General features: G+C 74.0%; 45 protein-coding genes and 3 pseudogenes (1 of these 48 running past the window's edge). 27 read left to right on the top strand and 21 right to left on the bottom strand.

Annotation, left to right across the window (positions count from 1 at the left end; genetic code table 11):
* The 6 genes and pseudogenes from ACIQV3_RS36675 to ACIQV3_RS36650 all read right to left on the bottom strand — a co-directional run.
* Positions 1–295: the 5' portion of an acyltransferase gene (locus tag ACIQV3_RS36675; protein ID WP_403720534.1), read on the bottom strand. It extends 959 nt beyond the left edge of the window; only the first 295 of its 1254 coding nucleotides appear in the window; its start codon is at positions 293–295; its stop codon lies off the left edge, out of view.
* Positions 292–1380: an alpha/beta hydrolase gene (locus tag ACIQV3_RS36670; RefSeq protein WP_403720531.1), complete on the bottom strand. Its 1089-nt coding sequence runs from the start codon at positions 1378–1380 to the stop codon at positions 292–294. Before ACIQV3_RS36670 ends, ACIQV3_RS36675 begins: the two co-directional genes overlap by 4 nt.
* Positions 1381–1551: 171 nt before the next feature.
* A complete protein-coding gene (locus ACIQV3_RS36665) occupies positions 1552–2232 on the bottom strand; it encodes a response regulator (RefSeq protein ID WP_403720563.1) in 681 nt (226 codons plus the stop codon).
* On the bottom strand, positions 2229–3467 hold the full coding sequence (locus ACIQV3_RS36660; RefSeq protein WP_403720528.1) for a sensor histidine kinase: 1239 nt from the start codon (positions 3465–3467) through the stop codon (positions 2229–2231). Before ACIQV3_RS36660 ends, ACIQV3_RS36665 begins: the two co-directional genes overlap by 4 nt.
* 754 nt (positions 3468–4221) lie before the next feature.
* Positions 4222–4413, bottom strand: a pseudogene (locus ACIQV3_RS36655) (MerR family transcriptional regulator); the annotation flags it as partial.
* 33 nt (positions 4414–4446) lie between these two features.
* On the bottom strand, positions 4447–5493 hold the full coding sequence (locus ACIQV3_RS36650) for an MDR family NADP-dependent oxidoreductase (protein ID WP_403720526.1): 1047 nt from the start codon (positions 5491–5493) through the stop codon (positions 4447–4449).
* Between the two features lie 223 nt (positions 5494–5716).
* On the opposite strand from ACIQV3_RS36650, the gene ACIQV3_RS36645 reads away from it, so the two are divergent.
* Positions 5717–6667: an AEC family transporter gene (locus tag ACIQV3_RS36645; protein WP_403720521.1), complete on the top strand. Its 951-nt coding sequence runs from the start codon at positions 5717–5719 to the stop codon at positions 6665–6667.
* A gap of 47 nt (positions 6668–6714) precedes the next feature.
* Positions 6715–7107 carry a hypothetical protein gene (locus tag ACIQV3_RS36640; RefSeq protein ID WP_403720518.1) on the top strand — a complete coding sequence of 131 codons (393 nt, stop codon included), beginning with the start codon at positions 6715–6717 and terminating at the stop codon, positions 7105–7107.
* Here ACIQV3_RS36640 and ACIQV3_RS36635 read toward each other — a convergent pair.
* The 4 genes from ACIQV3_RS36635 to ACIQV3_RS36620 all read right to left on the bottom strand — a co-directional run bounded on the left by ACIQV3_RS36635 (position 7061) and on the right by ACIQV3_RS36620 (position 12216).
* A complete protein-coding gene (locus tag ACIQV3_RS36635; RefSeq protein ID WP_403720516.1) occupies positions 7061–7999 on the bottom strand; it encodes a trypsin-like peptidase domain-containing protein in 939 nt (312 codons plus the stop codon). The genes ACIQV3_RS36640 and ACIQV3_RS36635 overlap by 47 nt on opposite strands.
* Positions 8000–8048: 49 nt before the next feature.
* Entirely contained in the window at positions 8049–9599 is a 1551-nt protein-coding gene (locus tag ACIQV3_RS36630; protein ID WP_403720514.1) for an FAD-binding oxidoreductase, read from the bottom strand.
* 153 nt (positions 9600–9752) lie between these two features.
* Entirely contained in the window at positions 9753–10409 is a 657-nt protein-coding gene (locus ACIQV3_RS36625; RefSeq protein WP_403720510.1) for a class I SAM-dependent methyltransferase, read from the bottom strand.
* A 31-nt stretch (positions 10410–10440) separates the two neighbouring features.
* A complete protein-coding gene (locus tag ACIQV3_RS36620) occupies positions 10441–12216 on the bottom strand; it encodes an IucA/IucC family protein (protein WP_403720505.1) in 1776 nt (591 codons plus the stop codon).
* Between the two features lie 118 nt (positions 12217–12334).
* Between ACIQV3_RS36620 and ACIQV3_RS36615 the strand changes: the two genes are divergently transcribed.
* From ACIQV3_RS36615 to ACIQV3_RS36605, 3 genes are all read left to right on the top strand, one after another.
* Positions 12335–14026 (top strand): IucA/IucC family protein, encoded by a 1692-nt coding sequence (locus ACIQV3_RS36615; protein WP_403720501.1) that lies wholly within the window; start codon positions 12335–12337, stop codon positions 14024–14026.
* 125 nt (positions 14027–14151) lie between these two features.
* Positions 14152–14988, top strand: coding sequence for a GntR family transcriptional regulator (locus ACIQV3_RS36610; RefSeq protein ID WP_403720498.1), 837 nt, complete (start codon positions 14152–14154; stop codon positions 14986–14988).
* A gap of 351 nt (positions 14989–15339) precedes the next feature.
* Complete coding sequence (locus tag ACIQV3_RS36605; protein WP_403720496.1) at positions 15340–16734, top strand: M12 family metallo-peptidase; 1395 nt, start codon at positions 15340–15342, stop codon at positions 16732–16734.
* Positions 16735–16808: 74 nt separating this feature from the next.
* On the opposite strand, the gene ACIQV3_RS36600 is transcribed toward ACIQV3_RS36605, so the two are convergent.
* Positions 16809–17654 (bottom strand): GntR family transcriptional regulator, encoded by an 846-nt coding sequence (locus tag ACIQV3_RS36600; protein ID WP_403720494.1) that lies wholly within the window; start codon positions 17652–17654, stop codon positions 16809–16811.
* Between the two features lie 229 nt (positions 17655–17883).
* Between ACIQV3_RS36600 and ACIQV3_RS36595 the strand changes: the two genes are divergently transcribed.
* Both ACIQV3_RS36595 and ACIQV3_RS36590 read left to right on the top strand, forming a co-directional pair.
* Positions 17884–19539: a beta-N-acetylhexosaminidase gene (locus ACIQV3_RS36595; protein WP_403720492.1), complete on the top strand. Its 1656-nt coding sequence runs from the start codon at positions 17884–17886 to the stop codon at positions 19537–19539.
* Positions 19467–20966 carry a cellulose binding domain-containing protein gene (locus ACIQV3_RS36590; RefSeq protein ID WP_403720490.1) on the top strand — a complete coding sequence of 500 codons (1500 nt, stop codon included), beginning with the start codon at positions 19467–19469 and terminating at the stop codon, positions 20964–20966. The genes ACIQV3_RS36595 and ACIQV3_RS36590 overlap by 73 nt, the downstream gene beginning before the upstream one ends.
* Before the next feature lie 79 nt (positions 20967–21045).
* Here ACIQV3_RS36590 and ACIQV3_RS36585 read toward each other — a convergent pair whose 3' ends face one another.
* Complete coding sequence (locus tag ACIQV3_RS36585) at positions 21046–22608, bottom strand: S8 family peptidase (RefSeq protein ID WP_403720487.1); 1563 nt, start codon at positions 22606–22608, stop codon at positions 21046–21048.
* A gap of 192 nt (positions 22609–22800) precedes the next feature.
* Here ACIQV3_RS36585 and malX point away from each other — a divergent pair, with 192 nt between their 5' ends.
* The 6 genes and pseudogenes from malX (at position 22801) to ACIQV3_RS36555 (ending at position 30725) form a co-directional block, all read left to right on the top strand.
* Positions 22801–24411 carry a maltose/glucose-specific PTS transporter subunit IIBC gene (gene malX / locus ACIQV3_RS36580; RefSeq protein WP_403720484.1) on the top strand — a complete coding sequence of 537 codons (1611 nt, stop codon included), beginning with the start codon at positions 22801–22803 and terminating at the stop codon, positions 24409–24411.
* 3 nt (positions 24412–24414) lie between these two features.
* Entirely contained in the window at positions 24415–25647 is a 1233-nt protein-coding gene (locus ACIQV3_RS36575; RefSeq protein ID WP_403720481.1) for a MalY/PatB family protein, read from the top strand.
* A gap of 500 nt (positions 25648–26147) precedes the next feature.
* A pseudogene (locus tag ACIQV3_RS36570) lies at positions 26148–26978 on the top strand (SigB/SigF/SigG family RNA polymerase sigma factor); the annotation flags it as partial.
* A 272-nt stretch (positions 26979–27250) separates the two neighbouring features.
* Positions 27251–28324, top strand: a complete 1074-nt coding sequence (locus ACIQV3_RS36565; protein ID WP_403720478.1) for a glycine betaine/L-proline ABC transporter ATP-binding protein — start codon at positions 27251–27253, stop codon at positions 28322–28324.
* A complete protein-coding gene (locus tag ACIQV3_RS36560) occupies positions 28324–30129 on the top strand; it encodes an ABC transporter permease/substrate binding protein (protein ID WP_403720476.1) in 1806 nt (601 codons plus the stop codon). Before ACIQV3_RS36565 ends, ACIQV3_RS36560 begins: the two co-directional genes overlap by 1 nt.
* Positions 30130–30440: 311 nt before the next feature.
* A complete protein-coding gene (locus tag ACIQV3_RS36555; protein ID WP_403720473.1) occupies positions 30441–30725 on the top strand; it encodes a hypothetical protein in 285 nt (94 codons plus the stop codon).
* Here ACIQV3_RS36555 and ACIQV3_RS36550 read toward each other — a convergent pair.
* Positions 30697–31818: an alpha/beta hydrolase gene (locus ACIQV3_RS36550; protein ID WP_403720468.1), complete on the bottom strand. Its 1122-nt coding sequence runs from the start codon at positions 31816–31818 to the stop codon at positions 30697–30699. The two genes, ACIQV3_RS36555 and ACIQV3_RS36550, sit on opposite strands and share 29 nt — an antisense overlap.
* A 330-nt stretch (positions 31819–32148) precedes the next feature.
* Entirely contained in the window at positions 32149–33501 is a 1353-nt protein-coding gene (locus tag ACIQV3_RS36545) for a chloride channel protein (RefSeq protein ID WP_403720463.1), read from the bottom strand.
* A gap of 237 nt (positions 33502–33738) precedes the next feature.
* On the opposite strand from ACIQV3_RS36545, the gene ACIQV3_RS36540 reads away from it, so the two are divergent.
* The 3 genes from ACIQV3_RS36540 to ACIQV3_RS36530 all read left to right on the top strand — a co-directional run bounded on the left by ACIQV3_RS36540 (position 33739) and on the right by ACIQV3_RS36530 (position 38617).
* Entirely contained in the window at positions 33739–36939 is a 3201-nt protein-coding gene (locus ACIQV3_RS36540; protein WP_403720461.1) for a TIM-barrel domain-containing protein, read from the top strand.
* Positions 36940–37213: 274 nt separating this feature from the next.
* Complete coding sequence (locus ACIQV3_RS36535; protein ID WP_403720561.1) at positions 37214–38110, top strand: aminoglycoside phosphotransferase family protein; 897 nt, start codon at positions 37214–37216, stop codon at positions 38108–38110.
* A 108-nt stretch (positions 38111–38218) separates the two neighbouring features.
* A complete protein-coding gene (locus ACIQV3_RS36530) occupies positions 38219–38617 on the top strand; it encodes a hypothetical protein (protein ID WP_403720459.1) in 399 nt (132 codons plus the stop codon).
* Between the two features lie 83 nt (positions 38618–38700).
* Here the strand turns inward: ACIQV3_RS36530 and ACIQV3_RS36525 are convergent, their stop codons facing one another.
* On the bottom strand, positions 38701–39330 hold the full coding sequence (locus ACIQV3_RS36525) for a TetR/AcrR family transcriptional regulator (RefSeq protein ID WP_403720457.1): 630 nt from the start codon (positions 39328–39330) through the stop codon (positions 38701–38703).
* Between the two features lie 113 nt (positions 39331–39443).
* Between ACIQV3_RS36525 and ACIQV3_RS36520 the strand changes: the two genes are divergently transcribed.
* The 3 genes from ACIQV3_RS36520 to ACIQV3_RS36510 all read left to right on the top strand — a co-directional run bounded on the left by ACIQV3_RS36520 (position 39444) and on the right by ACIQV3_RS36510 (position 41978).
* On the top strand, positions 39444–39704 hold the full coding sequence (locus tag ACIQV3_RS36520; protein ID WP_403720454.1) for a DUF6158 family protein: 261 nt from the start codon (positions 39444–39446) through the stop codon (positions 39702–39704).
* A 132-nt stretch (positions 39705–39836) separates the two neighbouring features.
* The gene (locus tag ACIQV3_RS36515; protein WP_403720452.1) at positions 39837–40397 is read left to right on the top strand and encodes a TetR/AcrR family transcriptional regulator; all 561 of its coding nucleotides are present in this window, start codon (positions 39837–39839) and stop codon (positions 40395–40397) included.
* 57 nt (positions 40398–40454) lie between these two features.
* Positions 40455–41978, top strand: a complete 1524-nt coding sequence (locus tag ACIQV3_RS36510) for an MFS transporter (protein ID WP_403720450.1) — start codon at positions 40455–40457, stop codon at positions 41976–41978.
* A 27-nt stretch (positions 41979–42005) separates the two neighbouring features.
* On the opposite strand, the gene ACIQV3_RS36505 is transcribed toward ACIQV3_RS36510, so the two are convergent.
* Genes ACIQV3_RS36505 through ACIQV3_RS36495 form a run of 3 tightly spaced genes read right to left on the bottom strand, consistent with a single transcriptional unit; the run spans position 42006 to position 45528 of the window.
* Positions 42006–43148, bottom strand: coding sequence for a serine hydrolase domain-containing protein (locus ACIQV3_RS36505; RefSeq protein ID WP_403720448.1), 1143 nt, complete (start codon positions 43146–43148; stop codon positions 42006–42008).
* The gene (locus ACIQV3_RS36500; protein ID WP_403720446.1) at positions 43145–45016 is read right to left on the bottom strand and encodes a carboxylesterase/lipase family protein; all 1872 of its coding nucleotides are present in this window, start codon (positions 45014–45016) and stop codon (positions 43145–43147) included. Before ACIQV3_RS36500 ends, ACIQV3_RS36505 begins: the two co-directional genes overlap by 4 nt.
* Positions 45016–45528 carry a DUF664 domain-containing protein gene (locus tag ACIQV3_RS36495; protein WP_403720445.1) on the bottom strand — a complete coding sequence of 171 codons (513 nt, stop codon included), beginning with the start codon at positions 45526–45528 and terminating at the stop codon, positions 45016–45018. The genes ACIQV3_RS36500 and ACIQV3_RS36495 overlap by 1 nt, the downstream gene beginning before the upstream one ends.
* Positions 45529–45712: 184 nt before the next feature.
* Here ACIQV3_RS36495 and ACIQV3_RS36490 point away from each other — a divergent pair, with 184 nt between their 5' ends.
* On the top strand, positions 45713–46807 hold the full coding sequence (locus ACIQV3_RS36490) for a hypothetical protein (RefSeq protein WP_403720443.1): 1095 nt from the start codon (positions 45713–45715) through the stop codon (positions 46805–46807).
* A 102-nt stretch (positions 46808–46909) separates the two neighbouring features.
* Positions 46910–47944, top strand: coding sequence for a PHP domain-containing protein (locus ACIQV3_RS36485; RefSeq protein ID WP_403720438.1), 1035 nt, complete (start codon positions 46910–46912; stop codon positions 47942–47944).
* 135 nt (positions 47945–48079) lie between these two features.
* Here ACIQV3_RS36485 and ACIQV3_RS36480 read toward each other — a convergent pair whose 3' ends face one another.
* Positions 48080–48832, bottom strand: coding sequence for a VOC family protein (locus ACIQV3_RS36480; RefSeq protein ID WP_403720559.1), 753 nt, complete (start codon positions 48830–48832; stop codon positions 48080–48082).
* A gap of 200 nt (positions 48833–49032) precedes the next feature.
* Here ACIQV3_RS36480 and ACIQV3_RS36475 point away from each other — a divergent pair, with 200 nt between their 5' ends.
* The 4 genes from ACIQV3_RS36475 to ACIQV3_RS36460 all read left to right on the top strand — a co-directional run bounded on the left by ACIQV3_RS36475 (position 49033) and on the right by ACIQV3_RS36460 (position 53292).
* A complete protein-coding gene (locus ACIQV3_RS36475; RefSeq protein ID WP_403720434.1) occupies positions 49033–50118 on the top strand; it encodes a GNAT family N-acetyltransferase in 1086 nt (361 codons plus the stop codon).
* Positions 50119–50262: 144 nt separating this feature from the next.
* Positions 50263–51315: an isopenicillin N synthase family dioxygenase gene (locus ACIQV3_RS36470; RefSeq protein WP_403720429.1), complete on the top strand. Its 1053-nt coding sequence runs from the start codon at positions 50263–50265 to the stop codon at positions 51313–51315.
* Between the two features lie 92 nt (positions 51316–51407).
* Positions 51408–51941, top strand: coding sequence for a GNAT family N-acetyltransferase (locus ACIQV3_RS36465; protein ID WP_403720426.1), 534 nt, complete (start codon positions 51408–51410; stop codon positions 51939–51941).
* Between the two features lie 166 nt (positions 51942–52107).
* A complete protein-coding gene (locus tag ACIQV3_RS36460) occupies positions 52108–53292 on the top strand; it encodes a hypothetical protein (protein ID WP_403720422.1) in 1185 nt (394 codons plus the stop codon).
* A gap of 66 nt (positions 53293–53358) precedes the next feature.
* Here ACIQV3_RS36460 and ACIQV3_RS36455 read toward each other — a convergent pair whose 3' ends face one another.
* Both ACIQV3_RS36455 and ACIQV3_RS36450 read right to left on the bottom strand, forming a co-directional pair.
* Positions 53359–54120, bottom strand: a complete 762-nt coding sequence (locus ACIQV3_RS36455; protein ID WP_403720419.1) for a DUF1524 domain-containing protein — start codon at positions 54118–54120, stop codon at positions 53359–53361.
* Positions 54121–54315: 195 nt separating this feature from the next.
* Positions 54316–54870, bottom strand: a complete 555-nt coding sequence (locus tag ACIQV3_RS36450; protein WP_403720416.1) for a hypothetical protein — start codon at positions 54868–54870, stop codon at positions 54316–54318.
* A gap of 195 nt (positions 54871–55065) precedes the next feature.
* Between ACIQV3_RS36450 and ACIQV3_RS36445 the strand changes: the two genes are divergently transcribed.
* Both ACIQV3_RS36445 and ACIQV3_RS36440 read left to right on the top strand, forming a co-directional pair.
* Positions 55066–56427, top strand: coding sequence for an FAD-dependent oxidoreductase (locus ACIQV3_RS36445; RefSeq protein ID WP_403720413.1), 1362 nt, complete (start codon positions 55066–55068; stop codon positions 56425–56427).
* Positions 56428–56622: 195 nt separating this feature from the next.
* Positions 56623–57132 (top strand): annotated as a pseudogene (locus tag ACIQV3_RS36440) (molybdopterin-dependent oxidoreductase); the annotation flags it as partial.
* Positions 57133–57227 lie beyond the last annotated feature (95 nt).

The following is a 57227-nucleotide window of genomic DNA, read 5'->3' as shown; positions in this document are numbered from 1 at the left end:
AGGCGTAGCCGCCGACCAGGAAGAAGACGCCGAGCATCTGCAGCACCCAACTGGCCGGGGCCAGGCCGCCGAAGGCGGAGAGGGGGCTCGCGTTGTGCAGCGCCCCGCCGGAGTCGAGGGTGAATCCGCCGAGCAGCCAGTGCCCGGTCGGAACGGCCAGCAGGGCCAGCGCCCGCAGTCCGTCGATCGCCCGGTCCCGGTGGGCGGGCGTCTTCGCGTCGATCCGGCCGGCGGCCGCCCGCGCCTTGCCGAGGATGCCCGCCGGGCTCGCCGGCCGGTCCGCCGTCGTGGTCATCGGGCCGTTCCCGTCGCGATGGCGGCGAAGGCCTTCAGGGACCGGGTGCCGGGGGTGAAGTAGCCGGCGTGGCCCGCCACGTCGGCGGCGTCGATCCGGCGGGCCCCGAAGGCCGCCGAGGTGGGATCGGCTCCGTGGCCGAGCCCCGCGAACTGCACGTTGGGCACGTCGGAGATCCAGTCGGAGGGCCCGCGCGCCGCCCAGACGCGGGCGCCGGTGCCGAGGCCCCCGACGCTGTCGGCCCGCATCCCGGGGGACCCGAAGGCGACGATGTCGGTGGCGTCCGTGTGCCGGGCCGCCAGCCCGCAGACCACCGAGCCGTAGCTGTGGCAGAACAGCACCGGGTCGGGTGCGCCGACCGCGTCGAGCCCGTCGGTGAACCGGGCGAGGCGGACCGCGCCCGCCCGCGCCAGCCGCCCCCGGGCCGTGTCCAGCCCCACCCCGACGGGCGTTGTGTAGCCGGTCCACGCGATGACGGCGGCCGTCTCCCCGGTCGCGGACCGCAGGGAGCGGGCCATGCCCGACGGGCCGGTATGCGACGGGCCGGTCTGCGCCGGGCGGGTGTACGCCGGACCGGTGTGCGCCGCCCGCGCGCGGTCGTAGGTGGTGGCGTCGTTGTCCGAGCCCGGCACGATCACCGCGATGTGCGCGGTCCGCTCCAGGTCCCCGAACACCTCGGCGACGGTGCCCCGTCCGCGCGGGTCGAAGGCCAGGATCTGCCGGCCGGGCGCGGCCAGCGGGGCGAAGCGGGGCTCGCCGTTCGCCGTTACCGCCAGCCGGTTGGCCTCGTACCTGAGGGGGAGCGGAGCCCCGTCCAGATTGCCGACCACCAGCGGGTGGGCCCGTACGAGCGCCCGGGCCCGGGACGCGTCCAGCCCGGCGAAGAACCGCGCGACCTCGGCCGGCGCCGCCCGCGCCGGATCCGGCAGCGGCCGCCCGGACACGGTGTCGGCCCGCCAGGCGGCGGTGCCCGGCGGCGGGCCGGTGACCGCCGTCTGGGCGTCCGCGGAGGCCCATCCCGCGGTGCCGGCGACGAGGGCCGCCGCCAGCGCGGCCGTGACCAGTGTCCTTGCGAAGCGGCGCATGCCCCTTCTCCTCTCCTCGTGACGAGGAGGAAGGTAAGAAGGAGGTGCCCCACCGGGCGTCGCACCGTGGAGCCAAGTCGGATGTCATACCCCGGTAGGGGGTGGAGGAGGCGGTGGCGGAGGCGGTGGCGGAGGAGCGGCGGCCGGGCGGGATTTCAGCCGCAGTCGGGTTCAGCCGCCGTCGCCCGGCCGCACCAGCCCCGCCTCATAGGCGAAGATCACGGCCTGGGCCCGGTCCCGCAGGTCCAGCTTTCCCAGCACCCGCCCGATGTGCGTCTTGACCGTCTGCTCGGCGACCACCAGATGACCGGCGATCTCCTGGTTCGACAGCCCGCGCGCGATCAGCTCCAGCACTTCGGTCTCCCGCGGAGTCAGCCCGTTCAGCCGCAGCGCGGGATCGCGGCGCGGCACCGGCCGCCGCTCGACGAAGTCCGCGATCAGCCGCCGGGTCACCGACGGGGCCAGCAGCGCCTCGCCCGAGGCGACCACCCGTACCGCCGCGATCAGGTCCGCCGGCGGGGCGTCCTTCAGGAGGAAACCGGAGGCCCCCGCGCGCAGGGCCTCGTACACGTAGTCGTCGATGTCGAAGGTGGTCAGCATCAGCACCTTCGGCCGGTGCACCACCCCCGGCGGCGGATCGAGGAGCTCGCGGGCGGCGCTGAGCCCGTCCATCTCCGGCATCCGGACGTCCATCAGCACCACGTCGGGGTGGACGGAGCGGGAGACCTGGATCCCCTGGCGTCCGTCGGGCGCCTCGCCCACCACGTCGATGTCGGCCTGCGCCGACAACAGCGCGGCGAAACCCGCCCGCACCATGGCCTGGTCGTCGACGATGATCACGCGGATGGTCAACTTGGTTCCTCGGCAGCGCTGTCGATGGGCATGCGGGCGGCGACCCGGAAGCCGCCGTCGGGCAGCGGACCGGTGTCCAGCGTCCCGCCCGTCAACCGTACGCGTTCCCGCATCCCCACCAGCCCGTGCCCGGTCCCCGAAGTCTCCACCGCCACCACCGCGTCCCGCGCGGGGCCGTTGACCACCAGGACGAGGACCTCCTCCTCGTCGAAGGTCACCGAGACGCGCGTCGGGGCACCCGGCGCGTGCCGCACCACATTGGCCAGCGCCTCCTGGACGATCCGGTACGCCGACAGGTCCACGGCGGGCGGCGCCGCCCCGGCCGCGCCCGCGGCCAGCGCCAACTCCACCGGCTGCCCGGCCCGTACGGTCGCCTCCACCAGTTGCTGCAACCGGCCGAGCCCCGGCTGCGGGGTCCGGTCGGCGCCGTCCGTCTCGTCGCCGCGCAGTACGGTCAGCAGCCGCCGCATCTCGCCCAGCGATTCCCGCGCGCTCGACGCGATCGCCGCGAACTCCTCCCGCACCGGCTCCGCCATGCCGGGCAGCCGGTACGGCGCCGAATCCGCCTGCACCGTGATCACCGACATGTGGTGGGCCACCACGTCGTGCAACTCCCTCGCGATCCGGGCCCGTTCCTCCAGCAAGGTGCGCCGGGACCGCTCGGCCTCGCTGATGCTCTCCTGCTCGGCGATCTTCTGGCGCGCGTCGCCGAGCCCGCGCAGCGCCCCCGTCAGCGCGAGCACCACCCCGGCCAGGACGAACAGCAGGGCGACCGTGTTGGTCACCCCGTCCGGTGGGAAGCCGCTCAGCACCGCCCCGGCCACGCCGGTCGCCAGCCACACCCCGACCAGGGTCCGGATGGACTCGCGCAGCCCCAGGCAGGCCATCAGCACCAGGTAGCCGATGATCACCATCGGGGTCCACGGCCAGGCGTGCCCGGCCACCCGGTCGGCCTGGGTCAGTACGGCGGCCCCCACCACATCGGCGGCCAGCACCATGCCCCACGCGGGCAGCGGCCTCGTCACGGCGAGCAGCAGCGGCAGGGTCTGGGCCACGCCCAGCGCCCCGGCCCAGCCGCCACCCGCCTTGTAGTCGTTGGTCAGCACCACGATCGTCACCGGCAGCAGCGTCAGCACGCACACGGCGGTCACGGCGTACGGCAGCACCCGCTGCCAGGCCTCGGGCGCCTGCGCGAGCAGCGGTTCGGCGGCCCGTGCGGGCGTACGCAGCGCCACCGCGAACTGCCGAGGCCGGGCGGGGGAGGGGGCCGGCTCCGCCGGCCCGGGTCGGCGCGGCGATCCGGGCCGGGACCCGGAGGAGGATGCGGACGGCGGCCCGGACGGCGGTCCGGACGCGGATCCGGATCCATGCGGCGGTCCGGACGCGGATCCATGCGGCGGTCCGGACGGGGACCGGGATCCGGACCGGGCCCGGAAGAAGGTGCGGAAACGGGATCGGGCGCGCTCGCTCATGATCGGTCCAGCGTATGCGCCCGTGCCCTCCTGGTACGCGCCCGGCGTCCACCGGCCGTCCGGGCCTCCCGGCCCTGACCCGGCCGGCGCCCGGGCCGGGATCGGGCGCCGGACCCGGTACGGGTGCCGACCCCGGCACCGACCCCGTCACCGGACCCGGCACCGGACCCGGCACCGGACCCGGCACCGGACCCGGCACCGGACCCGGCACCGGACCCGGCACCGGACCCGGCACCGGACCCGTCACCGGACCCGGCACCGGACCCGGCACCGGACCCGGCACCGGACCCGGCCCCGGCACCGGTGCCGGGACGGTCGCCGGGGTCTGTTCCGGCAGCGGCGCGGGAGGGGTGACGGATGCGGGTAGGCCCGCGCGGCGGGCCAGGGCCTCGCGCAAGCGGGTGAGGCGCTCGATCTCCGCGTCGAGCACGGAGAGCCGGTGGCCGACGACCCCGCCGCCGGAGCCACAGGCCGGCGGTGGGTCCGCCGCCAGCAGGTGGAGGCGGTCGGCCACCCCGCGCAGGTCCTCGACGGTGAACCCGTGGGCGAGCAGGTCGCGGACGATCCGGATCCTGGCCACGTCCCCGGGGCCGTACTCCCGCTGGCCGGAGGGGCTGCGGCCCTGTGGGGCGAGCAGTCCGCGCTGCTCGTAGAACCGCAGCGCCCTCGGCGTGGTCCCCGCCGCCGCAGCCGCGTCACCGATCCGCATCCCGTGCCGACCCCCTCGTGTTCCCCGCCCGGACTACCCCGGCAATTCCACCACCACGGCGCCGAAGTGGCGTCCCGTCGTCAACTCCGCCAACGCCTGGGGAGCGCGTTCGATGCCCGGGATCCGTACGTGCGGGAAGCTGATCTCCCCGGAGCGCAGCCAGGCCCCGAAGCGGCCGGTCCACTCGTCCTCCACGCCGGGATGCTCCGTACCGAGGTACCCGCGCACCGAGACGCCCCGGACGACCAGGCGGAACGAGTCGAACTCCACCGGGGGGCCCACCCCGCCCCCGCCCCCGGCCCGCCCCGGCGCCAACTGGCCCGAGAGCGCGCCGACCAGCGCGAAGCGGGCACCCTGCCGGGCGGCGCCGAGGGCCGCGGCCAGCTGCTCACCGCCCACCGTGTCCACGAGTACGTCGATCCCCCCGGGCGCCGCCCCGGCGAGCTGCTCGGCGAAGGGCCGCCCGCCACCGCGGAGCAGCGCCGCGTCGTAGCCCAGCTCCGCCACCAGCCGTTCGGCCTTCTCCGGGGAGCCGGTGGTGCCGATCACCCGGCCCGCGCCCAGCAGTCGTGCCGTCTGGCCGGCGAGGGTCCCTACCGCGCCGGCCGCACCGGTGACCAGGACGGTGTCCCCGGGCCGGATCCCGGCGAGCCGGGTCAGCGCGCCGTACGGGGCCGAGCCCTGGGCCAGGTACGCCACCGGGTCGGGCAGGGTGTCGTCCAGCGGGGTGCAGGCGGCGGCGTCCACCAGGGCGTACTCCCGCCAGCCGAGCAGGTGCGAGACGAGCGTGCCCGGCCGCAGCGGGCTGCCCGCGGGGGCGGCCACCACCTCGCCGACGGCCGGACCGAACAGCGTGTCACCGGCGTGCAGCGAGGGCAGCGGCAGCCCCTCGATCGCGCCGCCCATCAGGGTGATCAGCCCGGGGAACACCAGGAAGTGGCGGTTGCGGACGAGCACTTGCCCGGGGCCGGGCTCCGGCAGCGCTGCCTCGGCGACGGTGAAGTGCGCCCGCCCGGGCAGTCCTTCGGGGCGGGATGCGAGCCGGATCTCGCGTGCGGTACGGGGCAGGTCCGTGGACATCGGGGCTCCTCGGCAGGGCGCGGCCGGCAGCGGCGGGGGCGGCCGCCCCCGCGGCGGCGGCGGTTGGGTGCGGCGACGCTAAACCCTGACCCGCACGTCAGGGTCAAGCCCGCCGGGCCAGCCGAGGCCGCCGGGCCAGCCGAACCCACCGAACCCGCCGAGGCGGCCCGGCATAGACTGCGCCCGGCGTGGAGGATCATCGAACAGCGGGGAGCACGTACGCATGGGCGGGGCGGCCGCGCTGGAGAAACTGATCCCGGTGGCGCTGGCCTTCGGCGCCGGGGTGTTCCTCGCGCGCCGCAAGGTGGTCCCCGCGGAGGCCTCCAAGGCCTTCGCCGACTATGCCTTCCTCTTCGCGGTCCCCTGCTACCTGTTCGGCAACATCTACGCCGCGGACCTCGCCGCCCTCTTCGACTGGCGGGCCATCGGCGGCTACGCCGCGGCCGCCGCCCTCGCCGTCGCGGCCGTCGCCGCCGCCTCGGCGGCAGCCGGACTGCGCGACCCCCGGGACGTGGCGCTGCGCGTGATGGCCGGAGTCCAGGTCAACACCGCCTACTTCGCCGTCCCCGTGTTCATCACCTTCTTCGGCACGGCGGCGCCGATCTTCCCCGTGCTGCTCTTCCAGGTCTGCGTGCTGTCGCTCGTCGTCATCGCCATCATGGAACTGGGCCGCACCGGACCCGGCTCGGGCGGCGGTCCCGCCCGGCGCCTCGGCCGCGCCGTCAGCGCCTCGCTCGTCACCCCGCTGGTGCTGGCCTGCAACGCGGGGATCCTGCTCAACCTGCTCTCCGTGCGCGTCCCGGCGGTGGTCCTCGACGGGGCCGCCTTCGTCGGCGACAGCGCCTCACCGGTGGCCCTCTTCGCCCTCGGGCTCCACCTCGGCGGCATTGGCCTCGACGTCCGGGGCACCACGGCCGAGGAGCTGGCGCTCATCGGCTTCAAGTGCCTGGCCTTCCCGCTGCTGGCGTGGGCGGTGTGCGGGGCCCTGTTCGGGGTCCGGGGCGAGTGGCTCACGTACCTCGTGCTGATCGCCGCGATGCCGACGCCCCAGAACCTGTTCATCTTCGCCCAGCGCTACGACGTGGGCGTGGACCTCTCGGCCGCCGTCGTGATCAAGAGTTCGGTGGTCTCCCTCCTGCTGCTGCCGCTCTGGCTGCAGGCGGTGTCCATGTGACCGCGGCGGCCTTCGTTCCCCGGGCGGGCTCCGCTCGTTGAGCGGGTATGGAGCTCCCGACGATCGCGGCGCCCGGCGTCGGTGAACAGGCCGACGCCGTGGCCGATGCCGCCTGCCACCTCTACGACGCGCTCGGGCCCTGGGGGCACACCGCCCCCGGCGGGTGGAGCCGGGGCGCCGCCGAGGACGCCGCCGAGGCCATCGAGACGGCCGCGCACGCCCTCGCGTACGCCCATCCGCGGGCCGAGGTCATCCTCGGGCCCGTGCACGCCGCCCTCGCGGACCTGCGCCGCCAGCTCGGCCTCGCGCCCGCCGAGGCGCTGACCGCGGAGGGGCTGCCGGCGACCCCGCGCACGGTGGGCAACCCGCGCCGCACCCGCTGGGTGCGGGTGCTCACGCCACCCGCGCCCCGGCAAGAGCCTTCTCGTACAACTTCCTGATGTCGGCGCCGAAGTAGGAGCTGTAGGAGGTGTCGGGGGTGTCCCCGCCCGTCTTCCAGCCGCCGATCACGCCGACCACGTCGCCGGTCTCGGTCCGCTCGTCGAAGGCGGTCAGGAACGGGCCGCCGCTGGTGCCGCCCGGATACCCCGTGCAGTCGATCCGCAGGAACGATCCGGGGATCCCCGGATCGGTGCTGGTGAACTTCGTCGTCCGGTTCACGCACAGCCGCGGCCGGGCGGCGGAGGCCGGATAGCCGATCAGCGAGACCTTCTTGTGCGCGTACGCGGCGCCGGTGACCAGGCGGTTCCCGCCCACCACGTCCTCCACGGGGAAGCCGTCGGCGTCCGGGCCGACCTGGGCGAAGGCCACGTCGAGGGCGGCGCCCTTGTCCGCGCCGAGCTGCCGGTAGCGCGGGTCGATCCACACCTTGGAGCGGCCCGCCGCGTCCCGCAGGACCGGGAACATCCCGTACGGCTGAGGATTCCGGGCCGTGTACTGCGGTACGAAAGCCACCTGCCGGGCGTCCGTCCCGAGCAGGCAGTGCGCCGCGCTGAGCACCAGATCCCGGCCGGGGGAGGCGACCACGCTCGCGGTGCAGAAGTACGCGCCGCCGCCCTTCATGACGAACATCCGGCCGACGACCGGGATGCCGTCGAAGTCCCGGCCGGTGCCGTCCACCGCGGCCGGGGCGCCGCCCCGGCTGATCGGGACCGCGGACGCCATCCGGTCCGGAGTCCAGAACGTCTCCGCCTCCCGGGCCGACCACCGGTCGGCGGCGGGAGCCGGGGCCGGGGCCTGGGCCGGGGCGGTGCCCGCCTCGGCCTCGGGCAGGGGGCCGCCGGGCAGCAGCAGGGCGGCCGTGGCCGCCGCCACCGTCAACGTACGTCGCATGTCCGTCTCCTTCTTCGGGGATGGGAGGGAGGGCGAGGGAGCGAGAGGGCTACACGGCTTGGGGGAAGTGCAGCAGCCGGTCCGGGTCGTAGCGGCGCCGGACCTCTTCGAGGCGGGCCAGGTTCGGCCCGTAGTAGGCCTCGCGCCAGCCGGTCAGCTTCGGATCGGCGTAGTTCTGGTACGCGGCTCCGCCGGCCCAGGGCCGCAGGTCCTGCCAGAGCCCGTCGAGCCAGCCCTGGTGCCGGACTGCGTCGGCGGCGGGAGCCGCGCCGGGCCAGTAGACGAGGTACTGGGCGAGGAACCCGGCCGAGCGGTGCGCGAAGGCGGTGGCCCGCTCCGGGGTCCGGTTGAGGGCGCCGCCGCAGACCCCGTCGAACTGCACCACGCCGACCCCGCCGCGCGGCACGCTCCCGGCGTAGCGCCGCAGGGCGGCCAGGACGGCGGACGCGGCCGCCTCGGTCAGCCCGTCCGGGGCCCAGAAATCGGACCGGGCGGCGTAGGAGACGCGGCCGAGCCGCCCGTGGGGATCGTGGCCCGGCAGGCTGCCGGGCAGCCGGCACTCGGCGGGGCTCCGGTCCGCGCATCCGGCCATCGCCCGGACGGTGTCCCCGTAGCCGCGCACGACGGTCCAGCTGTCCCGGGGCGGGCCGCCCACGAGGTCGGACAGCCGGGTCAGCTGCCGTTCCAGCTCGGCGCGCCCGCCGTCCAGGCAGAGCACCCGCACGGCCGGGGCGCCGACCGGGCCGCCGTCGACGGTGAACTCCACCTGGCTCCAGAACGGATCGGGCAGTGCCCGGAGCCAGTGCTGCCAGCCGCGCAGGACGGCGGGGGAACCGTCGGCGGACCAGCGCAGTTCCGCGAAGGCGCAGTCGGAGACCGGGTGCGTGCGGAAGCGGAATCCGGTGACCACCCCGAAGTTGCCGCCACCGCCGCCGCGCAGGGCCCAGAACAGGCCGGGCTCGCGGTCCGCCCCGACCTCGCGGACCGTCCCGTCGGGGGTCACGACGGTCATCCCGGTGAGCCGGTCGCAGGTGGCGCCCCAGGAGCGGGAGGACAGGCCCAGGCCGCCGCCGAGGGTGAGACCCGCGATGCCGACGGAGGGACACAGCCCCGTGGGGACGGCCAGGCCCCGCGCGGCGAGGACGGCGTTCACCTCCCCGAGCCGGGCGCCGGCGCCGATCCGGACACCGGTCCCGGACCCCGGTTCCACGGCCACCTCCGCCATGGCGCCCGTGTCGATGACGAGTCCGGCCTCGCGGGTGGACCAGCCCGCGTAGCCGTGGCCGCCGCCGCGCGGTACCACGGGGACGGCCGAGCGCCGGGCGAAGTCCAGACAGGCGGCCACGTCCCCCGGGTGCGCGGGGTAGGCCACCGCGCCCGGCCGGACCGCGTCGTAGCGGGGCTGGAAGAGCTGCCGGGCCTCGTCGTAGTCCCGGTCGCCCGGTGTCACCACCCGGCCGTCGAGGGAGCGGGCCAGCGCCGCGTAGTCCGGGTCCGCGCGGCGGGGCGCCGTACGGGCTGTCGCGCGGGCCGTCGCGCCGATCGAGGCGAGGACGCCCGTGGCGGCTCCCGCGAGGACCTGGCGGCGGTGGAGGGTCATCCCTCCTTCCTGCCACCGCCCGGCCCGTTCGGGGCGAAGGCGGGCCCACCGGCGCCGGGTTGCCCCCCGAACGGCCCACGCCCGGGCGGGCGGGAGCGGGCGGGAGCGGGCGGGAGCGGGCCGGAGCGGGCCGGGGGGCGGCTCCGCCCGCGGTCAGTCCGCCCGCCGGGCCAGCAGGAAGCCCTGCGGGGACTTCTCCGTGGCGTCCGGTTCCCGGACCAGGCGGGCCGTCTCGGTCAGGCCCGCCCCCGCCAGCAGCTCGCTGATCAGCTCGGGCGGGGTCCAGTACACGTCGAGGTCGACCGGATGTCCGTACGCGTGCTCCAGCCGGAGCTGCCGGTCGCCGGCCTTGAACGCGATCAGCAGGTACCCGCCGGGCACCAGCACCCGGGCGAACTCGGCGAACAGCGCCGGGAGCCCGGCCGGGGGCGTGTGGACGGTGGAGTACCAGGCGAGCACCCCGCCGAGGACCCCGTCCGCGATGTCCAGCGCGGCCATCGAACCGACCTCGAACCGCAGCCCCGGATACGTCCGGCGGGCCACGGCCACCATCGCGGGCGACAGGTCGACGCCGAAGGCCCGTACCCCCAGGCCGTCCAGGTGCGCGGTCACCCGGCCCGGGCCGCAGCCCAGGTCCGCGACCGCCCGGCCGGAGCCGGGCCCGTCCCCGCGCACGTACTCCGCGAAGGCTGCCAGCATGGCCCGGTCCAGCGGTTTTCCCGCCAGCTCCCCGGTGAGCAGCGCGGCGTAGTCGGCGGCGACGGCGTCGTAGGACGACCGGACGGAGTTCAGGTGCGAAGTCGATCCCATGCCCCCGGACAGTAGCCCGCCCGTGCCCGGCCTAGCCCCCGGTCAGCGGATTGTCCAGCTCGGCCCACTGGTCGCCCGGTACCCCCGGGCTCAGCCGCATCAGCGTCAGGGCCTTGGTCGGCAGCGGCTCCGTCAGCAGCGCCTGGGTGTCGGCGGTGGACGGGAGGCCGGGCTCGGCCGCCGCCAGGTCCGCCGCCAGCGCGGCGGCCGAACCGGCCGTGGAACCGAGCGCACCCGCCACCAGCGACCCGAAGAGCTTGCGGCGCAGCAGGGTCACGTCGTCGGTGATCAGCCGCCCCGACAGCGGTGGCGCCGACAGGCCGTGGCGGGCCAGGCGGGCCGGGCTGATCCGGATGTCGGCGAGGTCGCGGTACACGAGCCGCAGCGGGGCGCCGTCGGCGGACAGGACGACCAGGAGGTTCTGGCCGTGCGCCTCCAGGGCCACTCCGAGGTCCAGGGCCCGCAGGCACACCGACAGTGCGAGGCGGGCGAAACCCGCCCGCCAGGCGTCGGAGCGCGCGTACGGGGTCAGCGCCAGCGCGGCCACCGGCAGGACGCGCTCGCCCGCGCCCCGGTCCGCGTATGCCTCGGGCGGCTCGCGGAGCACGGCGGCCAGGTCGGGGCTGCCGGCGGTGACGGCGCCCAGGGTGCGGGTGATGTGCAGGCGGCCGTCGAGCCGTTCGGACAGGCTCTGGGCGAAGGCGGAGACCGCGGCGGCCGTCTCGATGGAGTAGACGGAGATGTCCCGCACGGAGGAGGTGAGGCGGGTGCTGAGGGCGGTTTTGACGTGCGGACCGCCTTCGGCGGGAGAGAGGGTGCGCAGTGCCATCAACGGGTGCGCGGCGGGCCCGGGCCGCAGCTCGTGTCCGTGCCCGAGCCCGTGCCCGAGCCCGTGCCCGTGTCCGTGTCCGTTCCCGAGTCGGTTCCCGTGCCCGGGCCCGTTTCCCTGTCCAGGCCCGTCGTCGTGTCCGATCCCTTCCGGCTCTCCCTGTTTCACCACGTGCGCGGCCTGCCAGGGGTGGACCGGTACGAGGATCCGCCCGGCCTCCCGCCACAGGTCCGGCCACTCCCCGGTCACCCGGCACTCGCCGGCCCGTACGACGGCCAGCCCGAGGGTGACCACCGGCCGGTGCTCGGGTGCGTAGGCGAGCTGCTCGGCCACCGTGAAACCGGGGCGGGAGCGGCAGTTGGGGTGGTACGGATGGCCGTCCACCACCCGCTGCTCCCACTCCCAGGCGGCGAGCCCCCGGATGTCACCGGTCCCGGGGCCGGCCGGCTGGCCGGCGCGGGACAGGGCGAGGGAGGCCGTGCTCTCGTCGAGTTCGGCGGCGAACTCCTCCCCGTACGGCAGCCCGAGCGCGGCCACGAGCGGTGCGGCCCGCCGGTAGGGGCGCCCGTCGAGCAGCAGCTCGGTCACGGGGGGCGCGCTCGCGCGGACCGCGGAGAAGGTGGTCGCGTACGGGTCGGGGAGGGGGCCCTCCAGCCGGGAGCCCGAGGCGAGCCGGAGCACGAGCCCGCCCGAGCCCCGCTCCCGGTGGGTGATCCACGGCAGCGGCTCGAAGGCGAAGGCCCGCCAGAGCCGGGTGAGCACGGCGGCGCGCGCGCCGGGGAGCGCGGCGGCGTAGGCCGCCCCGAGGCCGGGGCGTGCGCCGGGCAGGCCGGCGGGGCCGGGCCGGCCGAGCGGTTGGGTGGGGCCGGCGGGGCCGGGCGGGCCGGGCGGTTGGGTGGGGGCGGTGGGGGCCGTTTCGGCCGTCCCGGCCAGCTCGGCGGCCACGGCCTCTTCGGCCGTGGGGGCGGGGAGGTGCATGCTGGGATCCAGGGCCCCGGTCCTCTCGGGTGACGTGATGATCACTTCATCATCGCGGATACTGAAGATCACGGCTGGTGGTACGCCCCGCGCACCTCCGGCGCTCCGGCTGGACCGAATGGAATCCGTGGACCTCAACCCCACCGACAACGCCGCCGCCGACACCTACGCGGCCGCCCCGCTCCTGAACTGTCTCCTGCGGGAGGCCGCCGAACCGGTCTCGCTCACCGGGTCCGCCGGGGCAGCGGGTTCCGGGGAGGACGGCTGGTGCGCGTACCGGCTGTCGGGCAGCGGGCGGTTGCTGCGGGTGCGTTCCGGGCGCAGGCCCGAGCGGCCCGAGTTGGGCACCGGGTCCGGCTGGCATCCGCTGACCCATACCGAGCTGGTCAAACTCGTCTCCGACGAACTGCGCCGGTACACCGGGGTGTCGAACGGCGAACTCCCGGTCGAGATCGCCGACAGCCGCGCGACCATCGCCGCGCTGCTGGCCGCCCGGGCGGTCACACCGCCGCCGGCGGACCCGTACGTCCGGTCGGAACAGGCGCTGGTCATGGGTCATCCCCACCACCCCGCCCCCAAGGCCCGCGGGGGCGGGCCGCCCAACGGCTGGCTGCCGTACGCCCCCGAGGCGTACGCCCGCTTCCCGCTGGCCTTCCTGGGCGTGCGCGAGGACCAGGTGGTGGAGGAGGGCGGCCCGGCGGCGGCCGACGCGATCGACTCGCTGGCGCAGGCGCTGGGCGGGCCGCGCCCGCCGGCCGGCTACCGGCTGCTGCCCGCCCACCCCTGGCAGCTCGACCTGGTCGCGGGCAGGCCCCCCGTCCACGAGGCCCTCGCGGACGGGAGGCTGCTGTCGCTGGGGACCGGGCGGGTGCCGGTCTGGCCGACCGCCTCGATCCGGACCCTCTACGTTCCGGGCGGGACCGGGAGCGGGAGCGGGAGCGGGTCCGTGACCGGGTCCGTGGCAGGGGTCGGGGCCGGGGCCGTGACCGGCACTGGGGCCGTGAGCGGTACCGGTGGCGGCGCGGCCCGCGATCTGTTCGTGAAGTTCAGCCTCGACGTGCGGATCACCAACGACGTGCGCCGGCTGTGGCGGCACGACCTGCTGAAACTGCGCCGCACGGACGCCGCGGTCGAGGCGGGCTTCGCGGAACTGCGCCGGGCCGGGTCGGTCGCGGCCTGGCTGCCCGACCGGGGGTACCGGACGGCCGCCTTCGCCTTCGAGGAGCTCGCCGTACTCGTCCGCGACGGCCTGGCGGCGCACGCGGAGCCCGGGCTGACCCCCTTGCTGGCGGCCGCGCTGGCGGAGGGGTACCCGGGCAGCCCGCTGGCGGGAACGGCCGACCCGGCCGGGTGGTGGCGGGCGTACCTGCGCCAGGTGGTGCCGCCCGTGCTGCACCTCTTCGCCCGGCACGGTGTGGTCCTGGAGGCGCACCTGCAGAACACCCTGGTCGCCGTCGACGCCCGGGGCGTGCCCGCGCAGGCCCTCTTCCGGGACGCCGAGGGCGTGAAGCTCCTCCCGGACCTGGACCGGGACGCCGCCTGGCAGCGCCTCGTCTACTGCCTGGTGGTCAACCACCTGACCGAGGTGGCGGGCGCGCTCGCGCAGAGCCATCCGGAGGCGGCCGGGGACCTGTGGCCCGCCGCCCGCGCGGAGTTCCGGCGCTCCGGCGAGGCGCACGACCTGCCCGAGGTCGCCGCCCTGCTGGCCGCCCCCACCCTCCCGGCCAAGACCAACCTGCTGCTGCGCTGGACCCGTGCCGACGGTGCGGACTCCCGCTACCTGCCGCTTCCCAACCCGCTGCGGTCCTGAGGGAGCGTGCGGTTCCGGCCAAAGAGGGTCCGATTACCGGATCCCCTCTCACTGACAGGTATAGACCAATGCTACGTTGGTCGAGCAGACCGCGCAGTCCTTGACCTCCCGTCAGAGGAGAAGCCATGCCCTCCCCTTCGCGGGGCGGCGGCCCGGCCGCCATGCCCAAGTACCAGCGGATCGCCGCAGCGTTGCGGCGCGAGATCGACCTCACCGCACTCACCCCCGGCGCCCGCCTTCCCTCCGAGCGCAGGCTCGCCGCCCGCTACGAGGTCAACCGGCAGACGATCCGGGCCGCCCTCCAGCACCTGAGGGAGGACGGCCTCGTCGTCACCGGTCGGCGGGGCACCCGGCCGGCGTTCCCGGGGGCGGAGCAGTGGCCCGCCGCGGCGCCCGCGGTGGCGTTCCCGGCGGGCGCGGCGGCCCCGGGCCCCGCCCCGGCGGCGCAGGCCGCCCCCGTGCCGGCGGCCCCGCCCGCACAGGCTCCCGCCGGGGGACAGGCCCAGGCGTGGCTCACCCTCGTCACCCTGGCTCCGGCGCTCGCCGACCAGCTCGGCATGCGGGGCGGGGAGCAGACCCTGGTCCACCACCACCGCGAAAGCGGCCCGACGGGGCAGACCCGGCGGCACGCGGTGACGTACCTCAGTCCCCGCACCGTCGTCCGGACCCCCGAGCTGGCCCGCTACCGGGACCGCCTGGTGGCGGGCGTCCGGGACGAGGACCTGGGTCCCCTGCACCACTGGCTGGAGGGGGCCGCGCGGGCCGGCCGGGTCGCCGAGACCATCACCATGACCCGGACCAACTCGCCCCAGGCCGCGGCCCAGCCCGGCGGTCTCACCGTACGCCGCACCCTGCACGACGCCTCCGGCCGACTGCTCGCCGTCACCGATCTCGCCTTCCCCACCTGGGACCGGCTGACCTTCGACCGGTCCCCGGCCGCCATCGGCTTCCGGGTGACGTAACGGGCGATGTAGCGGGCGACGCCACGGTCAAGGCGACGGGTGAAGCAACGGGTGGCCGGCCCTGCCGCACCGGGCCCGTCAGGGTGAGCGGGGGCGGCGTGGCCGGGTGACGCGGCCGGGGGAGCGGGTGTCGGCGTGGACCGGGCCGGTGGGGACGTGCCTTCGTACGCTCATGATCATCTCTCGTCTCGGCCTGGCCACCGGGCTGCTCGCCGCCCTCTCCGCCACCGCGCTCGGCCTGCCGCCCGCCCTGGCCGGCGCGCCGGCGCACCCGACCGCCGAGCCCTCGCCGCCCGGCCACGTCCTGCGCAGCCGCACCATCGACCTCGACCTGGCCGACTACCGCTGGCTGTGCACGGACCAGCCCTTCGGCACCCCCGCAGGCACACCTTCAGGCCGTTCCCCGACACCTCCGTCGAGGTCGTGGAGTCGGGCCTGGAACGGGACCCGGCGGGAGGCGCCGTCCAGTGGAGCGGCGAGGTCGTCAGGGTCGACGGCCACCCGGTCGCGCCCGGAGTGCACCGCCGGGTCGTGCTGTCGACCACCGGAGTCTGCGACCCCGGGGCCAGGCCGGACACCGTCGGGGTGGACGCCCTGATCGACCTGGGGGAGACGGCGTACCGCGTCGCGCAGCCCCGCAACGAACCGGGCCGGCTGCTGATCACCGAGGAGGACCCCGACCTCCACGTCAAGCCCCCGCAGGACGACGCGGACCCGCAGTACGAGAACCCGGACCCCGCGGTCATCGCCGAGGCACGCAGGCAGCTGATGACCCGCGCCGCGTCCGCGGAGCCGGTGGTCATCGACATGGTCGTCGGCTACACCCCGCGCGCCGAGTGGGGCATGGGGGGCGAGGAGGCGATGCTCGCACGGATCGCCTTCGCCGAGACGAGCATCAACCACGCCTTCGCCGACAGCAACATCAAGGCGAGCGTGGACATCGTGGCCACCTACAAGGCCAACTACTACGCCCCGGCGGACCAGGAGACCGCGCCGGTCGTCCACGGCCTGATCTCCAACCCGAGGGAACCCCGGCTGGGCGCCCCGGCCGCGGCGCTGCGCGAGAAGTACGGCGCCGACCTGGTCTCCCTGATGATCGAGGTCCCGGACGGGACGAGCAGCGGGCAGGGCAACCTCCCGCAGCCGCCGAGCGAGAAGACCGACGACCAGGCGTACTCGGTCGTCGACTACCGGACCGTGGCGCTCTGGTACAACTTCGGCCACGTGGGCCACAACCTGGGGCTGTGGCACGACCGCGCCACCCTGGACGAGCAGGCCGGGGGCGCCGACTACCGCCCCTACCTCACCACCCCGTACAGCACCGGCTACGTCACGCCCGACCGCCGGTACCACACGCTGATGGCCTACTCCTCGGCCTGTGGCGGGCCCTGCACGGCCGTCAACCAGTACTCGAACACCGAGAACACCTGGGACGGCCAGCCGCTCGGCGACGCCTACAACAACAACGCGGCCGTCGCCCGGATCACCACCCCGCTCATCGCCGGGTACCGCGCCCCGGCGCAGCTCCGCCAGCGCCACGCCCTGACCCTGGGCGAGGGACTGCGCCCCGACACCTGGGGCCCGTACCGGGCGGGGACCTCGATCAAGGTGACCGCCACCCCGCCGCGCGGGTACCGGATCGCCGCGTGGGAACTGGACGGGCAGCGCTACGCGATCACCGCGAACCAGGTCAACGTCACGATGGACAAGGCCCACGGCCTCAAGGCGGTCTTCGTCCGCAACTGACGCACGGACGCACGGTCCGCAGCTGATCCACGGACGCACGGTCCGCAGCCGACGCACGGACGCACGCCGGCCCGTCACGTGCTCGTGTGGACGTCCCCGGTGGTGGTGGAGGTGATGACCGCCCGGCGGCCGAGGTCGCCCGGCGGGATCCCCGGGTGGTGGCCGCCCGGCCGCCCGGAGCCCGGGGACACCCCGAGGGCCAGGCGCGAGACGATCCGGTAGCGGTCGCCCCGGTACACGGAGTGCACGTACTCCACGGGCCGGCCGGTGGAGTCGGTGGTGAGCCGTTCGATGAGCAGGGCGGGGGAGAGCAGCGGAACGTCCAGCAGGCCCGCCTCCGCCTCGTTCACCACCGTCGGCTCGATGGACTGCTGCGCCTCGTGGACGTACACGCCGTGGTGGTCGCGCAGATGCTCGTACAGGTCCCCGGCCTCCAGCTCCGCCGGGGTCAGGGCCGGCACCAGATCGGCCGGGATGTGCAGGTGCTCGATGGCCATCGGGGCCCCGTCCACGAGCCGCAGCCGGGCTATGTAGAGCAGGCTCGCACCGGGGGAGATGCGCAGGCGGCGGCCGATGCGGGCGCCCGCCTGGACGGTGGAGTGCTCCAGGATCCGGCTGGACCAGTGGCCGGCGGCCTGCCGCATCGCGAAGGCCGCCTCGTCGGCGGCCAGTTCCTGGGTGATCTTGGCGGGCGCGACGAACATCCCGCGCCCGTGCTCGCGTACGAGCAGCCCCGTGGCCACGAGCTCGTCCACCGCCGCGCGCAGGGTGGGGCGGGAGACCTCCAGGGTGGCGCACAGGGTGCGTTCGGAGGGGATCGCGTCGCCGGGCCGCCGGATGTCGATGAGTCCCAGCAGGTGTTCGCGGACCCGTTCTCGCTTGAGTACGGATCCTGACGAGTCGGTTGCGTCCTTCGTCATGGCCCGCCCCCATTTCTCTCTGCTCACCTGTCCAACTGGTCATGTGCATCTAACCACTCGGGGGAGGGGGGCGCGAGGAGTCCGTCGAAATTCTTCGGCCCGTGCGGGGTTGACGGCGCACGCGGGTCGTGTCACCTTCTAGCCACTCAGCTAACCAATTGGTCAGTTGGTCAACTCCAGGCCCGTTCGGATGAGTTGACGGAACAGCCAGGTGAGGAATCCCGAGACCGTGACCGCCGCCCCGCCCCGCCGCCCCGACCTCGCGCTCGTCCCGCGCCCCGACGTGGTGACCGTCCTGCCCGGCCGCTTCGTCCTGGACCACCGCACCGGACTGCGTGCCGGTCCCGGCGCCGAGGCGGCGGCCGGTCTGCTGCGCGAACTGCTCACCCCCGCAACAGGGTTGCCGCTGGCACCGGACCCCGACGGGCGGATCGCCTTCCTCCTGACCCCGCAGGACACGGCCCCCGCGGGCCCCGGTGAGGAGCCCCTCGGCGCCGAGGGGTACGCCCTCACCGTCGGCCCCGACTCCGTACTGCTGCGCGCCGCCCGCCCCGAGGGCCTGCTCCACGGGGTGCAGACCCTGCGCCAGCTGCTGCCGCCCGAGGCGCTGGCCGCCGGGGGCGCGCAGCCCCGTACGCCCGCCGCCGGCTGGTCACTGCCCTGCGTACGGATCACCGACCGGCCGCGGTTCGCCTGGCGCGGGGCCCTGCTGGACGTGGCCCGGCACTTCCAGCCCGTGGCCTACGTACGCCGCTTCGTGGACCTGCTCGCGCTGCACAAGCTCAACGTCCTGCACCTCCACCTCACCGACGACCAGGGCTGGCGGATGCCGGTCCCGGCCTACCCCCGGCTCACCGAGGTCGGCGGCCGCCGCGCCGAGACCGCGGGCGACGGGATCCCGCACGAGGGCGCCTACACCCGCGCGGAACTGACCGGGCTCGTCGCCTACGCGGCCCGGCGCGGGGTCAGCGTCGTACCCGAGATCGAGATGCCCGGCCACGCCCGCGCCGCCCTCGCCGCCTACCCCGAACTCGGCAACCGGCCCGGGGTCCGGCTGGACACGTGGACCCGCTGGGGCGTCTGCGAGAACGTCTTCGGGGTCCACGACGCCGTGCTCGACTTCTGCCGGGGCGTGCTGGACGAGGTCACGGACGTGTTCCCCGGGCCTTACGTGCACCTCGGCGGCGACGAATGCCCCCGCGCGGAATGGGAAAGCTCCCCGGCCGCCCGCGCCCGGATCGCCGCCGAGGGGCTGGCCGGCCCGGGCGCCCTCCACGGCTGGTTCCTCGGCGAGGCCGCGAAGCACCTGGCCGGGCTCGGCCGCCGCCCGCTCGGCTGGACCGGCACCGGCACCGAGCTGCCCGCCTCCTTCACGGCCCTGGCCTGGCTCGACGCGGAGCACGGGCGGGCCGCCGCCCTGCGCGGCCACGACGTGATCATGACCCCCTACCGCTCCACCTACCTCGACTACCCGCAGTCCGCCGACCCCGGCGAACCGCGCGGCCAGGACGGCGGCGTGCTCGACCTGCGCGGCGTCTACGACAACGACCCCGCCCCCGCGCACTGGGAGCCCGCGGCCGCGCGCCGCGTCCTCGGCACCCAGGCGCAGCTGTGGACCGAGTACGCGCGCACCCCTGCGGAGCTCGAATACCTGGCCTTCCCCCGGCTGTGCGCCCTGGCCGACACGGCCTGGTCGGCGCACCGCGACTGGCCGGACTTCCTCCGGCGCCAAGGCCACCACCAGACCCGGCTCGCCGCCCTCGGCGTGCGCGGCCGATCCCTTCCCTCCCCCCACCCCGAGAGGAACGCAGCATGCGCACCCCGACCCACGCCCCCGGCCACACCCCTGACCGTGCCCCCGTCCGCAAGCGCCGTACGGCCGTAGCCCTGGCCCTCGCCCTGACCGCCGGTCTCGGCTCGGCCGCCCTCGGCGCCCTGCCCGCGACCGCCGCCGCCGACTCCGTCAAGGTCCAGTACCGCACCAGCGCGACCGGTGCCACCGCCGACCAGGCGGAGCCCTGGTTCAAGGTGGTCAACAACGGCTCCGGCACCGTCTCCCTGAACCAGGTCTCCTTCCGCTACTACTTCAAGGCGGACAGCCCCAGCACCCAGTACCGGTACGCCTGTTCCTGGGCGGTCAAGGGCTGCGCCAACATCACCGGCACCTTCGGCACCCTGGCCACCCCCACGGCCACCGCCGACCGCTATCTGGAGATCACCTTCACCGGCGGCGCCGGCAGCCTCGCCCCGGGCGCCGACACCGGTGACATGCAACTGCGCTTCCACCGCGCCGACTGGCAGACGCTGCGCCAGTCCGACGACTACTCCTTCGACGGGTCCCGCACGGCCTACGCCGACTGGGACAAGGTGACCGCCAAGCTGGGCACCGGCACCGTCTGGGGCACCGCGCCCGGAGGCAACGTCCCCGACCCGACGCCGACCCCGACGGACCCGACCCCGACGCCGACCAACCCCACGCCGACCCCGACCGACCCGGGACCGGCCGGAGCCACCCTCTTCGACGATTTCACCTACACCTCCTCCTCGGACCCGGCCATAGGGGCCCACGGCTGGAGCGTGCGCTCCAACGCGGGCGGCCCCGGGGTCCCGGGCGCCACCTGGGCGCCTTCGAACGTCACCTTCGCGGCCGAGGGCGGCAACACGATCATGAACCTGGAGACCTCGACGGCCGGCACCGGCGAGAGCACCAAGCACACCGAGATCCTCACCAAGACGATGAAGTTCAAGAACGGCACCTACGCGGCGCGGGTCAAGTTCTCCGACGCCCCGAAGTACGGCCCGGACGGGGACCACCTCGTACAGACCTTCTTCCCCATCAACGACCTCAAGGCCCCGTTGGCCGACGACTACTCGGAGTACGACTTCGAGTACCTCCCCAACGGCGGCTGGGGCGAGCCCTCGAACATCCTCTACACCACGTCCTGGGAGACGTACCAGGCCGACCCGTGGGTGGCCGTCAACCAGCACACCGAGTCCCGGACGAGCTACGCGGGCTGGCACGACCTGGTGCTCACCATCGACAACAACGCCATCACCTACTACGTCGACGGGCAGCTCTTCGGCACGCACGACGCCAAGTACCTCCCCGAGCGCGGCATGTCGATCAACTTCAACCAGTGGCTGATCGACCTCAACGGGCAGCCGGGCTCGACCCCGCGCGCCTACGACCAGAAGGTGGACTACGTCCTGCACGTCAAGGACCAGGTCCTCACCCCGGCCCAGGTCGCGGCCAAGGTCGGCGGCTACCGGACCGCGGGAACGGCCTTCGTGGACACCGTCCCGGGCAGCTGATCCCGCCGACGTGAACGCGGGCGCGCTCCGGGGCCGTTGACCCCGGAGCGCGCCGCCCTGCTTCTTGGAGCCGTGCCGCTCAGAACCGCAGCGCCCACCAGTCCAGGTACCCGGTGTTCCCGGCGAAGGCGTCGAACACGCGCAGCCGCCACACCCCGTTCGCCGTCTCCGAGGAGGCGTTGACCGTGTAGAGCCCGACGAGGTCGCTCTCGCCCCAGTCGGTGTACTCGTCCTTGATCGGGTACACCGTCCCGTCGGGCGCGATCAGTTCGATCCGCAGGGTCCCGGAGTCCGGGTGCTTGACGGACACCTCCACGTCCAGCTTGGAGGGGGCGCTGCCCGCGACCCCGCTGACCGTGATCGGGGACCTGATGGTCTTCAGGTCCCCGACCGCGTAGTCCTTGGTGTTGGAGACGCGTTTGGTGACCACCCGGTTCGCCACGCTGCCCATGTACAGGGCGCGGTCCGGGGAGCCGGACCCGCGGTCGAGCACGGCCCCGGTGGTGGCCTTGGACTTCAGGTAGGTCGCCACCTGGGCCGGGGTGGCGGTGCGGTTGAGGGACAGGTAGATCGCCGCCGCGCCCGCGACGTGCGGGGAGGCCATCGAGGTCCCCGACATCTGGGTGCTCCACTCGTCGCCCCAGGACACCGCCGAGGTGATGTTGTCCCCGGGGGCGAACAGGTCCACCAGCGAACCGTAGTTGGAGTAGGTGGAGCGGGCGTCGCGGGCGCTCAGCGCCCCGACCGTGATCGCCTGGGAGACCCGGGCCGGCGAATGCCCCGAGGCGTCCATGTCCTGGTTGCCCGCGGCCACCGTGTAGGTGATCCCGGAGGCGATGGAACCCCGCACGGCCGCGTCCAGGACGCTGTCCGGGTCACCGCCCAGGCTCATGTTCGCCACGGCCGGCTTCACCGCGTGGCGGGTCACCCAGTCGATGCCGGCGACCACCTGCTCGGTCGTGCCCGACCCGCTCGCGTCGAGGACCCGGACGGCCACCACCTTGGCGCGCTTGGCCACCCCGAAGGTGGTGCCCGCGACCGTTCCCGCCACGTGCGTGCCGTGCCCGTGCAGGTCCTCGGCGACGGCATCGTCGTCGATCGCGTCGTACCCGTACCGGGCCCGCCCGCCGAAGTCCTTGTGGCTGATGTTGACCCCGGTGTCGATGACGTACGCGGTCACGCCCGTACCGGCCGAAGAGGCGTACGTGTAGGCGTTGTTCAGGGGCCGCCTGCGCTGGTCCATCCGGTCCAGGCCCCAGGACGGAGGCGTCGGCTGGGTGGTGTCGAGGCGCAGCTTCCGGTTCTGCGCGACCGTGGTCACGGCCGGATCGGCCGCGAGCCGCCGGGCCTGGCGCTCGGTCATCCGGACGGAGAAGCCGTTGACCGCCGAGTCGTACGTCCGGCCGACCGTGCCGCCGAACCGTTCGACCACGGCCCGGCCCCGGTCCGTACGGGAACCCGCGCGCGCCGGATCCAGCAGGACGAGATAGCTGTCGCCGACGGCTCCGGGAGCTCCGGCGTACAGGACCACCCCCTCCGGCGGGCCGGCGGCCGAGGCCCCGGTGTCCACCCCGAGCGCGAGCGCCGAGGCGAGTGCGAGGGCGGCTCCGTACCGCCGCAATAAACGCGATCGCTTGATCATGAAGGCAGACCCCCCTGAGTCGTCCGCTCAGGGTGCTGCGTTCACCAGCTCCGCACAAGAGGGCCGCGGGGGAGGAATCGGGCCTTGTGGATTGGGGTCCTTCTCCTCTTAGCGCCGTCCGTTCACAGAACGGAATCTTTATGTACGACCCCTTTACCCGCGACCCTTCCGAGTACGGACGAAAGATCCACCATGAAGAAGACGAAGGCAGCGCTCTGGGAATTCCTCCAGGGCCTGGGCAAGACCTTCATGCTGCCCGTGGCGCTCCTGGCCTTCTGCGGCATCATGCTCGGTGTCGGCTCCTCGCTCTCCAGCCCGGCCGTCCTGCAGAACCTCTCCTTCCTGGACAACGAACCCCTCCAGCTGGCCTTCACCTGGATGTCCAACACCGGACTGGTGGCCTTCAAGTTCCTCCCGGTCCTCTTCGCGATGGCGATTCCGCTCGGCCTGGCGCGCGAGGACAAGGGGGTCGCCGCCTTCTCCGGATTCGTCGGCTTCGCCTCCATGAACCTCGCCGTCAACTTCTTCCTCACCACGCGCGGCGTGGACTTCGAGGACAAGGGCGAGATCGCGCACTACGGCATCGCCGACGTGCTCGGCGTGAAGTCCATCGACACCGGACTGCTCGGCGCGGTCGCCGTCGGCGTCATCGTGGCCCTGCTGCACAAGCGCTACCGCACCAAGCGGATGCCCGACGCGCTCGCCTTCTTCGGCGGCCTGCGCTTCGTCCCCATCGTCTCCGCCCTGGCCATGAGCATCGTCGGACTCCTCGTCCCGCTCGTCTGGCCCACCCTCGGCGGCTGGATCGCCTCCGTCGGCACGGGCATCGCGCACGCCGGAGTCTTCGGCCCCTTCTTCTTCGGCATGGGCGAGGTGCTGCTGCGCCCCATCGGCCTGCACCACATCCTCGTCGCCCTGTTCCGCTTCACCGATGCCGGCGGCGCCGGCGTGGTCTGCGGGGAGAACGTCAGCGGCGCCCTGAACCTCTTCTACGCCCAGCTCTCCTGCCCCACCCCCTCGGGCGCCGCGCACACCGCGACCCAGTTCCTGTCCCAGGGCAAGATGGCCGCGTACCTCGGCGGCCTGCCCGGCGCCGCGCTCGCCATGTACCACTGCGCCAAGCGCACCATGCGCCCGGAGATCAAGGCGCTGCTCGTCTCCGGCGTCGTCGCCTGCGTGGTCGGCGGGGTCACCGAGCCGCTCGAATTCCTCTTCCTCTTCATCGCCCCGTGGCTGTACCTGATCCACGCGGTCCTGGTCGGCCTCGGCTTCCTGGTCTCCGCCGTGCTCGGCGTGTACATCGGCAACACCGACGGCAACGTCATCGACCTGCTGGTCTTCGGAGTCCTCCAGGGCACGACCACCAAGTGGTACCTGGTCCCGGTGATCGCCGCGATCTGGTTCGCCGTGTACTACTTCCTCTTCCGCTGGGCGATCACCAAGTTCGACCTGAAGACCCCCGGCCGCGACGACGAGCCCTCCGGTCCGGAGGCCGCGGACACCGGGGCGGCCGCCGGCGCGCCCGACGACCGAGCCCCCAGGGCCGAGCTCGTCGCCGGCAAGTACGACCCGGTCGCCATCCTCGAAGCCCTCGGCGGCCCGGCCAACATCCACGCCCTCGACAACTGCATCACCCGCCTGCGGATGACCGTCGGCGACGCCGCCCTGCTGGACGACGCCCGGCTGAAGAAGCTCGGAGCCATCGCCGTGGTCCGGCTCGACGAGCACAGCGTGCAGGTCATCATCGGCCCCCAGGTGCAGTCCGTGAAGGACGCCCTCGCCAAGCTCACCCCGGTCGGCTGACCCGTGGACACGCGCTACGACTTCGACGCGCCGGTCGACCGGCACGGCACCTGGTGCACGCAGTGGGACTACGTCGAGGACCGCTTCGGGGTGCCCGGACTGCTCCCCTTCACCATCTCCGACATGGATTTCGAGACCGCCCCCGAGGTGCTCGCCGCCCTGCGCGGCCGCCTGGAGCACGGGGTCCTCGGCTACTCCCGCTGGCGCCACGAGGAATTCCTCTCCGCGGTCCGGCACTGGTACGCCACCCGCTACGACACCCCCGTCGACGCGGACCGCATCGCCTACGCCCCCGCCGTCCTCTACCAGCTCGGCCGGATCCTGGACCTCTGGTCCTCGCCCGGTGACGGGGTCGTGGTCCACACCCCGGCCTACGACGCCTTCCTGCGCCTGCTCGCGGCCCGCGGCCGTGAGGCGCGCGGGGTCCCGCTCCACGACTGGGACGCCCTGGAGCGGGAGTTGGCCCGCCCCGACACCAGCGTGCTGCTGCTGTGCTCCCCGCACAATCCCACCGGGCACGTGTGGAGCGGGGCCGAGCTGGAGCGGATGGCCGGGCTGTGCGAGCGGCACGGGGTCGCGGTGATCAGCGACGAGATCCACTCCGATCTCGCGCACGCCCCGTACCGGCACCGCCCGTGGGCGCTGCACGGCCGCCCCGGCGGCCGCTGGGCCATTGTGACCTCCGCTTCGAAGTCCTTCAACATCCCCGCACTGACGGGGAGTTACGGGATCTTCGGCGACGCGGAGTCCTGCGGGCGCTACCTCACCCTCCTCAAGGACGCCGACGGGCTGTCCTCCCCGGCGGTCCTCTCCGTCACCGGACACATCGCCGCCTACCGCGAGGGCGGGCCGTGGCTCGACGCGCTCAACACCTACGTCGCGGGCAACCTGGACATGGTGCGGGAGCGTCTCGCGCGGTCCTTCCCCGAGCTGGACTGGCAGCCGCCCAAGGCCGGCTACCTCGCCTGGATCGATCTCCGGCCCCTCGGAGTTCCCGACGAGGTGCTCCAACGTGAGCTGATTCATACCGAGAAGGTGGCGATCATGCCCGGAACCGCCTACGGGCCCGAAGGCGCGGGCTTCGTGCGGCTCAACGTGGGCTGCCCGCGCTCCAAGGCGCGGGCCGGTGTCGAGGCCCTGATCCGGGCACTGCGCACCACCTCGGGCCACCCTGCGGGAGCCGCTCCTGAAGCCGTTCCGGCAACCGTCACCGGGCCCGCGGCCGAAGGGAATTGACCGTACGGCCGAGGGGGCTGAGGCCGGACGGCCGATGTGCGACCGGAACGGGTCCCGGCCGCAAATGCGGCCGAGTCCCGGCCGGTTGATCTAGGCGGAAGGGAGCTGGGGAACGGATCCGGAACCGGCTAGGGTGTACGCCCATCAAGGTCATGCGCCGCAAGCCGACCAGCCCAAGGAGCGACCCCGTGCCGATGCCCGCCCCGTTCTCCCATACCGCCGGCCCCCTGCCCGGCCCTCTGTCCGGCCCCCTGTCCGGGTCCCTGCCCGGCCCCCTGTCCGGGTCCCTGCCCGGTCCCCGTACCGAGTCCCTTCCCGGGGTCGGGCCCGTAGCCGTGCCCGGATCCCAGCCCGGGTCCCTTCCCGGTGCCCGGACCGCTCCCCGCACCGGTCGCCGCCCCGGCCCCTGCGCCGGCCGTCTCGCCGCCCCCGTCCCCGCCCCCGTCCCCGGCTCCGCCCCCGTTCCGGCCCCCGCCGCCGGCCGGGCGCCCGGCCGCGCCGCCGCGGAGCCCGCCGTCACCGCGCTCCCGCCGCGGATCGCGGAGCCCCGCGAGGTGGCCCCCGCGGACGCGCGCGAACTGACGAGGCTCTTCTTCCGCCGGCTCCACGAGCTCGACGAGGGCACCCCCGAGTACCGGTACGTCCGCGAGACCCTCATCGAGATGAACATCTCGCTCGTCCGGTTCGCGATGCGCCCCTTCCGGGGCCGCGGCGACGGAGGTGACCTCGACGACCTGCTCCAGGTCGGCACCATAGGCCTGATCAAGGCCATCGACCGGTTCGACCCGGCCCGCGAGGTGGAGTTCGCCTCCCTGGCCATGCCGTACATCACCGGTGAGATCAAGCGGCACTTCCGCGACGCCAGTTGGGCGGTCCGCGTACCGCGCCGGCTCCAGGAAATGCGCATCGACCTGGCCAAGGCGAAGGAGGAGCTGACCGCCCTCCTCGACCACCCGCCGACGGTCGCCGACCTCGCCGCGCACCTCTCGCTCACCGAGGAAGAGGTCATCGAGGGCCTCGTCGCCGCCAACGGGCACACCAGCGGCTCCCTGGACGCCCCGGGCTCCGAACGGGCCGACGGCCGGACCGAGGGCCACAGCCTCGCCGAGACGATGGGGGCCGAGGAGCCGGCGCTGGAGCGCGTCGAGGACATCCAGACCCTGGCACCGCTGCTGGAACGCCTCAGCGACCGCGAGCGGCGCATGCTGTCGATGCGCTTCGGCGAGGAGCTCACCCAGGCCCAGATCGGCGCTGCCCTCGGCATTTCCCAGATGCAGGTCTCGCGCCTCCTGACCCGGGTGCTCGCGCATCTGCGGGCCTCGATGCTCGCCGACCCGGAGGGCCCCGGAGCCGGGGCGTCGCAGCAAGCGGAATCCGGTGGCGCGGGTGCGGTCGCGGGTGCGGACGGCGACGCGATGTGAGTGACATGACTCACTTCACCGTTTGCAGAGGTTAAGTACGGGCATCAGCGCTGCTGGAGCGGACTCGTCCGCCGGCCGACAGCGGCCGGGGCACGGGTGACGGGCGGACCCCGTCGCGCTCCACGGCCCGCCGGCCGCAGGCACGCCGGTGGGCCGTCTCCGGTACGACCCTTGAGGTGTATGTGTCCACGCTCATAGCCGAGCACGTGTACAAGGTGTTCGGTAAAGGACCCGACAACGGCGCGGCCGTCGCGAAGGCGGTCCGCGCGCTCGAAAGCGGCGCGACCGACCGCGACGAGCTGCGGGCCGAGGGAACGACGGCAGCGGTGATCGACGCCTCGTTCCGCGTCGAGCCCGGCCAGATCTTCGTCGTCATGGGTCTGTCGGGCTCGGGCAAGTCCACCCTGCTGCGCATGCTCAACGGCCTGCTGGAGCCCACCGCGGGCCGGATCCTCTTCGACGGCGAGGACCTCACCGCCCTCTCGCCGGCCGAGATGCGCCGCGTACGCTCCACCAAGATCAGCATGGTCTTCCAGCACTTCGCCCTGTTCCCGCACCGCGACGTGCTCGAGAACGCCGGCTACGGCCTGGAGGTCCAGGGCGTCCCCCGGGCCGAGCGCGAACGGCGGGCCGCCGAAGCGCTGGCCCTCTGCGGGCTCGGCGGCTGGGAGAAGTCCTGGCCCGACGAGCTGTCCGGCGGCATGCAGCAGCGCGTGGGCCTGGCCCGCGCCCTGGCCACCGACGCCGACCTGCTGCTGATGGACGAGTCCTTCAGCGCGCTCGACCCGCTGATCCGCCGCGACATGCAGGACCAGCTGCTCGAGCTCCAGAAGAGCCTGGGAAAGACCATCGTCTTCATCACCCACGACCTCAACGAGGCCATGCGGCTCGGCGACTCCATCGCCGTCATGCGCGACGGCCGCATCGTCCAGCAGGGCACGGCCGAGGACATCCTCACCCGCCCCGCCGACGACTACGTCGCCTCCTTCATCCAGGACGTGGACCGCTCGCGCGTGCTGACGGCCGACGCCGTCATGACCGGGACCCCCGGCGGCCGGCCCGGCTGCGGCTGCCCCACCGTCTCCGCGGGCACCCCGCTCGCCGACGTGTGCGCCGTCAGCGCCCGCGTCCCGCACGACGTGGCCGTCACCGCCGAGGACGGCACCGTCGTCGGCTCCGTCCCGCAGGGCCGGCTCGTCGCCTTCATCGGCGACGAGCGGCGCGCCGCGCTGGACTGCGCGGAGGTGGCCGCCTGATGCCCCGCCTGAACCTCGGATCCTGGGTCGACAGCGGTGTCGACTTCCTCCAGAGCCACCTGTCCTGGCTGTTCGACGCCATCGCCACGCTCGTCACCGGGCTCTACGACGGCATCGAAGCCGTCCTGAACGCGCCGAACCCGCTGCTGCTGGCCGGCATCCTCGCCGTCGCCGCCTGGTGGCTGCGCGGGCTGCTCGCCGCCCTGCTGGCCTTCGCCGGCTTCGCCCTGGTCGACTCCGTCGCCCTGTGGCCCGAGGCCATGTCCACGCTCGCGCTGGTCCTGGTCGCCACCCTGGTCACGCTGGTCTTCGCGATCCCGCTGGGCATCTGGGCCTCGCGCTCCGACAAGGTCAGCGCCGCCATGAAGCCCGTCCTGGACTTCATGCAGACCATGCCGGCCATGGTCTACCTCATCCCCGGCATCATCTTCTTCGGGGTCGGCGTGGTGCCCGGCATCATCGCCACCATCATCTTCTCGCTGGCGCCCGGCGTCCGGATGACCGAGCTCGGCATCCGTCAGGTCGACGCCGAACTGGTCGAGGCCGCCGAGGCCTTCGGCACCACCCCGCGCGACACCCTCGTACGGGTCCAGCTCCCGCTGGCGCTGCCCACCATCATGGCGGGCATCAACCAGGTCATCATGCTCGGCCTGTCCATGGTGGTCATCGCCGGCATGGTCGGCGGCGGCGGCCTCGGCGGCGCCGTCTACCGGGCCATCGGCAGCGTGGACATCGGCCTCGGCTTCGAGGCCGGCATCTCCATCGTCATCCTCGCCATGTACCTGGACCGGATGACCGGAGCCCTGGGCCGCCAGGTCTCCCCGCTCGGCCGCCGCGCCCTCGCCAAGGCGCGCTCCGCCGCCACCGGCACCGCAAAGGTGTGGAGCCACCGCCCGCAGCCCGCCTTCGCCGTGGCCTCGGCCGTGGTGCTGTCCCTGGTCGCAGGCACCCTCGGCATCTTCGGTGACTCCGGGAAGTCGCAGGTCAACGCCGCCGGCGGGGCCGGCGTCGAGAACATCGGCAAGGGCCGCAAGCTCAGCATCGGCTACATCCCGTGGGACGAGGGCATCGCCTCCACCTTCCTCTGGAAGGAGCTCCTGGAGCGCCGCGGCTACCAGGTCGACGCCCGCCAGCTGGAGCTCGGCGCGCTCTACACCGGGCTCGCGGGCGGCCAGGTCGACTTCCAGACCGACGCCTGGCTCCCCTCGACGCAGGCCGAGTACTGGAAGAAGTACGGGAACAAGCTCGACGACCTCGGTTCCTGGTTCGGACCCACCTCCATCGAGCTCGCCGTCCCCTCCTACGTGAAGGACGTCAAGACCCTCGCCGACCTGAAGGGCAAGGCGGGACAGTTCAAGGGCCGGATCATCGGCATCGAACCCAGCGCCGGCGCCATGGGCCTCCTCAAGGACAAGGTGCTCCCGCAGTACGGGCTCGACGGCGAGTACAAGGTCGTCGACGGTTCCACCCCGGGCATGCTCGCCGAACTCAAGCGGGCCTACGAGAAGAAGGAGCCCGTCGCGGTCGTCCTCTGGTCGCCGCACTGGGCGTACGCCTCCTACGAGCTGACGAAGCTCGCGGACCCGCAGGGCGCCTGGGGCAAGGGCGACGGCATCCACAACGTCGCCCGCAAGGACTTCGCGGCCGACGAGCCGAAGGTCGCCCAGTGGCTGAAGTCCTTCAAGCTGACGGAGGCCCAGCTCACCGGCCTGGAGGCCGAGATCCAGGAATCGGGCAAGGGCAAGGAACAGCAGGCCGTCCGCACCTGGCTGGCCGAGCACCCCGAGGTCGACAAGCTCGGCTGAGCGAGCGGGAGGGGGGCCGGTGCGGCAAAGCCCCTACGGGGCTGCGCGCACCGGCCCCCTCACCGTGCGGCGGTGGTTGAGCCGGCCGTGGCCGGCTCGGGCACCAGCATCGCCGCGTACGAATCGGGCGTGGTGGAGGTCGCCGACGGGCAGCGCTGAGCGGCGCGTTCCCGGGAGGGTCGGGAGGAACCCCCGGGCGCACACCTCTGACCTGCGGAACATCGCCGGAACACTGGAGGATTCACCCGTGCGCAACGGGGCACGTCCATGGCACAGTGCGAGCAGCCCAACCGCACGACCAGGGAGTCTCCATGAGCGATCCGTACTCCACGCAGCTCGCGGCCGCCCCCGAGTACCGGGTGGAGCCGAGGAGGCTGAACCCGGCGGGCCGGTCCAGCCCGGCGAGTCAGCCGGGTCCGCTGCCGTGCTGCCCGGTGTGCGAGGAAGCACCCGAACGCATTTCCTGGCGCCAGCGTCCGGGGCAGCCGGTGGTGCTGGTCTTCGACCCCTGCGGGCACCGGCACGGCTCACCGGCGGCGCCGGTCCTGGCCGTGAGTCCTCCGCCCGTCACGGGCTGGGGACGGGCCCTCGCATGAGTTTGCTGATCCACTGGATGAGACCGCCGTCGTACATGCCGGGAACGTAGGCGTAGGCGTCGTGGCCGCCGCCCTGGTCGACGTGGAACTTCGTCTTCACGGGCCCCTTGCCGTAGTCCTTGATGAACTTCTCGATGGGCGGCCGGTGCGGGGCGTCGCTGCTCTTGGTGCCGACCTGGAAGGCGAGGTCCACCTCGGGCCCGCCCCGGTCGATGAGCTTCTGCGCGAGCTCGGGCGGGCTGTTCTGGGCCTTCTCCGCGGGGTGGCCGTCCCACAGCCGTGAGTCGGGGACGATGTCGGGCCCGCCGGCGATCACGGCCCGGAACCGGTCGGGCTTCTGCAGCACCGCCTTGAGCCCGGCGAACGCGCCGGAGGAGCTGCCCATGAAGGCCCAGCCGTCGCGGGACTTGATCGTACGGAACGTCGCGCGGACCAGGTCGGGGACGTCCTCGGTGAGCCAGGTGCCCATCTTCGGCTGGCCGGGGATGTCGCTGCCGTCCCAGTAGAGCCCGTCCTTGTCCGATGCCGGGTTCAGCACGGGCATGGCGAGGATGAAGGGGAGGCTGGCGCCCTCCTCGGACCACTTGGAGATGTCCGCCTCCAGCTTGAGGTTGCTCCCGCTCCAGTAGTTCTCGTCGAAGCCGGGCCCGCCGGGCAGCGCGATCATCACGGGGAAGCCGCTGTGCGCGTACTTCGGGTCGTGGTACTGCGGCGGCACCCAGAGCCAGACCTTGCCGGTGAAGTGGGACTTCTTCCCGGCGAGGGTGGTCACCATCACCTTGCTGCCGTCCTCGGGGATGGTGCCGGACACCTTCAGCTCGGGCGTCGGTCCCGTGGGCATCAGGGTCAGTGGGTCGCCCGGCGCACCACCGGCCTTCCCCCGGGCGGCGGCGCCGGGCTCGTCGAGGCGCACGGTGTCGCCGGTGTCGTCTAACGGGTCGAGGTGCGCCACCACTCCGGCGGTCAGCCCGCACACGACGATCAGCGGGACGGCCACCCCGAGCCACCGTCGCCACCGGGGCGGCCGGTCGCCGGTGTTCCCCCGGACCCGTCCGTGTCCGTGCTGCGCCTCCCGGCGTGTGCGGTGCTTCATCGTGCGTGACTCCCGAGCCCTGTGCGGTGGCGGCCGCTGCGGCTGCCGGACAGTGAGAGCGCACCAGGAAAGGAGCGGTTCACCACCAAAGGTTATGAAAAGGGCAAAGGGTCGGTCATGCCCCTGATGATGAGATCGATGCCGGCGAGGAACTGCGCGCGGTCGTCGTGGTCGAGTCCCTGGTCCGCCAGTGCCCGGAGGTCCGCCAGTGCCCGGATGAAGGGATGGCCCTCGGGGCCGAGCTCTTTCCACGATCGGCGCCACGGTGTCCAGGGAGGCGCTGCGGTCGGCTTTCGTATCGAGGCCGCGGGCCCCGGGCCGCCCGCGGGTTCAGGCGTCGGCCGGGGCGGGCTGGAGGTGGGCCGGGTCGGCGGGGCGCGCGCGGTCGATCAGGGAGGAGGCCAGCAGGGCCGTGACCGCCGAGATCACCAGCAGCGGCATCAGCGTGGGTGCCTCCTTGCCCAGCAGGGCGGCGGCCAGGACCACGCCGGTCACCGGAAGCCGGGTACCCGCCACCCCGGCCGCGCAGATGCCGGCTGCCAGGGCGGGGCCCATGCCGAAGCCGGGAAGGCTGCCGAAGGCGACGCCGATGGACGCCCCGATCATGATGGACGGGAAGATCGGGCCGCCCCGGAGGCTGCCCAGGGCGATGCTCCAGCCGATCAGTTTGAAGACCGAGAGGGCCACCAGCGCGCCCACCGCCCAGGACGAGGGCTCGGCGGCCAGCTGGCCGACGGTGTTCTGACCGGACAGCGCCACCTCCTCGGGGGAGCGTCCGGTGATCAGCGCGTAGCCGGTGACGCAGACGCCGACGGCCACCGCGCACAGGACGATCCGCTGCATGGAGGTGCCCGTCCAGGCGTGCACGCGCAGGCCGGCGGACTTGCCCAGGGCGACGACGACCCCGATCAGGGCGGCCATGGGGATGCCCCACAGGAAGTCGCCCGCGTCGGGCAGGCCGGCGGCGGGTTCCTGGGGGAGGGTCAGCGCGCCGATGCCGAGGCCGGTCCAGTGTCCGAAGCCGGTGAAGACCAGGGCTCCGACCCCGCTGGCGAGCAGGGCGGGCAGGATCAGTACGAACAGGCGCGGGCCCCCGGCCACGAGGGCGGCTCCCTCCAGCACCATCACCACCGGGATCAGCGGACTTCCGAAGATGGTGCTGATGGCGGCGGTGGATCCGGCCATGCCGAGCACTGTGGCCAGCTCGGGCTGGGTGGCGCGCTGGGCGGCCCGGATGCTGAGGAGGGCGAGGCCGCTGCCGATCGCCATGAGGGGTGCCTCGGGTCCGAGCATCACACCGAGGGGCAGGCAGGCCAGCGCGGCCAGGATCACGCTCGGGGTCTCGCGGGGCATGGTCGGCGGGCCGCCGAAGCCGTGGGCGGGGACGTGTCCGCCGGCGCCGGTCATCCGCGTGATGATCGGCGCGGCCAGCAGCCCGGCGAGGGTGAGCGTGGGCAGGCCCCACCACCAGGGCGCGCGGGAGTAGCCGAGCAGGTCGGGCGCGGTGTGCCACAGCCAGTGCTGGAGTTCGTGTTCGAGGCTGACGAAACCGAAGGCGAACAGCGAGACCGGGATGCCGATGAGGGCCGAGAGTACGAGCAGCCGCAGGGTCCCGGGGGCGAGGAGGAGCTGACGGAGCGATGCGGGCTGTTGCGGCGGTGCGGGCTGTTTCGCCTGTTCCATGGGTGCCGGGCCCTCCAGAAAAGTCCGTAGTTCGTCTCAGGGTCGGGGCGCGGTGCGGTCCGTGCAGGGCGGGTGGGCCATACGGGTGAAGGACCGGGCGGAGCTCCGCATGCTCAAAGATGCTCGCTGACCAGCCATTCCGAGCAACTTCCTTCAAATGAGCCCTCCGGAGCGCTATGTTGCCCCGTGCATGCCAAAAGGTGTGTCCGTAGTCCGGACTGCACGAGGAGCCGCCCCATGAGACTCATCAGCATCCGCAGGAGCCTGCGGCGCCGACGCGCCCCGGTGGCCGCGCTGCTCGCCGCGGCCCTCGCCGCGACCGGTCTGGCCGCCGCCGGATCCCTCTCCTCCCCGGCCTCGGCCGCCGCCGCGGCGCCGGCCCCCGCCACGGCGGGCAACGCCACCGGCATCACGCAGTCCGGCAACACCTTCACCATCGCAACCGCCGGCGGGGCCAAGGCCCGGGTGGTCGTCGCCCGCGCCGACATCTTCCGGCTCTGGCTCTCGCCCGACGGCGCCTTCACCAACGACCCCGCCGGCACCGACCTCGCCCCCACCACCGATTTCGGCCCGGTGGGCGCCGCCTGGACCGACGCGGGCACCTACTACAAGATCACCACCGGTTCCCTGTCCATCCGGGTCAACAAGACCCCGCTGCGGTTCTCCGCCTACCGGGCGGACAACTCCACCCTCGTCTGGCAGGAGACGCAGCCCACCTCCTGGACCAGCAGCCAGACCACCCAGTACCTGGCGCGGGGAGCGGACGAGCAGTTCTACGGAACGGGCCTGCGCCTGGGCGAATGGGCGCTGCGCGGCAAGACCGTCCCGATCGCCGTCGACAACAAGTGGCGCGAGAACAACAACGCCAGCCCCGCGCCCTTCTACCTGTCGACCAACAACTACGGCGTGATGCGCAACACCTGGGCCCCCGGCTCGTACGGCTTCAACGCGCCCACCACCCTCACCCACGACGAAAAGCGGTTCGACGCCTGGTACTTCACCGGGAACTCCCTCAAGACCGTCCTGGACGCCTACACCGACGTCAGCGGCAAGCCCTTCATGGCCCCGGCGTGGGGCTTCGAACTCGGCAACGCCGACTGCTTCAATGCCTCCAACCCGGCCTACCAGGGCGACCACAACCGGCTCCGCCACCAGACCACCCCGGACGTCGTCGGCTACGCCACGGACGCCCGCGCCGCCGACATGCCCTCGGGCTGGTTCCTGCCCAACGACGGCTACGGCTGCGGCTACACCACACCCCTGAAGTCCACGGTCGACGCGCTGAAGGCCAAGGGCTTCCAGACCGGACTGTGGACCTCGACCGGCCTCGGCAACATCAACGACGAGGTGGGAGTGGCCGGTTCACGAGGAGTGAAGACCGATGTCGCGTGGATCGGCGGCGGTTACAAGACGGCGTTCGCGGGCGTCCAGCAGGCCGTCGACGGCATAGAGAAGAACTCCGACGCCCGCCGCTACGTCTGGACCGTCGACGGCTGGGCCGGCACCCAGCGCAACGCCGTCGTCTGGACCGGTGACACCAACGGCACCTGGGACGACATGCGCTGGCACGTTCCCGCCGTCACCGGCGCCGGCCTCTCCGGCTTCAACTACGCCACCGGCGACGTCGACGGGATCTTCGCCGGCAGCCCCAAGACGTACGTCCGCGACCTCCAGTGGAAGGCCTTCACCCCGGCCTTCATGACCATGTCCGGCTGGGGCGCGACCGGCCCGACCGCCGGCTACCAGGACAAGCAGCCCTGGCGGTTCGCGGAGCCGTACCTCTCGATCAACCGCAAGTACCTCCAGCTCAAGATGCGGCTGATGCCTTACCTGTACTCGATGAGCCGCACCGCGCACGAGACCGGCGTTCCGAGCACCCGCGCGATGGTCCTGGAGTACCCCGAGGACCCGGTGGCGCGCGGCAACCTGACCAGCGGCCAGTTCATGGCCGGTGACTCCTTCCTCGTCGCGCCCGTCGTCTCCGACACCTCCGTGCGCGACGGCATCTACCTCCCGGCCGGCACGTGGACGGACTACTGGACGGGCAAGACCTACGCCGGACCGGGCTGGCTGGGCGGTTACCAGGCCCCGCTCGACACCCTGCCCCTGTTCGTCAAGGGCGGCGCCATCGTCCCGATGTGGCCGCAGATGAACTACACGGGGGAGAAGCCCGTCTCCACCCTCACCTACGACATCCACCCGCGCGGAGCCACCTCCTTCAGCCTGTACGAGGACGACGGCATCACCCGCGCCCACCAGAGCGGAGCCTTCGCCCGCCAGCAGGTCGACGTCACCGCCCCGGCCTCCGGTTCCGGCACGGTCACCGTCTCCGTCGGCGCCCCGGCCGGCAGCTACACCGGCAAACCGGCTTCGCGCGGCTACGAGTTCAGCCTCCACGTGGCCACCGCCCCCGGCGCGGTCACGGTCGACGGCGCCGCCCTCACCCGGCTGACCACCAAGGCCGCCTACGACGCCGCGGCCACGGGCTGGTTCTTCGACGCGGCCGACCGCGGCGGCATCCTGTGGACCAAGACCGGTACGAAGTCGGCCGCGTTCAGCGTCTCGGCCACCGGCACCTCCGTCCCGGCCGCCGACCCCATCCCGGTCACTTCCAGCCCCGTCCCGCAGTCGGCCTGGACCCTGGTCTCCGCCGACAGCCAGGAGACCAGCGGCGAGAACGGCGCCGCCCTGGGCGCCTTCGACGGGAACACCGGGACCATCTGGCACACCGCCTGGTCCGGCTCCGCCCCCGCGGCGCTCCCGCACGAGATCCAGATCGACCTGGGAGCGCGCTACACGGCCGACGGCCTCGGCTACCTGCCCCGCCAGGACGGCGGGGTCAACGGCCGGATCGGCGGCTACGAGGTCTACGTCTCGGACACCACCACCGACTGGGGATCCCCGGTGGCCACCGGCACCTTCGCCGACACGGCGGCCCTCAAGTCGGTCTCCCTGTCCGCCAAAGCGGGCCGCTACCTCCGGCTCAAGGCACTGACCGAGGCGGGCGGGCGCGGCCCCTGGACCAGCGCCGCCGAGATCACCCTCACCGGCCGCCCGACCCCGCTGCCCGCGGCCGCCACCCTGGTCAACGGAGCCTCGGCCACCTGCGTCGACCTCCCGGGCAGCGCCACCACCCCCGGCACCCAGCCCACCCTCTACAGCTGCCACGGCGGCCCCAACCAGCGCTGGACCCTGCAGGGCGACGGCCGGCTGACCGGTCTCGGCGGAGTCTGCCTGGACGCCGCCACCGCCACCGCCGTCGCCGTCCAGACCTGCAACGGCAGCTCCGGCCAGAGCTGGCAGACCGGCCCGGACGGCAGCCTGCGCAACTCCGGCCAGTGCCTGACCCCGGCCGGCTCCGCCACGGCCAACGGCACCAAGCTCACCAGGGTCGCCTGCGCCACGACCCCGGCCCAGCGCTGGACGTTCACCCCCTGACCCGGCGACCCGTGGGGTTCGCGGTTTCCCCGTGATCCCCGCCCGATGAGGACCGCCCGACCCCCCCCACCGAGCCCGGCCCGGCACCCAGCCGGGCCGGGCTCCGGGGCGCGGGGGCGCGGTGGTTACCGTGGGGGCCACGATCTTCGGAGCTTTCAGGAAGGTGCTCATGCCCGCCGCGAATTCCCCCGCCGCGAAGACCCCTGCCGCGAATTCCTCCGCCGTGAAGACGCGCGCCGCGAACGCCCCCGCCGAGGAGACGAGCGCAGCGAAGATGCGCGCCGACGAGCCCGACATCGACGCCGCCCTCGTGCGCGCGCTGATCGCCGGCCAGTTCCCGCAGTGGGCGGGGCTGCCCGTGGAGCGGGTCGACTCCGCCGGCACCTCCAACGCGATGTACCGGCTGGGCGCGGACCTGGTCGTACGCCTTCCCCGTACGCCGGGCGCGGCCGGCGACGTGGCCATGGAGCACCTCTGGCTGCCGCGGCTCGCCCCGGGCCTGCCGGCCGCCATCCCCGCACCGGTCGGCATGGGGCGGCCCGCCGAGGGCTATCCCTGGTCCTGGTCCGTCTTCGGCTGGGTCCCCGGCGAGAACCCCGTGCCCGGCGGGATCGCGGAGCCGGACCTCCTGGCCGGGGACCTGGCGGAGTTCGTCTCCGCACTGCACCGGGCCGATCCGGTGGACGCTCCGGCCTCGTACCGCAGCGAGACCCTGGCGGCCCGGGACGCCGCCACCCGTACCGCGATCGCGGAACTGGGCGCGAGCCCGGACGCCCGCCTGGACGCGCGGGCGGTGACCGCCCTGTGGGAGGCGGCCCTGCGGGCCGAGCCCTGGTCCGGACCGCCCGTCTGGATCCACGCCGACCTGCAGCCGGGGAACCTGCTCCTCGCGGACGGAAGGCTCGCCGCCGTCATCGACTTCGGCTGCGCCGGCCTCGGCGAACCGGCCGTCGACCTGATCGCCGCCTGGTACGTCCTCCCGTCCGCCGCCCGCCCCGCCTTCCGGGCGGCACTGGACGCGGACGGGGCGATGTGGACCCGCGCCCGCGGCTGGGCCCTGTCGATCGCCCTCATGGAACTGAACTACTACCAGGAGACGAACCCGGTCATGGCGGCCATCGCCCGCCACGTCATCGGCGAACTCCTCGCGGACGGCCCGGGGCAGGACTGACAGGAACGCGACGGACGGGCGGCAGGACTGACCGGAACGCGCACGATCCGGCCGGCCGGCCGGCCGGGGTATGGATCGCTGTCAGTGCCGGTTGCGAGGATGGGCGGCATGACGCCTTTCCTTCTGACCGACATAGACCGGGCCGTCCGCAGCAGTTGGAGCGCGATGACGTGCACGCCCGAGTACCGCGACCGGTGGACCCGGGAGAACCCGGCCCGCGACCAGTGCGGTGTGACCGCCATGCTCCTGAACGACCTGCTGGGCGGCGAACTGATCCGCGGCGAGGTCCTGGTCAACGGCGAGCGCGTGGACTACCACTGGTGGAACCGCCTGGGCCTCGGCGTGGAAATCGACCTCACCCGCGAACAGTTCGGCCCGGAGGAGGAGATCACCGAGGGCATCGTCATGCCCCGTCCCCCGGAGAGCGAGTGGCGCCGTCTGCGCACGGAGTACGAGCTCCTGCGCGACGAGGTCATGACCAAGCTCGCCCGGCCCGAGGCGAGGTGACGGCTGCCTCGCGTGGCCCGCGCCTCGGCGCCCGGGAGGCCGTGACGCGGGCAGCCGTGACGAGAACCCGGCGGAGGTGACGGTCAGCAGCGCGGGCGGCGCCCCGGCAGGTGGGCCTCGACGGCGGCGTCGACGAGCCGGTCGAGGGAGGCCGCCGGGTCGCCGTCGAGGGCGTGCGGCAGACTGCCCCGGGCCCACAGCTGCGCCACGCCGTGCAGATTGGCCCACAGCGCCGCGGCGGTGATCCGGGGCTGGTCACCCGCCCCCGCCCGGCACCGGGTGACCAGGGAGACGAGCAGTTCGAACATCGGCAGGGTGGAATCGCGGAGCGGGGACCGAGCCGGTCCCTGCTGCCCGGAGTCGTCCGGCGGGTCGTGGCGGAACATCAGCTCGAACATCCCGGGGTGCTCCAGCGCGTAGCCGACGTACGCGCGTCCCAGTGCCCGTACCTGCCCGCGCGGGTCGTCCGCACCCGGGCCCGCCATCGCGGCCGGGACGCGGGAGCCGAGCTCCTCGAAACCGCGCCGGGCGATGGCGGACAGCAGGGCGTGGTGGGTGGCGAAGTACCGCCGGGGCGCCCCGTGGGACACACCGGCGCGGCGGGCGATCTCGCGCAGCCCGAGCGCGGCGGTCCCCTCGCTCGTCACGAGCTCCACGCCGACGTCGATCAGCCGCTCCCGCAGCCCGCTGTCCTGGTGATCACGCTGAGCCATGGACCGTGTCTACCACTCGCTCGTAGACAGTGTCTATCCAGGCCTGTCGGTGATGATGGGAAGAGCGCGGCCGGGTGAGGTGCCCGGCTCGGCCGAGGGAGAGGTGACCTGCCATGGCGGAGCGCGAAGCCCGCGAGGCCGGGCCGTCGGCGGGCGGGCTGGAAGAGGGCCGCCTGATGAAGGAGCTCGAAGCCATCCACCGCACGCGGCACGAGACCCTGCTGCACGGATCGGAGGACGCGCTGCTCACGCACACCCGGCGGATGGCGGAGCTGGAACGCGAGTACGTCCGACGCCACCCGGAACGCGCCCAGACCACCGGCCGCACCCGCTCGGGCGCCCGCGCCCGCACGGGAACGGAAGAACAGGGCTGAAGCCCGCCCGGAAACCCCGGAAACCCCGGAAACCCCGGAAGCCCCGGAAGCCCCGGAAGCCCCGGAAGCGGCGCGCAACAAACTTGCTTCATGTGAGACAACTTTGTATCGTTTGATACGAAGGAGGATCGCATGATGAACGACGAAGAGCTGCTGGACGGCGCCGCACGCGTGCTCGCCGGCGACCACAGCGCCTCCATGGCGCACATCGCCGCAGGCATCGGCACCAGCCGCGCCACGCTCAGCCGCCGCTACGCCACCCGCGAGGCGCTCCTCAAGGCCGTCGCTGTCCGGGCCATCCACGTGGTCGACGGGTGCCTGGCGCCCGCAGACCTGCCCGCCGACGCCGACGGAGCGGGGTTCGACGCCGCGCTGGAGCGGCTCGTCACCGGGCTGCTGCCCGCCGCGCACCTGTATGGGTTCACCTCGCGCGACGCCACCGTGCTCGCCGACCCCGAGTTCCGGGCCGGGATCCAGCGCCAGGACCAGCGGGCCCTCGCCTTCCTGGCCCTCGGCCAGCGCCTCGGCCGGCTCCGCGTCGACCTGCCCGCGTACTGGATCTGGTACTCGCTGTGGGGACTGCTCGACGCCGCCGCCGAGGGCGTCCGCGACGGCCACCTCGCCCGCCGCGACATCGGCCGGCTCGTCCTCACCTCCTTCCTCGGCGGAACCCGGCCCTCCCCGGCTGCGTGACCACGCCCACGAACCCCTCCCGCGTACGACCGTGAAACAACCGTGAACGGAACCGAAATGCACACCCCCACGCAGGACCCGCGCCGCTGGATCGTGCTCACGATCCTCTCCGGCAGTCTCCTGCTCATCTCGATGGACACCACGATCCTCAACGTGGCCTTCCCCTCGCTCGTCGGCGACCTCCAGCCCGGCGCCGTACAGCAGCTGTGGATCATCGACATCTACGCCCTCGCCCTCTCCGGGCTGCTGGTCACCGCCGGCGCCCTCGGCGACCGCTGGGGCCGCAAGCGCCTGCTCATGGCGGGCTTCGGCATCTTCGCCCTCGCCTCGCTCATCGCCGTCCTGTCCACCGAGGCCTGGCACGTCATCGCGGCCCGCGCCCTCCTCGGCGTCGGCGGCGCCGCGATCATGCCCTCGACCCTGTCGATCCTGCGCACCGTCTTCACCGACGCCAAGGAACGCGCCTTCGCCCTCGCCGTCTGGGCCGCCGTCTTCGGCGGCGGCATGGCCTTCGGTCCCGTCGTCGGCGGCCTGCTCGTCCAGGACTACGGCTGGCACTCCGCCTTCCTCCTCAACCTGCCCGTCACCGCGGTGATCGTCGCGGCCGGCCTGCGCTACCTCCCCGAATCCCGCTCCCCGCGTTCCGCCGGCAAGTGGGACTGGACGGGTGTCGGCCAGTCGATCGTCGGCATGCTCGCCCTCGCGGGCGGCATCAAGCAGCTCGGCAAGAGCGGTGTCGCCGACCCGCTGCCCTGGGCCCTGCTGGTCCTCGCGGTCGTGTCGCTGACCCTGTTCGTCCGCCGGCAGCTCCGCGTGGACAACCCGCTGCTCCAGGTCCGGCTCTTCACCAAGCCCGCCTTCAGCGTGGCCGCCACCGCGATCTTCCTGCCCATGGTGGGCATGGGCGCGATCCTGTTCCTGGTCACCCAGTGGTTCCAGTACGGCCAGGGCTACAGCCCGCTCGAGGCGGGCCTGCGCCTGCTGCCCGCACCGCTCGCGCTGATCTGCGCCTCGATGGTCGCCCCGGCCCTCATGCAGCGCTTCGCGATCCGCCACGTGCTCGGCAGCGGCCTGGTGGTCCTCGCCGCGGGCATGGCCCTGCCCTGGACCCTCCAGCAGTTCACCGGCCTCGGCTACCCGGCCTTCGCCGTCGCGCTCACCATCATGGGCCTGGGCGCGGGCATCGCCACCACCGTCGCCTCGGTGACCCTCATCTCCGCGGCCCCGGCCGACCAGGTCTCCAGCGCCGCCGCCATCGAGGAGACCTGCTACGAGCTCGGCTCGGCCATGGGCGTCGCGATCCTCGGCTCCACCGCCGCCGCGCTCTACCGCGGCAACCTCCCCGCCCTGGACCTGGACTCCACCACGCTGGCCGCCGTACGGGACTCGGTGGGCGAGGCCGCCCACACCGCCGAACAGCTCGGCGGCGGCATCGGCCGGACCCTGCTCGACGCCGCCTCGCAGGCCTACACCCTCGCGATCACCCCGGCGTTCCTGATGGCCGGTGTCCTGGCGATCGCCGCCGCGGCGACCACCTGGACCCTGATCCCGCGCGACCTGCGGCCGACCGAGAACCACTGAGGCAGGAGCGGATCGGGGCGCGGCGCCCTACGAGGAGGCCGCGTACGCCCACACCGCCCGCATCGGCTCCGGCGCCGAGGCGTCGCTCATCTCCCGCTGGGTCAGCAGGATGGTGACGGCCCCCGTCGAGGGGACGATGTGGGCGGCGGTGCCGGTGCCGCCGAGCCAGCCGTAGCGGCCCGGCACGTTCCACGGGTCGGTCGGCATGACGTCGACCGACCCGCCGAACCCCCAGCCCTGACCCTCCAGGAACAGCGCGCCACCCGTCCGCTGGTCCGGGGTCAGCCAGTCGGTGGTCATCCGCCGCACCGAATCGGCCGAGAGCAGCGGGCCGCCCCCGTCGAGCAGCATCCGGGCGAAGCGGTGGTAGTCGTCCACCGTGGAGACCAGCCCGCCCGCGCCGGACGGGAAGACGGGCACGGCGCTCCACTGCCCGTCGGGGGCGTCCACGAGGTCGAGGCCCCCGTCCGCGCCGGCCCGGTACAGGTGCGTGAACCGTCCCGACTGCCCCGCCGGTACGGCGAACCCGGTGTCGGGCATGTCCAGCGGCTCGAAGATCCGCTCCGCCAGGAACTCCGGCAGCGAACACCCCGCCACCCGGGCGATCAGCACGCCCAGAACGTCCGAGCAGGTGTTGTACAGCCAGGCCTCGCCCGGCTGGTACAGCATCGGGATCCGGCCCAGCGCGGCCATCCACTCGTCCGGAGCCGCGACCTCCTGCGGCCGCGGCGGCCCCTGCCGCAGTTCGCCGAAGAGCGGGGCGACCGCCGGGAGCGCGAAGTCGCAGGGGAAGCCCCACCCCGCGCGGAAGGTCATCAGGTCGGCCACCGTCACCGGCCGCTTCGCCGGGACCACCTCGTCGACCGGGCTCGCGGGAGTCCGTACGACCACCGGTGCGGCGATCTCCGGCAGCCAGGGCGCGACCGCGTCGGTGAGGGCGAACCGGCCGTCCTCCACCAGCATCATGACCGCCGCCGCCGTGACCGGTTTGGTCAGCGAGGCGATCCGGAAGATCGAGTCGCGGACCATCGGGGCCTCGCCCCCGGCGTCCGCGCCGCCCACTGCGGCCACTTCGGGCCCCGTGCCGTCGCCCCGGTCCACCAGGGCCACCGCCCCCGGCAGGGTCCCGTCGTCCACGAACGGCTGAAGGATGTCGGTCAAACCGGTCACGAGCCCGCCCTTTCGAGAGCCAGTCCTACGGAGTCCCACAGCCCGCAGTGGTGACGGGCCGCCGCGTCCACCGGGCGGACGCCGCCCGAGTCCCCTGGGGCCGGGTCCTCCGGCGCCAGGGACAGTGGCGCCGGGGACGGTGGCGCCAGGGACAGTACGGCGGGGGAGCGCGGCCACCAGGGCCCCGTCCCGGGGGTGTTCGGATCGCCGGTCGCCGCGAACCGGGTCCAGTAGCCGGTCATCCGCTCCGCGAGCACCCGCTGCGCGGCGCTCATCGGGAGCCCGGTGTCGAAGAGGTAGGGCAGTTCGGACCCGTGCGAGGCCCCGTACGGGAAGTCCGGCACCGGCGGCAGCCCGGTGAAGTCCGGGGCGCTCCGGTCGTCGAACCGGTAGTCGTACGTCGGCACGTGCCGGGCCAGCGCCCGGCTGTCCCGCAGCTGCGGACACACGAAGGAGGCGTCCGTCAGCACGGCCGCGAAGGCCAGCGCGGGCGTCGGATGGGCCGTCACCGGATAGGCGGCCTCGACGAGACCGGCCGTCCGCGCCCCGAACGCGGCGCGCAGCCGGGCCCGGTAGGCCTGCGCGTCGGCGACCGGGTAGGCCGCCAGGGTCTGCCCGAGGAAGATCCGCATCTCGTCGCGGGTCGAGCCCTGTACGACCGGGACCCGGTGGAACTCCCCGCGTTCCAGGGCACGTCGGGGCTCGGTGGGGAGCAGCGGGGTGCCGTAGGACACCGCGGAGAAGAGCGTCATGAGCGCGGGGGTCGCCAGCACCTCCGGAGCGAGGCCGCGCAGGCACTTCAGTACCCCCTCGCCCTCCTCTCCCTCCTTTCCCTCCTCGTCCGCCGGCCGGGCGCAGCCGAGCCGGACCGCCGCCTCGGTTCCCCGGGCCACGGTCCGGGACTCCGGCACGAACGGCTCGTAGGCGGGCAGCGCGGGGAGCAGCGAGTGCGCCGGGACGGTGAGGGAGCAGGATCCGCTCTGCACGATCGCCCGGTGGAACAGGCCGGCCGAGGCGGGGGAGGTGAGGTGAAGGCAGACGCTCAGGCCGCCGGCGGACTCGCCGAACACGGTGACGTTGCCGGGATCGCCTCCGAAGCGGGCGGCGTTGGCCCGCACCCAGCGCAGGGCGGCCTGCTGGTCGGCGAGCGCGAAGCCGGGGGCTCCGTGGAGGGCGGGATGCCCGAAGAGCCCGAAGATCCCGAGCCGGTAGTTGACGGTGACGACCACGGCCCCGCCCGCCGAGGCCAGCCGGCCCGGCCGGTACAGGTCCCCGGCGCCGTTCATGAATCCGCCGCCGTGGAACCAGACCATCACGGGCCTGGCCGGGGCGGCGGTGCGGGGGCCCTGCGAGGTTCCGGCCGTCCGCGCGGCAGCGACCGCTCCCGCCGGGCCGGCCGCCCCCGGCGGGACCACCGGCGCGGGATGGGCGCCGGGTCCGATCCCGCCGGTGGACGGCCGTCCGGCGCCGATGGCATCGCCCGGAACCGTGACGTTGAGGAACAGGCAGTCCTCCGAGCCGCTGGGGGCTCCCGGTCCCACCGCGGGCAGCTGCACGCACCGGGCCCCGGGCGCACCCGCGTCCCGTACGCCCGCCCAGCGCGGTGCGGGCTCCGGGAGCCGCCAGCGCAGCGGCCCGGTCGGCGGGGCGGCGTACGGGATCCCCTCGAAGGTGCGGAACCCGGAGGCCTGCCGCCCGCGCACCGCTCCCCGGTCGGTCTCGACGAGGGGCCGCCCGCCGCCGATGGCGCCGGCGCCGGCCCCGGCCTCGGTGCGGGGCCCGGTCCCGGAGGGGGGTGTGGTCGGCGCCGTGGTTGCCGGGGTGGCGGCGAGGAGGAGGGCCAGCAGCAGGGCTCCCGCGGAAGCCATCAGCGGCCCCTCGACAGCACGCCCCGGATGAAGGCCGCCTGCCCCGCGTGCTGGAGATCGTCACCGATCACGCTGACCAGCCGCACCCCGAGGGTCACCGGCGGGTCCCACCGCTCGTCGACGACCCGGTCCAGATCGGCGGCGGACAGCCCCCGCAGGAACCGCTCCGTCTGCGCGTGGACGGCGTCGGAGTACCCCAGCAGCAGCTCCCCGGAGTCGACCCGGACGGCTCCGGCCTCGCGGGCGGTGTGCCCGTAGCCGGTCGAGCCTCGGGGCAGCGCGAGCCCGAACCGTTCGTCCCAGCCCTCCGCGTGCCAGACCTGTTCCCAGCCGGCCGCATCCGCCACGTGGTCGTCCTGGACCCGGGTCAGGTGCCAGACGAGCCAGGTGATCGAATTCGCCCCGGGATCGATCCGCGCGTCCAGCTGCCCGGGTTCCAGCCCCTCGACCGCCTCGTGCACCACGTCCCGGATCCGGCCGAACGCGTCCGCCAGTACCTCCGTACCCTTCATGCCCCCACCATGCCCAGGACGGGCGCCGACCGGGCCCGCGGCACCGCGGGGGACCCCCGTTTGCCCGCCCCGAATGGCGCAGCGGGCCCGGGTGCCGCTGAATGTAACAAAGCGTGCGCTTCCCATGACGCACGATGACCGGCGTGCGATGTGTAGACCCGCGCGTCGGCGAACGGAGCTTTCCATGAATGACCCGATCACGCTCGCCGCGACGGAGTACGAAGAACCGCGCCGGCTCCCCGACACCACGGCCGTCCGGCCGTCGGCCCCCGACACGGACGACCTCGACTTCGGCCCCGGGTACGGGACCGAGCCGGAGTCCGGGACCGAGTCCCGGACCGGCTCCGGGACCGCTCCCGAGGCCCAGGCCGGTCCGCCGGCCGGCCCCGGGACGGGGGCCGCACCCGGCCGGGACCCCGTACCCCGGCCCGCGCCGGGACCCGCGCCCGCGCACACCCTCCTGGAGACCGCCGCCACCGGCCGTCCCGTCCGGGAGGTCACCGATCTGGTGAACCTCCTCAAGGAGTCCGGACAGGTCCCCAACCCAGGACACGCGGCGCTCCGCGCGGCCGCCGTGGCCCGCCCCGTCCACGAGGTCCGCGAGATGGTGACCCTGCTGGGCGAGCCCCCGCACGAGCTGGTCGAGACCGACATCACGCTGCGGGCCGCCGCACTCGGCCGGCCCATCGAGGACGTCGCCCTGCTCGTCAGCATCCTGGGCACCGGCGAACAGCCGCCGCAGCGCCGCCCCGAGCAGGCGGACCGGGCACGGACCCCCGTCCACCAGCCCGCAGCGCAATCCCAGGCCTGGGCTCAGGCCCCGGCCCAAGCCCCGGCCCAGGTCAGGTCGGAGTCCCCGGCCCGGGGCCCGGCACGGCAGGGAACCGGCGCGCTGCGCCACATACTGCGCTGGCCGGTGGCGCTCGCCCTGCTCCTCTGCGGCGCGCTGCACGTCCCCGGCGATCTGGCGGGCCTGACCTCCGGCGACCCCGGCGGGCTGCTCGCCCTAGCCGTCACCCTGCTCTGCCTGACGGCCGGCGCCCTGCTGGCGGTACGGGACACGGCCGGTGCCTGGCGGGCCGGCGCGGTGGTCGCGCTCGGCGTGGCCGGACTCCACGTGGTCGGCGGCATCGCCGGGTTCGACCCGCTCGGCGGCGCGGTCGGCGGCTCCCTGGAATGGGCCGGCATCACGGCCGTGCTGAGCGCGGCGGCCGCCGCCGTACTCGCCGGCCTGGCCCTGCAGTTCCGTCCGGCGGCCGACCCGGCGGACGGGGCCTGACCCGGGAGGGGAGGGGGCGCGGGTCAGCGACCCGGGCCCCTCCACTCCGTTACGCCGTATCGCCGTATCGCCGCATCGCCGCTTCGCGGAGGGAGACACGCGATGGACCCGGTGGCCGCGCTGGACCGGATCGCGTTCCTGCTGGAACGCGCCCAAGAGCCGACCTACCGGGTCCAGGCCTTCCGCACGGCGGCCGCCGCCGTCGGCCGGATGAGCGGGGACGAGCTGGCCGACCGGGTCCGAGCGGGCACCCTCGAAGCGGTCAAGGGCATCGGCCCGAAAACCGCCCAGGTCGTCCGCGAAGCCCTCGGCGGAACCATCCCCGCCTACTTGCGGGGGCTGGAGGACAAGGCCGCGGCCCACCCCGAAGGGCCGCCGCCCAGCCCCGAGGCCCTCGCCCTGCGCGCCGCCCTGCGCGGCGACTGCCACATGCACTCCGACTGGTCGGACGGAGGCAGCCCCATCGAGGCGATGGCCCGGGCCGCCGCCGCCCTCGGGCACGACTGGGCGGCCCTGACCGACCACTCGCCGCGCCTCACCGTCGCCCGGGGTCTCTCCCCGGACCGGCTGCGCGAACAGCTGCGCACGGTCGCCGAACTCAACGCGACCTGGGCCCCGTTCCGGTTGCTCACCGGCATCGAGTGCGACATCCTCGACGACGGCTCGCTGGACCAGGAGCCGGAACTCCTGGCCGAGGTGGACCTCGTCGTCGGCTCCGTCCACTCCAAGCTCCGGATGGAAGCCCCCGCGATGACCCGGCGGATGGTCGCCGCCGTACGCAACCCCCACCTCGACGTCCTCGGCCACTGCACCGGGCGGCTGGTGACGGGCAAGACGCGGCCGGAGTCACAGTTCGACGCCGAGGCCGTCTTCGCGGCCTGCGCCGAGTCGGGAGCGGCCGTGGAGATCAACAGCCGGCCGGAGCGGCTGGACCCGCCGCTGCGGCTGCTGCGGCTCGCGGTCGCCGCGGGCACCCTCTTCACGATCGACACCGACGCGCACGCCCCGGGACAGCTCGACTGGCAGACCCTCGGCTGCGAACGGGCCCTGGAATGCGGAGTGACGGCCGACAGGGTCGTCAACACCCGGTCCGCGGCCGAGCTCATCGACTGGACCCGGACCCGCCGGCTGCCGTGACCCCCGTCGGCCCGTCGGCTGCCGTAGCCCCGCCAGCCCGCCAGCCCGCCAGCCCGCCAGCCCGCCGACCCGCCGGCCCCCGCCGACCCGCCGGACCCGACCAACCGGCCGCCCCGACCAACCGGCCGCCCCGGCCTACCCCTCGGCCCCGCCGTCCGTACGGGACGCGGTGAGGGTGAAGAGCGCCCCGTCCGGATCGCGCAGCGACACCCACCGCTCGGTCTCGCTCGACCCGGGCTCCGACACCGTGCGGCCGCCCAGCGCGACCGCCGCCTCCACCGCCGGCTCCAGCGCGGGCACCCGGAAGTGCACGTGCCAGCGCGGCCGGGTGTACGGACTGTACGAACCCGGCTCCACGGGACCGCTGTCGAGGCGCGCCACCGGCTCCCCGTCCTGGCGCAGCACGACCCGGTCCTCCTCGTACGCGACCTCGCAGCAGCCGGCGCGGCCGGTGGCCCACTCCAGCACCTCCCCGTAGAAGATCGCCGATTCGAAGGCGTCCCGGGTGCGCAGCTCCAGCCAGGCCGGTGCCTGTCCCGAGCCGACCCGCCAGCCCGAGGAGACCTGGCCCTCCCAGATCCCGAACACCGCCCCGTCGCGGTCCGCCGCCAGCGCCCCGCGGCCCCCCGACTCGAAGGAGACGGGGCCGACCGCGATCGTGCCGCTGCGCTCGCGGATCCGGTCCGCCGCCACGTCGGCGTCGTCGACCGCGAAGTACGGGGTCCAGGCGACGGCCACCGCGAGGTCTCCGGCCAGCGCCCCGATCCCGGCCACCGGCATCCCGTCCAGTTCGGCGACGGTGAAGGCCTCGCCGAGCCGCGCGGGCCGGAACCGCCAGCCCGCGACCGCACCGTAGAACCGCTGCGCCGCGCCGAGGTCCCGTGCCATCAGGCTCACCCAGCACGGCGCCCCGAAGACGTCCCTCGTCGAAATCTCCACCGTTATGCTCCGCCCTTCACCGGGGCGCGGTCAGCGCACCGTCCCGGCACAAGCAGTAGCGCCCCGGCCGGGGCGCGGGCGAGCAGGCGCGCCACCGGGGCGCGGATATCCCCTTGGCGGCCCGCGGGAGGGGCCCTAGGGTTCGCCGGATGCTGATCTACAAGGGTTCCCCCGCCACCGGCGCCGACGCGGAACGGGCGGTCTCGATCGCCACGGACGCACTGCGTGCGGTGGTACACCGCGACTGGAGCACGCCGGCCGCCGGGCTGGACTGGAGCTGCTATGACACCGCCGTGCACGTGGCCGAGGACCTGGTCTCCTACTCCGCGCAGCTCGCGGTGCGCGCCACCGACACGTGGGTCCCCCTGGAGGTCCGGGCGGACGAGGGCACCACCCCCGTCGGGGTGCTCGACATGATCACCGCCTCCGGCCGCTTCCTGTCCGCCGTCGTGCCGCTCGCCGGACCGGAGGTCCGCGCGTGGCATCCGGCAGGGATGGCGGGTGCGGACGGCTTCGCCGCGATGGGCGTCATCGAGACGCTGCTGCACACCCACGACGTGCTCGGCGGCCTCGGCGTGCACGACTGGCGGCCCGGCCCCGAGCTGCCCGCCCTGGTCCTGGACCGCCTCTTCCCGCACCTCCCGCACGGGGACGCCGAGGACCCCTGGCGCACCCTGCTGTGGGCCACCGGCCGGGGCGAACTGCCCGGCCGGGCCCGGCAAACGGTGTGGCGCTGGTACTTCCACCCTGTCCTGGCCGAGCGCGTACTGCTCTGCGAGATCACCCCGAACGTGGCGGCCGACCTGCACGCGGGCGGCACCGGAGGCTTCGTCTGGGCCGGAGACGGACCCGGCGAGGGCACGCGGTACGCCGCGGGCAGGACGGCCAAGGCGCGCGAGGAAGGGACGTACCGGCCGGGCTGGGGCCCGTACGCCATCATCCGGGCGAGCGACCGGCTGGCGATCGGCGCCATGGGCTTCCACGCGGCCCCGGACGCGGAGGGCCGCGCCGAGCTGCGCTACGACATCGTCCCGCCGGCGCGCGGCAACGGCTACGCCGCCGAAGCGGCGAAGGCCCTCTCCGGCTGGGCCTTCGCGCAGCCGGGCCGCACGCTGCCGGCGTCCGGGGCAGACCACCCCGACGACCCCGCGCACGGGGTGCTGCGACGCGCCGGTTTCACGGAGGCGGGCTCCGGGGAAGGCACGGTCCTGTACACCCTGAGCCCGCCGGCTTAGGCCGTCTCTTGCGGATCCTGCCCGGCCTGCATGGCCGGTCGGCATGCCCGGCCTGCATGCCCGGTCGGCAGGGAGCGTAAGAGTCCGCCCGGGCCGGGCCGGACGACCTGGGGCAGCCCCCCGAACCGGAAAGCAGGTCCCGCCGTGGTGAGTTCGCAGGTCCCCGTGATCGATCTCGGCCCGTGGCGCTCCGGCGGGCCCGAGGTCCGCGGACAGGTCGCCTCCCGCGTCGACGAGGCGCTCCAGGAGGCCGGATTCCTGCTGGTGACCGGGCACGGGGTGGACCCGGAGCTGCCCGGGCGGATCCGGGAGGCGGCGCGGACCTTCTTTCGGCTCCCGGCCGCCGCCAAGGCCCCGTACGCCGTCGAGGTCGGCGGCCGGGGCTGGCTCGGCCCGGGCGCCGAGGCCAACAGTTACGCCGAGGGCGCGGCCTCCCCGCCGGACCTCAAGGAATCCTGGTCCTGGGCGGCGGAGGACCCGACCGGGATCCCCGCCGTGGACGCCGAGTGGTTCCGCCCCAACGCGTGGCCGGCCGAAGTGCCCTCGCTGCGGCCGCTGGTGGCGGAGTACCTGGCCGAGATGCGGGCGCTCTCCGACGAGCTGCTGGAGCTGCTGGCCGGCGCCCTGGGCCTGGGCGCGGACCATTTCACCCGCCACACCGGCCACCCCACCTGGGGGTTCAACGTCAACTGGTATCCCGGCACCGAGACCGTCGGGCCGCCGCTGCCCGGCCAGTTCCGCATCGGCGCGCACACCGACTTCGGCACCGTCACCGTCCTGGACCGCCAGCTCGGCGCGGGCGGACTGCAGATCCACACCGACGCCGAGGGCTGGCAGGACGCCCCGTACGATCCGGCCGCGCTCACCGTGAACATCGGGGACCTCATGGCGCGCTGGACGGGCGACCGGTGGCGGGCCGGCCGCCACCGGGTGCTGCCGCCGCCCTCCGACGCGCCCGCCGAGGAGCTGATCTCGCTCGTCTACTTCTACGAGTGCGACCCGCACACCCGGGTCGAACCCCTCCCGGCGCCGCTGGGACGGATCATGCACGAGCCGGTCGACTCGCACGTCCACCTGCGGGCGCAGCTCGACGCGATCACCGTCCCGGTGCGGGATGCGTCGGGGGAGCCGGCAGGGGGCCCGGTGAGGGGTCCGGCGGCAGGTCAGGCGGCTCCGGAGAGGTTTGGCGGGGCCTAGCGGGGCCCGGTGGCGGCCCGCCGGGGGCCCGCCGGTCGGCCCGTGGGGGACCCGATTACGCGATGTCCGGCGCGTTCGGCAGGATGGGAGGCATGACCGAGATCCGCACCCCCCGCCTCCTCCTCCGCCGCTGGTCCGAGGACGACCTCGTCCCCCTGTCGGAGATCCTCGCCGACCCCGAGGTGATGCGCTGGATCGGCGACGGCGAGACCCTCGACCTGGAGGAGACCGCCGAGACCATCGAGCGGTGGGAGGACGAGTGGGACGAGGAGGGCTTCGGGATCTTCGCCGTGGAGCTGCTGGCCTCCGGCGAGCTGATCGGAGCCGTCGGGCTGTCCATGCCGTGGTGGCTGCCCGAGGTCCTGCCCGCGGCCGAGATCACCTGGCGGCTCGGGCGCTCCTACTGGGGCCAGGGCTACGGCTCCGAGGCCGCGCACGCCAGCCTGGAGTTCGCCCTCCAGGACCGCGGCCTCGACCGGGTCGTCGCCGTGAACCGGGCGGGCAACGACGAGTCCGAGAACGTGATCCGCAAGCTGGGCATGACCGCCGAGAAGGACATCAACCACCCGCAGACCCACGCGCTCCTCAACCTCCACGGCATCGACCTGACGGAGTACGAGGGCTGAGCGGCCCCTGCCCGGCCCCTGCCCCGCGCGTCCCCGCATCAACCGATCGGCCGACCCCGCTGTCGGCCGCCGGGCCGAGCGGTCGGGCGGCCCGGCGAGGTGAGGATGGGTACGGGGGAGCGGGCGCACCACCGGCCCCGCCCCCGGAACCGAGAGGGGCACCGCCATGCCGCAGCACGACCGCCCGCACCCGAGCCGCCGCGTACGGGGCACCCGTACCGCCGTCGCGGCCCTCGCCGGAGCGCTGCTGCTGGGCGCCTGCTCCACCCCCGGCGAGCCGCCAGCCGCCGCCCCCGCGGCCTCCCCGCTCCCGACGGCCTCGGCCACCCCGGGCGGCACCCTCCTGGTCGCCGACTTCGGCGCCGACACCGTGAGCTTCGTGGACCCGGAACGCGGCACGGTCGGCTCGGTGCCGGTCGGCAGGGCCCCGTACGGCCTGGCGGTCGGCGCGGACGGCCGGGCCTGGGTGGCCACGGCCGAGGGGGTCGCCGTCGTGGACACCCGGACGCGGACCCGGTCGGCCCTGATCCCGTACCGGACCACCGGCACCGGGCCCGTGACCGGCGGGGAGTACCGGGGCGGGGGCATGGGCATCGCGCTCTCGCCCGACGGGGCGCACGCGTACGCCGGGGTCAACGTGCCCGGTACCACCGGTGTCCTGGAGGTCATCGACACGGCGAGGACCGAGGTCACGGCGGTGGTACCGGTCGGCCGGCGCCCCTTCGACGTGGACGTCTCGCGCGACGGCTCGGAGGTGTACGTCACCGGCCACGACTCCTTCGACGTCACCGTCGTACCGGTCGGGCCCGGCGGATCCGGCGGATCCGGCGGATCCGGCACGAGCACGGCGTCCGCGGCGCCGCGCCGCATCGAGGTCGCCCCGTACGGGACGGAGGGCGGGCTCGGCTCCTGGCTGAAACCGCACTACGCCGTCGTACGGCCGGCGGACGGGATGCTGCTGCTGCCCTTCGAGGGCGAGCGGCTCGCGGTGGTGGATCCGGCCACGGGCCGCACCACGGTGGAGGAGATGACCGCCGACACCCATCAGCACGGGGCCGCGGTCACGGAGGACGGCCGCCTGCTCGTGGTCGGGACGGGGGCGGTGGAGCCGGGCAAGGGCAAGGGGCCCTCCCTCACGGTCCGTTCCCCGGACGGCTCGGAGCGGGTGTACCCGCTGGACGGGCCGCACGAGGACGTGGCCGTGTCCCGGGACGGGCGGACGGCCTACGTCACCGGGGGCTACACCCGCGACGGCTACTGGAACGGCATCACGGTCGTGGACCTCGACGGCGGGGGCGGCCGCCGGCTGGCGGCGGGGTCGCGTCCCCTGGGCATCGCGGTCCTGGGGTGAACGGTCCCGGGACGCACGGCCCTGGGACGCACGGTCCCGGGACGCACGGTCCTGCGGCGAGCGGCGTCAGCCCGCGCAGGTGTCCAGCATGCTGGAGAGCGTCTTCTTCTCGGGCTCGGTGACGGTCAGGCCGTACGCGGACTTGACCGTGGTCCAGGCCCGCCCGTACTGGCACCAGGCCGCCTTCGACGGCGGCTGCCACAGGTCGGGACTCTGGTCGCCCTTCGACCGGTTCGACGAGGCCGTCACCGCCAGCAGCTGGGGGTGCGTCAGATCGTTCGCGAAGGCCTTGCGCTTCGCCGCGTCCCAGCCGGCCGCGCCGGAGCGCCAGCCCTCGGCGAGGGGCACCATGTGGTCGATGTCCATCTTCGAGGCCTCGGTGACCACCACCTCGTCGTACAGGCTCTTCCAGGTGCCGGACACGGCCTTGCACTGGGAGTCCCGGGTGACCTTCGCGCCGTCCCGCTGGAGGATGACCTCACGGGTGTCGCACTTGTCCCCCTGCTCCGCCCAGTGCGTGAACTTGTCCCGGCTGTAGCCGGACATGGTTCCGGGCGCCGCCACCTTCAGCGCGGCCAGCTGGGTACGGGCCACGGAGGCGGCGACCATGCCGGGGAGCACGTCACCGGTGGGGGGCTTCCCGTCCGCGGGAGCCCCGGACGGGGCGGGAGCGGCGGAGGGCGCGGAAGCGGAGGGCGCGGCGCCGCCCGGCTTCGGGTCGTCGCGGGGATCCGCCCCGGCTCCGCTCCCCGCTCCGGAACAGCCGGCGCCGGCCAGCAGCAGCACGGCCGCCAGCACCGCACCGCGCACACGTATCTGACGCCCCATGACCCCACCCCGAACCCCGCCGCACACTGTGACGCGGGAAGCCTACCCATGCCGGACGGGGCCCGAAGCCGGACCCGTTGGCGCGGCGGACGGAGAACGCTCGCCGTACGTACGCCGGGTGACGCCCGGGGGCGGTCCATGGGCGGCTTCGGCGCAGGGGCGGCAGGCCGGAAGAGACGACCTCGGCCCCCGGGTTCAGGCGCCGTGGGCGCGCAGCCACGCCTCCAGGACGGTGAAGTCGGCGTTCCCCAGGCCGATCCGGGGGTCGACCCGGTGGAGGAGGGCCGGGCCGGGGTGGTGGCCGGACACCCAGCGGCGGTCCGCGTCGCCGATCTCGTCGTCGACCCAGGCGAACGCCCGGCCCGCGGCCCGGGTGACGAGCCCGCCGGTCTTCCAGTGCACCGCGCCGCGGCCGTCCGTGGCGGAGGGCTCGGGCCACTCCACCACGGGCAGGGCCGGCAGTCCGAGCCGCGGGGAGAGGCACAGGTTCGCGTCCTCGCCCCAGGTCGTGGCCCACACCAGCTCGCACGGCAGCGCGGCGAGCCGGGGGCCCAGCGCCGGATCGGCCCGGGCGAGCAGGGGGTGGCAGCCGGACGGGTCGGCCGTGCCCGGAGCCGCGTGGACTGAGTGTCCGTGTGGGGAGCCGAACGGGATGAGCGGGCCGTCGACGTCCAGGAAGAGGAGGGGGCGGCGATCGTACGGGGTCTCGGGGCCGGTGGGGCCGGTGGGGCCGGTGTGGGCGGTGTCCATGCGGCCCATGGATATCAGTCGGCCGCGACGGCCGCCCGGGGCTTCGCGGCGGCCACCGCATTCTCCAAGGCTGGCTTGGGGGTGCCATAAGTGAGGGTTATGGGGTCATAACCAGGGGGTGGGTGCCGGGTTAGGCTGCCCTTAGCTTAGGGTTCCCCTTGATCGAGTCTTTCGCCGTTCGAAGGGAACCCAGCCATGCCTCGCCCCCTGCGGGTAGCAATCGTCGGTGCCGGCCCCGCCGGCATCTACGCCGCCGACGCCCTGCTGAAGTCCGAGGCGGCCGTCGAGCCGGGTGTGTCCATCGACATCTTCGAACGGATGCCGGCCCCCTTCGGCCTGATCCGCTACGGCGTCGCACCCGACCACCCCCGCATCAAGGGCATCATCACCGCCCTGCACCAGGTGCTCGACAAGCCGCAGGTCCGCCTCTTCGGCAACGTCGACTACCCGAACGACATCAGCCTCGACGAGCTGCGCTCCTTCTACGACGCCGTGATCTTCTCCACCGGCGCCACCGCGGACCGCGCGCTCACCATCCCCGGTGTCGACCTCGACGGCTCCTACGGCGCCGCCGACTTCGTCTCCTGGTACGACGGCCACCCCGACGTGCCGCGCACCTGGCCGCTGGAGGCCGAGAAGGTCGCCGTCCTCGGCGTCGGCAACGTGGCCCTCGACGTGGCCCGGATCCTCGCCAAGACCGCCGAAGAGCTGCTCCCGACCGAGATCCCGGCGAACGTCCACGACGGCCTCAAGGCCAACAAGGCCCTCGAGGTCCACGTCTTCGGCCGCCGCGGCCCCGCGCAGGCCAAGTTCAGCCCGATGGAGCTGCGCGAGCTGGACCACTCGCCGAACATCGAGGTCATCGTCAACCCCGAGGACATCGACTACGACGAGGGTTCGATCACCACCCGCCGCTCCAACAAGCAGGCGGACATGGTCGCCAAGACCCTGGAGAACTGGGCGATCCGCGACATAGGCGAGCGCCCGCACAAGCTCTTCCTGCACTTCTTCGAGTCGCCCACCGAGATCCTCGGCGAGGACGGCAAGGTCGTGGGCCTGCGCACCGAGCGCACCGAGCTCGACGGCACCGGCAACGTCAAGGGCACCGGCACGTTCACCGACTGGGACGTCCAGTCCGTCTACCGCGCCGTCGGCTACCTCTCCGACGAGCTGCCCAAGCTGCCGTGGGACGTCGACTCCGGCACGGTTCCGGACCAGGGCGGCCGCGTCATCGAGGCCGGCGCGCACCTGGCGTCCACGTACGTCACCGGCTGGATCCGCCGCGGCCCGATCGGCCTCATCGGCCACACCAAGGGCGACGCGAACGAGACGGTCGCCAGCCTGCTCGCCGACCACGCGGACGGCAACCTGCTGACGCCGGCCGCTCCCGAGCCCGAGGCGGTCGAGAGCTTCCTCACGCAGAACGAGGTCCGCTTCACGACGTGGGAGGGCTGGTACAAGCTCGACGCCGCGGAGAAGGCGCTGGGCGAGCCGCAGGGCCGCGAGCGCGTGAAGCTCGTCGAGCGCGAGGACATGCTCAAGGCGAGCGGGGCGTAGCCGGTAGCCGGTACGTGCGCGTGAGCGTCTTACGGAAGTCTGACGGGCGGGCCCGGACCCTGGCGGTCCGGGGCCCGCGGGTGGTCGAATCGCCACGTGAGCACAGACCAGCGACCCGGCCCGGACCGCGGCCCCGTTCCCGACGCCGACCCGGATTCCGAACCCGACCCCGACCCCGACGGCCGCGGTGCCCCCGTGGGCCGGCGGCTGGTCCTCGGCATGGTGGGACTCGGCGCCCTCGGGCTGGCCCTCGCGCCGAAGCTCCAGTCGGGGTTCGACGCCGTACTGGGTTCGGCCGCGAGCAAGGACCCCACCGGGCTCACCGGACTGCTGCCGGGCGGCGGCGGGTTCCGGTACTACTTGGTCGCCTCCTCGGTGCCCGAGCGCGGCCCGGCCGACTACCGGCTGACCGTCGACGGCCTGGTCGAGCGCCCGGCCACGTACACCCTCGACGTGCTGCGGGCCCTGCCGCAGACCCGGATCGTCCGCGACGTCCAGTGCGTGACGGGCTGGCGGGTCCCCGGGACCCCCTTCGAGGGCGTCCCGCTCTTCCGGCTCCTGGACGCCGCCGGGGTGCACCCCGAGGCCCGCGCCATCCGGTTCACCTGCTTCGACGGCACCTACACCGAGAGCCTCACGCTCCCGCAGGCCCGCCGCGAGAACGTCATGGTCGCCCTGAGGATGCAGGACAAGCCCCTCGGCCACCCCTGATCTTGCGTGGGTATCCCCGGCTTCAGCCGGGGAGGGAAACGCATCCTTGAGCGGAGGCGCGAAGCGCCGGAGTTCGCTGCGCCTCCGTC

Origin of the sequence: Streptomyces sp. NPDC099050, from assembly GCF_044759865.1 — a bacterium.
In the GTDB taxonomy this organism is placed as follows: Bacteria; Actinomycetota; Actinomycetes; order Streptomycetales; family Streptomycetaceae; genus Streptomyces.
Note: the sequence above shows the minus strand (reverse complement) of the source record. Positions and strands in the feature narration are given on the sequence as shown.

Coding starts and splice junctions, on each gene's coding strand:
- ACIQV3_RS36535 (WP_403720561.1), top strand. CDS start 37,214: ATGCGCGCCGACGAGCCCGACATCGACGCCGCCCTCGTGCGCGCGCTG.
- ACIQV3_RS36475 (WP_403720434.1), top strand. CDS start 49,033: ATGCTGATCTACAAGGGTTCCCCCGCCACCGGCGCCGACGCGGAACGG.
- ACIQV3_RS36525 (WP_403720457.1), bottom strand. CDS start 39,330: ATGGCTCAGCGTGATCACCAGGACAGCGGGCTGCGGGAGCGGCTGATC.
- ACIQV3_RS36635 (WP_403720516.1), bottom strand. CDS start 7,999: ATGCGACGTACGTTGACGGTGGCGGCGGCCACGGCCGCCCTGCTGCTG.
- ACIQV3_RS36450 (WP_403720416.1), bottom strand. CDS start 54,870: ATGGACACCGCCCACACCGGCCCCACCGGCCCCACCGGCCCCGAGACC.
- ACIQV3_RS36455 (WP_403720419.1), bottom strand. CDS start 54,120: ATGGGGCGTCAGATACGTGTGCGCGGTGCGGTGCTGGCGGCCGTGCTG.
- ACIQV3_RS36625 (WP_403720510.1), bottom strand. CDS start 10,409: ATGGGATCGACTTCGCACCTGAACTCCGTCCGGTCGTCCTACGACGCC.
- ACIQV3_RS36550 (WP_403720468.1), bottom strand. CDS start 31,818: ATGAAGCACCGCACACGCCGGGAGGCGCAGCACGGACACGGACGGGTC.
- ACIQV3_RS36610 (WP_403720498.1), top strand. CDS start 14,152: ATGCCCTCCCCTTCGCGGGGCGGCGGCCCGGCCGCCATGCCCAAGTAC.
- ACIQV3_RS36500 (WP_403720446.1), bottom strand. CDS start 45,016: ATGGCTTCCGCGGGAGCCCTGCTGCTGGCCCTCCTCCTCGCCGCCACC.
- ACIQV3_RS36540 (WP_403720461.1), top strand. CDS start 33,739: ATGAGACTCATCAGCATCCGCAGGAGCCTGCGGCGCCGACGCGCCCCG.
- ACIQV3_RS36645 (WP_403720521.1), top strand. CDS start 5,717: ATGGGCGGGGCGGCCGCGCTGGAGAAACTGATCCCGGTGGCGCTGGCC.
- ACIQV3_RS36555 (WP_403720473.1), top strand. CDS start 30,441: ATGAGCGATCCGTACTCCACGCAGCTCGCGGCCGCCCCCGAGTACCGG.
- ACIQV3_RS36670 (WP_403720531.1), bottom strand. CDS start 1,380: ATGCGCCGCTTCGCAAGGACACTGGTCACGGCCGCGCTGGCGGCGGCC.
- ACIQV3_RS36590 (WP_403720490.1), top strand. CDS start 19,467: ATGCGCACCCCGACCCACGCCCCCGGCCACACCCCTGACCGTGCCCCC.
- ACIQV3_RS36445 (WP_403720413.1), top strand. CDS start 55,066: ATGCCTCGCCCCCTGCGGGTAGCAATCGTCGGTGCCGGCCCCGCCGGC.
- ACIQV3_RS36530 (WP_403720459.1), top strand. CDS start 38,219: ATGACGCCTTTCCTTCTGACCGACATAGACCGGGCCGTCCGCAGCAGT.
- ACIQV3_RS36650 (WP_403720526.1), bottom strand. CDS start 5,493: ATGTCCACGGACCTGCCCCGTACCGCACGCGAGATCCGGCTCGCATCC.
- ACIQV3_RS36640 (WP_403720518.1), top strand. CDS start 6,715: ATGGAGCTCCCGACGATCGCGGCGCCCGGCGTCGGTGAACAGGCCGAC.
- ACIQV3_RS36545 (WP_403720463.1), bottom strand. CDS start 33,501: ATGGAACAGGCGAAACAGCCCGCACCGCCGCAACAGCCCGCATCGCTC.
- ACIQV3_RS36480 (WP_403720559.1), bottom strand. CDS start 48,832: ATGGCACGGGACCTCGGCGCGGCGCAGCGGTTCTACGGTGCGGTCGCG.
- ACIQV3_RS36520 (WP_403720454.1), top strand. CDS start 39,444: ATGGCGGAGCGCGAAGCCCGCGAGGCCGGGCCGTCGGCGGGCGGGCTG.
- ACIQV3_RS36510 (WP_403720450.1), top strand. CDS start 40,455: ATGCACACCCCCACGCAGGACCCGCGCCGCTGGATCGTGCTCACGATC.
- ACIQV3_RS36495 (WP_403720445.1), bottom strand. CDS start 45,528: ATGAAGGGTACGGAGGTACTGGCGGACGCGTTCGGCCGGATCCGGGAC.
- ACIQV3_RS36490 (WP_403720443.1), top strand. CDS start 45,713: ATGAATGACCCGATCACGCTCGCCGCGACGGAGTACGAAGAACCGCGC.
- ACIQV3_RS36600 (WP_403720494.1), bottom strand. CDS start 17,654: ATGACGAAGGACGCAACCGACTCGTCAGGATCCGTACTCAAGCGAGAA.
- ACIQV3_RS36620 (WP_403720505.1), bottom strand. CDS start 12,216: ATGCACCTCCCCGCCCCCACGGCCGAAGAGGCCGTGGCCGCCGAGCTG.
- ACIQV3_RS36615 (WP_403720501.1), top strand. CDS start 12,335: ATGGAATCCGTGGACCTCAACCCCACCGACAACGCCGCCGCCGACACC.
- malX (WP_403720484.1), top strand. CDS start 22,801: ATGAAGAAGACGAAGGCAGCGCTCTGGGAATTCCTCCAGGGCCTGGGC.
- ACIQV3_RS36460 (WP_403720422.1), top strand. CDS start 52,108: ATGCCGCAGCACGACCGCCCGCACCCGAGCCGCCGCGTACGGGGCACC.
- ACIQV3_RS36560 (WP_403720476.1), top strand. CDS start 28,324: ATGCCCCGCCTGAACCTCGGATCCTGGGTCGACAGCGGTGTCGACTTC.
- ACIQV3_RS36485 (WP_403720438.1), top strand. CDS start 46,910: ATGGACCCGGTGGCCGCGCTGGACCGGATCGCGTTCCTGCTGGAACGC.
- ACIQV3_RS36585 (WP_403720487.1), bottom strand. CDS start 22,608: ATGATCAAGCGATCGCGTTTATTGCGGCGGTACGGAGCCGCCCTCGCA.
- ACIQV3_RS36515 (WP_403720452.1), top strand. CDS start 39,837: ATGATGAACGACGAAGAGCTGCTGGACGGCGCCGCACGCGTGCTCGCC.
- ACIQV3_RS36465 (WP_403720426.1), top strand. CDS start 51,408: ATGACCGAGATCCGCACCCCCCGCCTCCTCCTCCGCCGCTGGTCCGAG.
- ACIQV3_RS36630 (WP_403720514.1), bottom strand. CDS start 9,599: ATGACCCTCCACCGCCGCCAGGTCCTCGCGGGAGCCGCCACGGGCGTC.